Below are 49,211 nucleotides of genomic sequence, written 5' to 3' on the forward strand. Positions count from 1 at the left end.
AGTAATTGAACTTAGGAATGCTAAAATGAGTATAGTCCCATTTTAGCTTGCTCCCAATATAAAATTGAGACAAGCAGTAAATGAGACAAGACTCATTAAGTATTCTCAAAGTCCAATTACAATGCCACTTTACCTATTGCATATATCAACACACATTTAAAACAGAGCCAAAAATTAAAAACTAATTAAATAAAAAAGCATTAAATGTGAATGAATATACTAAAAAGTATCTTCATTACATTTAGTGCTTTTTTTATATAAATAAATATATTTTAGTAGAGTGTTGATATATGCATACGTGTAAAATGAACATAGTAATTTAATAAAGTATAGTACATACATTTTTAAGTTTAATCACGATGAATCTCATTGTTATGTAATTTCATTAAATGAATAATTTCAAAAAAATCTTGCAATAAATTATAATTTTTCATATAAATTACCTTATATGACAAGAAATATTGAAGGAGAATGGTCTCTTTGCTGCAAAAATAAGAAAATTATCATTCCATTATATGTATACATGGTGTATAATGATAAATAAATAAAAATTAAGTAGTAAAAGCAATAGGTAATAAACAAATATTAAGGGGGAGTTAAAATGTCAGTTAAAAATATAAATACCAATAAAGAAATTAATATAGTTGATACTACTCTTAGAGATGGGGAGCAAACAGCAGGCGTAGTTTTTGCTAATGCTGAAAAGATAGCAATTGCAGAAATGTTAAGTGAACTTGGAGTAGATCAATTAGAAGTTGGTATACCTACTATGGGTGGAGATGAAAAGGCTGCAATAAAAGAAATTGTTAAAAGAAATTTAAAGCCAAGCATAATGGCATGGAATAGAGCTGTTATTGGTGATATAGAACAATCAATAGACTGTGGCGTTGATGCAGTAGCAGTATCTATATCAGTATCAGATATACACATTCAACATAAACTAAAAACATCAAGAGAATGGGTATTAGAAAATATGGTTAAATCAGTTGAGTTTGCTAAAAAGAATGGACTTTATGTATCAGTTAATGGAGAAGATGCGTCAAGAGCTGATCAAGATTTTTTAATAGAATTCATTCAAGCAGCTAAACAAGCTGGAGCAGATAGATTTAGATATTGTGATACTGTAGGAATTATGGAGCCTTTTAAAATTCAAAAAAGAATTAAGGAGCTTTATGAGACTACTAATTTTAATATAGAAATGCATACACATAATGATTTTGGTATGGCTACTGCAAATGCTATAGCAGGACTTGAAGGTGGAGCTACACATGTTGGAGTAACTGTTAATGGCCTTGGAGAAAGAGCAGGAAATGCTGCATTAGAAGAGGTAATTATGGCATTAATGATTGTATATGGATATAAGGGAGACATTGATACAACAATGCTTAAAGATCTTTCTCAATATGTATCTAGGGCATCAGGTAGAGAACTACCAAAGTGGAAAGCCATAGTTGGAAGTAATATGTTTGCACATGAATCTGGAATTCATGCTGATGGAGCTCTTAAAGATCCAACTAATTATGAAGCATTTGATCCAGCAATTGTAGGATTAGAAAGACAAATAGTTATTGGAAAACATTCAGGACGTGCTGCAGTTGAAAATAAATTTAGGGAATATGCAATAGAACTTACTAAAGATGAAGCCACAGGAATATTAGAATTAGTTAGATCAACATCTGTTAGATTAAAAAGATGTCTTTTTGATAAAGAGGTTGTTCAATTATATAAAGAATATAAAAGAATTAATAAATTATAAAATATCAACATCTACCTAAAAGTAATAGAATTAAACCATAAGCAATAATAGGGGGAACAAACATGGGAGATAATTTAGTTTATAAAATTTTAAAAAATCATATCGTTGAAGGAAATTTAAAAACAGGAGAACCAATTTCTATTAAAATTGATAAAACATTAACTCAAGATTCAACTGGAACAATGGCATATCTTCAATTAGAAGCTATGGGAATAGATAGAGTAAAAACTAAGAAATCAGTGGCATTTATTGATCATAATATGCTTCAACAAGGATTTGAAAATGCAGATGATCATAAGTTCATTCAAACAGTAGCATCAAAATATGGAGTGTATTTTTCAAAGCCTGGAAATGGAATATGTCATCAAATATTTTTAGAAAGATTTGCAACACCTGGAGATACATTAACAGGTTCAGATAGTCATACACCAACAGCTGGTGGAGTTGGAATGCTTGCAATGGGAGCTGGTGGATTAGATGTTGCTCTTGCAATGGGTGGTGGTGCATATAATATAAATACACCTAAAGTTGTAAAAGTTGAACTTAAAGGGAAGCTAAATAAAATGGTGGCTGCAAAAGATGTGATTTTAGAAGTACTTAGAATATGTACTGTAAAAGGTGGCGTTGGAAAAGTATTTGAATATTGTGGAGAAGGAATTAAAAGTTTATCAGTGCCAGAAAGAGGTACAATAACTAATATGGGAGCTGAACTTGGTGCTACAACATCAATATTCCCTAGTGATGAAAGAACTTTAGAATTCTTTAAAGCACAAGATAGAGAAGACGATTGGCTGGAATTAAAAGCTGATGAAGATGCTATATATGATGAAGAAATAGTTATAAATTTAAATGATTTAAAACCATTAACTGCAAAACCTCACAGTCCAGATAATGTTGTAACTGTTGAGGAAGCCGGAAAGATTAAAGTCGACCAAGTGTTTATAGGAAGTTGTACTAATTCTTCTTATGAAGATTTAATGAAGGTTTCAAAAATATTAAAAGGAAATAAAGTACATGAAAATGTAAGTTTAGTTATTGGACCAGGATCTAGACAAGTTATGGAGATGATTGCTAGAAATGGAGCTTTAGCAGATATAATTAGTTCAGGAGCAAGAATACTTGAAAACTCTTGTGGACCATGTATTGGAATGGGTCAAGCACCAGGAACTAATGGGATATCATTAAGAACTGTAAATAGAAATTTCTATGGTAGAAGTGGAACACTATCAGGACAAATATATATTGTAAGTCCAGAAACAGCAGCAGTTTCAGCCATTAAAGGGTGTTTAACTGACCCAAGACAAATGGATGTAGATATAAAGGTTGATATGCCTGAAAAGTTTATCATAGACGATTCTATGATTTTAGAACCTGCTAAAACTAATGAAGAAGTTGAAGTAGTCAGAGGTCCGAATATAAAACCATTCCCAATAAATAAGGCACTTGGAGACAAAATAGATGGTAAAGTGTTAATAAAAGTAGAAGACAACATCACAACAGATCATATAATGCCTTCTAACTCAAAATTATTACCATTTAGATCTAATATTCCTTATCTTTCAGAATTCTGCTTTAATACAGTAGATACAGAATTCCCTAAGAGAACTAAAGAATTTAATGGAGGGTTTATAATAGCTGGAGAAAACTATGGACAAGGTTCAAGTAGAGAACATGCTGCATTAGCACCTTTATATTTAGGAGTAAAAGCAGTTATTGCTAAATCATTTGCTAGAATACATAAAGCAAATTTAATAAACAATGGAATAGTACCAATTGAATTTAAGGATTCTTCAGATTATGAAAAAATAAATTTAGTTGATGATTTATTAATAGAAAATATAAGTGATAATTTAAATAATGGAGTATTAAAAATTAAAAACTTAACTAAAAATAGTGAATTTCAAGTTTTAGTTAAATTAACATCAAAAGAAATAGATGTTATAAAAGCTGGTGGAAGATTAAATTATGTAAAGCTTAATTCATAGAAAAATTAATTTATATCAACACTTTGCTGAAATATAACCTATATAAAAAACGACTTTCTTAAATAAAAAGAAAAATTTAAGAAAGTCTTTTTTTATTTTAATACAAGTTTATATGAAAATATGATAAAATATGGATATACAATAAATTACAATAATTTAAATTACTTGAATTTTTCTTTGTAGAACCTTTGAAGTAGTGATATTAAGAGTTAGGGGGTAAATATATGAACAATAAGTTTAAAAGTAATATTTTTGCCTATATTATACCAATTACTGTTATTGTTATGTTAATAGCCATTGGATTTTCTGTATGTATAATAGAAGTTAAAGAAGTAATAAATAAAGGCAATAAATCTGTTATTGTAAAAGCATCAGAAAATAATTCTATGTTCATAAATTATACGTTAAATGATAATATACAATATATGAAGCACGTGTCGGGTATTTTTAATGAATTAAACGATTTCAAAGAAGAAAATGTTATGGACATTTTAAATTTGGAAGAAAGAAAAGATTTTTTAACAACAGGAATTATAACTTCGGATGGAATTTTAAATTGTATTGATGGTTCAATTAATGATATTAGTAACAAGGATTATTTTAAAAAATGGGAAAAAACTAATGAAGATGTTTTAACAATAGATACTGATTTAAAAACTGGCGAAAAAGTATTCATATATGTAACATCATTACTCCATAATGATAAAATTAAAGGGGCTTTATATGGAACCATATCATTTAAGGATATAGAAAAATTATTTATATCAAATTCTAAATTTTATCAACAGGTTGAGACATACATACTAGATAAAAATGGGGATATATTAATAGGATCAGGTGATCTATTTAATATGTTAAACGATAGTAATATATTTTCATATCATGATTTAGATGATATAGAAATATTAAAAGATGATTTAACTAATAATAGAGATGGTGCTGTATTTATTACATTAAATAAAAATAAGTATATTTTGTCATACTCTAAAATAAATGACTTAAAGGATTATTATGTCTTATCTTTAATAGAGGCATCCAATATAAATGAAAAACAATATCTAACATCCTTAATGACTATGCTAGCGAGTTTTGTTATACTAATATTTTTAATACTTTTAATTTATATAAATTTTTATAGAAATAGAAAAGAAAAGTTAATTAAAGACATAGCATTTGTTGATGATATTACTGGAGGAAAAACTCTAACTAAATTTAAAATGGACATAAAAGAAGTCTTGGAAGAGAATATGAATTCGTCATATGCACTGGTGGAATTTGACATAGTTAGATTTAAAATTATAAATGATATATGGGGATATAAAACCGGGAATTTATTATTAAAATATATATCTGATATTTTGAAAAATAAATTATTGTATAAAGAAATGTTTTGTAGAGTAAGGGATGATTTATTTATATTACTATTAAAATATAAAGATGAAAATGATATTATAGATAGAATTAATGCATTAGATAATAGTATGAGGTTTTTTGATAATGGAACTAAGGAAATTCCAAACTTCTCTCTTTCATATGGGGTATATGTTGTAGATGGAACAGAAGAAGATATAAATAAAATGATTGATAATGTAGCTTTTGCTAGGGAAACATCAAAAAGTGATTGTAATGAGTTTATAGGTTTTTATGATATAGAGCTTCAAAGTAAGTTAATAAAGCAAAAGCAAATAGAAGATGTTATGTATAGTGCATTAACTAATAGACAATTTGAATTATATCTTCAACCTAAGTATGATATAAAATTAGAAAGTTGTATTGGAGCAGAGGCACTTGTAAGATGGAACAATCCTGAAAAAGGATTAATAAATCCTATAGATTTCATACCTTTGTTTGAAAAAAATGGATTTATAGTTAATTTAGATATGTTTATTTTTGAAGAGGTATGTTCAAAAATAAATGAATGGAAGCAAAATAATATTAAATTAATTCCTATTTCAGTGAATATATCAAGAATTAATTTGAAAAATGTAGATTATTTTATAAAGAATGTAAGCAGAATATTTAATAAATATGATATAAATCCAAATTTAATAGAGATTGAAATTACAGAGAGTGCAATATTTAATCATTATGATAATATGTTGCAAGCATTGCTTAGATTAAAAGCAATGGGATTTAGTATATCATTAGACGATTTTGGGACAGGTCTTTCTTCACTTAATATATTGAAAGATTTACCTATTGATACAATAAAACTTGATAGAGAATTCTTAAATAGTAAGGATAGTTCTAAAAAAGGTGAGATAGTAATAGCAAATATTGTGAGAATGGTTAAAGAATTAGATTTAAATGTAATCTGTGAAGGGGTAGAAACTCATGAACAAGCAGAATTTTTAAGTGAAGTAGGATGCAATAATGCTCAAGGATATTTATATGCAAGACCTATGCCAGTAAAAGATTTTGAAGAGAAGGAACTAACATTAGGGTTAATTCAAGATGTTATTTTAACAAGGCCTTAATATATGTATAAGGGAAATTGGACGGAATAAAATTCCATTTTGCATATTTCATATATTAACACATATTTAAAATAGTTTCTTTAATTACAAGTAATAAATGAAGTGCTTTTGAAAAGCTAATATTATATATAATTTATTATATATATTAGTAGCTTTTCTATTTTTTTTGTTTTAAAGCTAATATTATATTTCCTATATTTAAAGGATAGATATATAATGAATCTTAAATATAGATATAAGAATTTTAAAGGAAGTGTATTATTTTGGATAAAAAAATAAGATTATCAGGTATAGCGTATGAAAGTTTAGTAAATGGTCCAGGAATAAGAAGAGTATTTTTCTCACAAGGATGTAATCATAATTGTAGAGGTTGTTTTAATCCAGATACTCATGATTTTAATGGCGGAGAAGAAAAGGATATAGATGAATTAATAGAGGATGTTTTATGTAATCCAATGATTAAAGGTATTACTTTTAGTGGAGGAGATCCATTTGAAAGAGCAGATCAATTTTCTTATATGGCAAAAATTTTTAAAGAAAATAATAAAAATATTTGGTGCTATACAGGATATACATTTGAATATATAAATGATAATTTAGAAAGCAATAAAGGTTGGAAAGACTTAATAAATAACATAGATGTATTAGTGGATGGAAAATTTGAAGAAAATAAAAAAGAAGATGGATTAAGATTCAGAGGATCATCTAATCAAAGAATAATAGATGTAAAGGAAAGTTTAAAATCGAATAAAGTAGTTATTTTTGATATTTAGCATATGCTTTAAGAATTTGTTTATATTTTAGTATAAAGCACATAGATTGAGTAATTTATTTTAAGAACACCAAAATATAAACATTTATTTTTAATGTAGATTTATAATAAAATATCAAAAATTAGTTATAATAAAACTTTAGAATGAGATTTAAAATAGGGGATGTGATGAGTGATTGATTTTAAATAGGGAATTTTATAAAAGAGATGCTTTGGAATTAGCTAAAGATTTATTGGGTAAAATTTTAGTAAAAGAGATAGATGGTGTTATTTTAAGGGGAAAAATAGTAGAAACTGAAGCATACATAGGGTCAATTGATAAAGCATCACATGCTTATAATGGAAGAAGAACAGAAAGAACAGAGCCGCTATTTAAAGAAGGCGGAATAACTTATGTATATTTTATATATGGACTTTATCATTGCTTTAATGTAATAAGTGGAGAAGATGATGATGGGCAGGGAGTTTTAATTAGAGCATTAGAACCATTAGATAATTTTGATTATATTTCTTTAAAGAGGTTTAATAAGAAGTATGAAGAATTATCTACCGTTAAGAAGAAAGAATTAACTAATGGACCTTCAAAGTTATGCATGGCTTTTGGTATAGGTAAAAAAGATAATTATAAAGTGCTTTATGAAAAAGGTGATTTATATATAGAAGATAGTTATGATCATTATGAAATTGTTCAGACAACTAGGATAGGAATAGATTATGCTGAGGAAGCAATAGATTTTCCATGGAGATTTTATATAAAAGATAATAAATATGTATCTAAAAAATAATGACATGTTTTAAAAAGTAAATTTATGTTGTAGTATAAAGCACGTGGACTGATGAATTTACTTTAAGAATTCTAAAAATGTAGATTAGTCTAATTAATGCGTGTTCCCAATGGAACATTGTGACAAGCAATTAATTCAACAAATATACATTAAGAAGTTCTAAAAAGTAAATTCCAATGCCACTGCGCCATTATACTACAACATAAATAATTATTTAAAATATAATTGAAAAGTAAACCATAAATAAGAAAACTCTTCATTATTATATAATGGAGAGTTTTCTTCGTAAATAAATAATTCATATTAGTATAACAATAAACATTATACTAGTTTAAGGGGACTAATGATTATTATGATTTTGTGGATACATTTATATTATGGACAAGCGAAAAAATTTTATACATTAATAGAGAAAAATTAAAAAACTTTTTTATTTTTAAAAATATCCCTCTTTATTTGTACGGAATAAAACCGAAGGGAAATGTATTTTTAGATGAAGCTAAGAAAATACCTAAATTATTTGAAATTGAAACTCTTAATATTCTTGGTATAGATGAAATACATATACAGAGAGAAGGTAAGAGCCGTAAACAGGCATGGACTTTGATATGTAATAGAACACCATACTGTTATAGATATGCTTAGAGAGAGAAATAAGGCTACTATAATAGATTTCTTTAGTGGCTATCTCAGATGATTTAACAATCTATAATGATACTGCAATGACAGTTAAGAACTGGGGTAGAGAAATATTTAATTATTTTTCATATGGTAGGCATTACTAATGCTTTTATTGAAGGTATTAACAATACTATTAGGGCAATTGAAAAACAAGGTCGTGGATATGACTTTGATATACTAAGGGCAAAGACCATATTCTTTATTAATCATAAGATAATTAAGACAAGTTTCAAAACAGATGCTGTGCTCTACTCACAATCATTTATCGAGGAGGAACTTAAAGAATTATATACTATAAAAGATAGAGATTATGGTGTTGATTTTAAAGACCTAACACAAGCAATAAATGAAGGACTACTTTAATGTAGTCCTTCATTTATACTATTGGTAATATTTGTTTCCACCATGAAATTAGAAGAGCCAAAAAATTATGTTAGACAAATTGCTAAGAATTATAACTTTATAAAAATAACCAAGATAAATTAACACTCGCTGTTGATTTATAAGTACATAAATTACAATCTTAAAATTAACTTAGATTTTATAAATATTTTTACAAATTAAAGAAATAACAAAAATCTGTAACAAAATAGCTACAGATTAAACTTTTTTAAAATGAAAACTTTTAAATAGATAAAAAGCTATAGCTAAGAAGTAGATAACTTGAGAGATTTTCGCAAAAAAAAAACTTATAATTGTCTTGTATTAATGAGAGGAGTTGTATTTATGTTAAATTCTAAAAAAATTAACCGTTGTTTTGCAATGGGAGGTCTCGGGCAAAATTTAGTTTATGCTCTAATGTCGGCATTTTTATTTTTCTTTACTGAAGGAGTTGGTTTATCAGCAGCTACTATTGGTACACTTTTATTTGTAGTTCGTATTTATGGATTGATTGTTGATCCAATTATAGCTGTAATAATAGAAAAAACAAACACTAAATGGGGGAAATATAAGCCATATATTATTTCTATGCCTCCTATTATAAGTATTTTACTTATTGCACTATTTTTTAAACCAAATTTAAGTCCAGGAACTCATATTATTTATGTATACGTTGTAACGATACTTTTTTGGACTGCTTACGCATTCTTTGATATTGCTTTTTGGTCAATTATTCCAGCTATTACTAAGAATGAAAATTTCCGCTTTAAACTTCTACAAAGCATCAAAATAGCTTCGGTTTTTGCAATATTTGGATTTGGAATAGCTCAGATGCCATTAGTTGATATATTAGGTAACGGAAGTTATTTAAAAGGATTTTTTCTTTTAAGTATAATTTTAGGAAGTTTATTTTTAATTTTTGGTCTTGTGTTATCTAAAGAATTATTTTCAAATGAATCTCTTAAGGACTTGGGTTTAAGTAAAACTTCTGAAATTAAAGATAAAAAAGTCAAGAAAAATAATAAACTTAAACTATCAGATATGATAAAAGCTCTTTTAGCTAATTCTCCATTGATTAATGTAATTTCAGCTAAATTATTCATATACACAGCATTATACATAAAAACAAATCTATTAATTTATTTTTATAAATTTTCTCTTGGAAATGATAAACTTGGCTCTTTTTCAAATTTAATCGCTTTACCTGTCACATTAATTTTAATAGCTATATCTCCTAAACTATTAAAGAAATATGGTAATAAAAAGGTTATGTCATATTTTTTAGGTATTAGTGTAATAATTTCATTTATATACATAATTAATTTTAAAGTGTCTTATTTCTATATCATAATTGATGGATTATCAAGTGCTATTGTAGGTATGTATTCATTAGTTATTACTAATATGGTAGTTTCTACGGTGGAGTATGGTGAATGGAAAACAAACACAAGACTTGAAAGCGTAATTCTTTCTACTAATACTATTAGCTCTAAATTAACCTCAGGTATGTCAGCTGCTATTAGTGGATGGATTTTAAATGGAATAGGATATATACCTGGTAAGGTTCAAAGTGTAGAAACATTATCTAATCTTCATAATGCAATTGTATGGATACCTGTTGTAGGTTATGGAATAGCAATTATTATTTTATCAAGATACAAGCTTACTTCAGAAATGTATAACAATATAGTTAAAGACTTAGAAATCAGAAATAAGGAGAGTAAACAAGCGTGTTAGATTTAGAATTATTAAAAAAACAACCATTTAATTTGGATAAAAATCAAATTGAAGGTATTAAGGATAAATTAAATAAAATGTCATTAAAAGAAAAAGTAGGACAATTGTTTTTTCTAATGCATAACATTGAAATTACAGAAGAACAACTTATTGAAACTATTCAAAAAATTCAACCTGGTGGAATCATGTTAAGGCCTGTAACTAAAAATTTAGCAAAAGAAGTTATAGAAATAATTAATAGTAATAGCAAAATAAAGCCTTTTATTTCTGCTAATTTAGAAAATGGTGTTAATGGTATTTTAAGTGAAGGTGAAAGTTTTGGAAGTGCTATGCAAATTTCAGCTACTAATGATTTAAATCTTAGTTATGAAGCTTCACACTATATAGGATTAGAAAGTTTTAAATTAGGTTTAAACATGACTTTTTCGCCTGTTGTTGATTTAAATGTTAATTATTTAAATCCTATTACTGGGACTAGAGCTTTTGGTGATAATACTTCTCGTGTTAAGTCTTTTTCAAAGCAGTTTTGCAAAGGATTAGAAGATGGTGGGGTTATTCCAGTAATTAAACACTTTCCTGGAGATGGTAAAGATGATAGAGATCATCATGTGTTACCTTCAGTAAATGATATGACTTTAGAAAAATGGAATGAAACTTATGGAAGTATTTATAAAGAATTGATTGATTCTGGTGTTCTTTGTATAATGGCAGGTCATATACTTCTTCCTTGTTTTGAAAGAAGTATAGATAAATCTATAGAAGATAAAGACTTAAGACCTGCTACATTATCTAAACATCTACTTAAAGATTTATTAAGAAAAGAGTTAAAATTTAATGGATTAATTATTACTGATGCAACACTTATGGGTGGTTTTAATTCATTTGCTACAAGAAAAGAAACTTTAATCCAATGTGTTAATGCAGGTTGTGATATGATATTATTTACTAAAGATTTGAAAGAAGACTTTTCAGCTATCCTTGAAGGTGTTTTAAGTGGTGCAATTTCAGAAGAAAGACTAAATGAAGCAGTTCTTCGTATTTTAGGAATTAAGGAATATTACAACAATTTAAAAAAAATTTCTAATGGTGAAATTAAAGATTATAAAGATTTATCAACAGAAATTTTTGATAAATCAATTACTCTTGTAAAGAATAATGAAAATATTTTACCAATCCTTCCTGAAAAATATGAAAAAGTTTTATTTATTCATTTAGGAAACGAAACCAAAAGTAAAGCAATCTTTTCAGAAGAACTTGAAAAATCAGGTTTTAAAGTTACTGTATTAGATAATAATAAACTTGACTTAGAGTTAATCATTGGTTCTATTGAAAAGTTTAAAAATAAATATGATATTGTAATATATGGAGTCGATTATCAGACTAAAAGTAATCAAACTTCAAATAGAATTGAATGGGGAATGCCTTTTGCTCAATTTATGCCATGGTTTGTTAAAGAAATTCCTGTAGTTATAATATCGCTAGGTAATCCATTTCACTTGTGTGACGCGCCACGTATACCAACTTATATAAATGCGTATAGTAATCAAAAAGCAAATATTGAATTGGTAGTAAAAAAGCTTATAGGTAAAAGTGAATTCAAAGGAATCAGTCCTATAGATCCATTTTGTGGGAGGTTTGATACTAGATGTTAATTAAAGGAGTTATTTTTGATTTAGATGGAGTAATTACAGATACAGCTGAAGGTCATTATAAAGCTTGGGAAAAGCTTGCTGATGAAATAGGTGTTTCTATATCTAGAGAATTTAATGAAGGACTTAAAGGTTTATCGAGAGAAGATTCTTTAGAATTAATTTTAAAACAAAATAATAAAAGTTCTAATTATACAAACGATGAAAAAATTAATTTGCTAGATAAGAAAAATAAATATTATTTGAATTGGATTTCTAATTTATCTAAAGAGGACATATTACCTGGAGTTGTAGTTCTTCTAAAAAAACTTAAAAATGCAGATATAAAAATAGGATTAGCATCTGCAAGTAAAAATGCACCACTTATATTAGAAAAATTAGATTTAACATCTCTCTTTGACATTATTGCAAATCCTGAACTAGTATCAAAAGGAAAGCCTGATCCTGGAATATTTCTTTTAGCAGCAAAAGAACTAAATTTACAGACAAAAAATTGTGTTGGAATTGAAGACTCATCAGCTGGAATTAAAGCTATTAATGATGCAGGCATGTATTCTATAGGGGTTGGAAACTTTGACTATTTAAAAGAGGCCAATTGCAATGTAAATTCATTGATTGAAATTGACTTAAAAAATATACTTTAACATTTTTAAATTTTGTTATATATATAATTTAAAAATGAAAGGTTTTATAACTGTACAAATAAGATTGTACAATGCTAAATTTGATTCATATCGGAGATGAACGTTTTAAGGAAAACATTGATTATAATGAAGAAGGAACAGCAAAATTCATTTCAAAAGCAAGTACAATTTATTGCACAAAATGATCATATCTTTGTTAAGTATTCTTATTTATCTTAAAGTTGCGATAGTTTATATTTTGCACTATTATTGGTTTATATATATTATGTTATATTGAAAAACTTATTTGTTTAGGAGGGATTTTAAGTGTTTTATGAAAATATTGACATACCAACACACCACAAAATTCCATATAAAGTTTTTATTCACAATTTAAAAATAGTCCCTTATCATTGGCATGATTTTTTAGAGATTATTTTAGTTCTTGATGGATCTATTGAATTAAATGTAGAAAATGAAATTGTGGAACTTCATAAAGATGAAATTTACATTGTAAACAGTTTTTATAGGCATTCTGCTAAGGCTATATCTGAAAAAAATATTGTTTATACTCTTCAAATAAAAGAAACTTTGCTAAAAAGTGAAATTAAAGATTTAGATACGATGGTTTTTAGTGTCTTAGAAAATACTAATTCAAATGATCTGTTTTTGCTTAAAAAGTATCTTTCTAAGCTAGCTTTATTAGATATTAAAAAGAATGATAATATTGATCTTTTGAGAAAGATAACAATTTTAGAAATATTAAATATATTAAAGCAACGTTTTTCTATAAATAATAAAGATAAGAAAGTATTATCATCTCAAGGGAAAACTTTAGATTTTATACTATATATTAATGATAATATTTCTAAGTGTTTTTCTTTGAATGATATTGCAAAAGAGTTTAATATGAGTCCAGCATATTTATCTAAGCTTTTCAAGAAAGAAACAGGTATCAATATTATGACATATGTAACTATTTATAGATTGCAACTTGCCTGTTCTGATCTTGTTCTTACTAATAAAAAAATTAGTGATATAGCTTTTGAAAGAGGATTTAATTCTATTAGCACATTTAATGAACGTTTTAAAAAATACTTTGAAATTTCTCCTAAAGATTTTCGCAAAAATAATAAACAGGATGTATTATTAGAAAAGAATGTTGTTTCATCTGCTTTATTTAACTATATTAACTTAATTTCAACAAATCCTTTTAATCAACTTTTTGAATATGATAAAGAAAATATAATAGAAATACCTCAAAATATACCAGCTTCAGATTGTAAAATGATTACAGTAAATACAGACGAAGAAAATGGACAATATCCATCAAATTTAACAAAAATGATAGGAATTGGACGTGCTAGCGATTTTCTAAATGTAAATATACAGGACCAACTTATTGCTGCAAAAAGTGAAGTGGGATTTAATCGTGTAAGATTTCATGGAATATTTTCAGATAATCTAATGGTTTTTTCATTAAAGGATGGAAATCCTCAGCTAAATTTCCGTTATATTAATCTTATTTTTGATTTTTTTGTTTCCAATGATATTATACCTTTTATTGAAATTGGTTTTATGCCTAAAGATTTAGCCTCTGGTAGTGAAAGTATATATCATTGGAATGCAAACACATCTGCTCCTAAAAATTTAGAACATTGGACATATTTAGTAGAATCATTTGTTAAACATCTTGTTAATCGTTATGGTAAAAAGAAAGTAGAAACTTGGGATTTTGAAATCTGGAATGAACCACATTTAGATGGATACTATTGGCACAAATCACAAGAAGAATATCTTGAATTTTTTAAAGCAACATATATTTCTATAAAAAATGTAAATTTAAATCTTAAGGTTAGTGGATTTAGTGGCACTAGTTGGTCCGTTTTAGATACTGATTGGACAAAAAATGCCTTTGATTTCTTAGAAAAAAATAATATTATTCTTGATAATTTTACATATCATCTATATCCTATTCAATGGAATATAGATGAAACTTATTTTGAACATTGGAATGCTGATAGAAAAGGAAGGTATTGTTATGCAGAATCTAGCTATATTTTAAAAAGTGTAGAGAAAATTCATGAAACAGTTAGAAATTCTAAATGCATTAAAAAGAGTAACTGTATAATAACTGAATGGAATTCGTCTTCAGATCCAAGAGATTTATTGCATGATACAGCTTTTATGGGATCTTTTATTGTTAAAAATGTAATTGACTGTATTGGATACGTAGATGTTATGAGTTATTGGACACTATCAGATATATTTGATGAACATATCTTATCTTCTGATACTTTTCATGGTGGATTCGGATTGATAACAGTGGAAGGAATAAAAAAGCCAGCTTACTATGCTTTTAAGTTTTTAAATGATTTAGAGTCTATTATTCTTTATAAAGATGAGAATATGATTATTACAAAAGATAATCATGAAAATTTTCAAATTTTAATTCATAATTTTCAAGAATACGATCAATTATATAAAAGTTTTAATACATCTCATATAAATTTAAAAAATAGATATAGTGTATTTACAAATGAAAAAAGTAAATTTTTTAAAATAGTCCTTAACAATATCTTTGGAAAATACTCTATAGTAAGAGAAAGAGTTAATAGAAACTTCGGCTCTGCTTTTGATAATTGGATTAATTCAGGGGGAGAAAATTTAACATTAGAATATGAAAAATATTTAAAAAATATATCTATTCCTAAAATGGATTTTGGGGAAAGAACTATCCAAGGTGAATTGACGCTTACTGTTGATTTAGAAGTACATGAAATTACAATATTAAAACTAACTCCTATTTTATAAATAGTTTTTATTAAGTACATATTAAAAATCTGTAACTAATTAGTTACAGATTTTTTTACTTATGATAACTAAAAAGATAATTGCTATTTTAGCTATAATGACTATGGTAAGTTCTGTTCCAGCTTTTGCTGCTGAAAAAGGTGTTAAAAATTCTCCAAAGAAGATAGTAAAGCAAGAAGCAAAAGTAATAAAACAACAAGAAAAAGCCAAAAAACAAGAAGTAAAAGAATTAAAGAAACAAGAAAAAAATTGAAAAGCAACAAGAACAAGAACTAAAAAAACAACAAGTTCAAGCTATGTAACTTGCAAAGCTTAAGGAAAGAGCTACTACTCACTTAACAAAGGAACAAATTAAGGAAAAAATAAAGTTGCTGACTGGAGATAAAAAAGAAATTTTTTTTTGTATTTTACTTTATTGATATATGTATAAAAATATGGTATTGTATATTTGAGTAATCGATTAACTTAAGGAAAAAAAGGGGATTAAGATGGCATCAACAATAAAAGATGTAGCAAATTTATCTAAAGTATCCGTAGCTACAGTATCAAGAGTTTTAAATAATCTAGGAGGATATTCTGAAGAGACCAAAATTAGAGTTCTTAAAGTAGTTGATGAAATTGGCTATAAAAGAAATGCCATTGCAAGATCATTATCAACGAATACAACAAGAACTATAGGTGTAATTATACCGGATGTATCTACAAGCTTTGATGGTGAAATCATTGGAGGAATAGAGGATACAGCACATGATAATAACTATAGTGTTATACTTTGTAATGCTGGTTCAGAAGGAATTAGAACTTTAGAGTATTTAAGAATTTTAGAGGAAAGACAATTAGATGCTGTCATCATTGTAAGTATAAAAATAGAAGATGAATATTACAAGGCTTTAAAAAAAATTAATATTCCATATATACTTATATCTACAACATCACCTAAATATGATATGCCTCATATAAAAGTAGATGATTTATCAGCTGCTTATACTGCAACTAAGTATCTATTAGATAGAGGTCATAGGAAAATTGCTATGATAAGTGGAACTAAAGAAGATACAATAGCAGGATTACCTAGAGTACAAGGATATATGAAGGCACTTTCAGATTATGGAATAAATATAGATAATGACTTAGTTACATATGGAGATTTCTCTTATAAAAGTGGAATTGAATGTATGAATACTTTATTAGAAAGAAAAAAAGAATTTACAGCTATATTTGTAGCTAGTGATGATATGGCAGTGGGCGTTTTAAATGTTGCCTATAGAAAAAATATCAGAGTACCAGATGATTTATCAATTGTAGGATATGATAATACCAAGGTGGCTATAATGTCAATACCACCATTAACAACATTATCACAACCATTATATGAAATGGGCTGTAAGGCATTTAATGAAATTTTAAATATGTTAAATGGAAACGGTTCTAAAAATCAAATAATTATGGATCATAATATTGTCGAAAGGGAAACTGTAAAATGGTTTAAATAAACCATTTTATTTTTCAAGGTTACGTAATCGGTTAACCTAATACATAATTTATTTAGATCATGTTTTAGTAGAATGTTTATATATGTCACTTTATCTAATACAGATATAAACATATATTTAAAACATAGTATTTATTTATAAAATAAAAAGGAGGAGTTTTTATGAAAAAGAATTGGTGGAGAGAAAGTGTAGTATATCAAATTTATCCAAGAAGTTTTAAGGATAGTAATGGAGATGGAATTGGGGATATAAGAGGAATTATAGAAAAGTTAGATTACTTAAAAGAATTAGGTATAGATGTAATTTGGCTTTCACCTGTATATAAATCACCTAATGATGACAATGGATATGATATAAGTGATTATAAAGATATAATGACTGAATTTGGTACTATGAATGACTTTGATGAGTTACTTAAATCAGCTCATGAAAAAGGAATTAAAATAATGATGGATTTAGTTGTAAATCATACATCAGATGAACATCAATGGTTTGTAGAAAGCAGAAAATCAGAAACTAGCAAGTATAGAGATTATTATGTATGGAAAAAAGGTAAAGATGGTCAACCACCAAACAATTGGACATCTTGTTTTAGCGGTCCAGCATGGCAATATGATGAAGAAACAGATATGTATTACTTGCATTTATTCTCTAAAAAACAACCAGATTTAAACTGGGAAAATAGTGAATTAAGAAATGATGTTTATTCTATGATGCAATGGTGGTTAGATAAGGGAATAGATGGATTTAGAATGGATGTTATTAATTTTATTTCTAAAAATCAAGAGTTCCCTGATGGTGTAAATGGAGATTTTAGTAAGTATTCAATGAATGGACCAAGAATACATGAGTTTTTAGAAGAAATGAATGAAAAGGTTTTAAGAGGTAAAAATTTAATAACAGTTGGAGAAATGCCAGGTGTAAGTATTGAAGAAGCTAAGTTATATACTGGGGAAGACAGAAACGAACTTAATATGGTATTTCAATTTGAACATACAGACTTAGGTAATGGAAAGTATGGAAAATGGCATAAGAATTCATTTAAGTTAACAGATTTAAAGAAAATAATGACTAAATGGCAAAAAGGGTTAGAAGATTCAGGCTGGAACAGCTTATATTGGAATAATCACGATCAACCAAGGGTAGTTTCAAGATTTGGGGATGATAAGAAATATTGGAAAGAATCAGCTAAGATGTTAGCTACATGTCTTCATATGATGAAAGGAACTCCTTATATTTATCAAGGTGAAGAAATTGGTATGACTAATGTTGCATTTGATGATTTAAATGATTATAAAGATATAGAAATTATAAATGCATACAATGATCTTGTTGTTAAAAAAGGAAGATCGCATGATGAAATGATGGAAGGAATTTATGATAGAGGCAGAGATAATGCACGTACACCTATGCAATGGGATAGCAGTATAAATGCAGGATTTACAACAGGTATTCCTTGGATTAAGGTTAACCCTAACTACAATAAAATAAATGCTGAAAGTCAGGTAGATAGTAAAGATTCTATTTTTAATTATTATAAAGAGCTTATAAAAATAAGAAAAGATAATGAAATTATTGTTTATGGAAATTACGATTTAATTTTAGATGATAGTGAAGAGATATATGCATATGTAAGAACATTAAATGAAGAACAATTATTAGTAATATGTAATTTCTCTAGCAATACTTCAGAATTTAAATTACCTAATAATATAAAATCAAAATACAAAAAACTTCTTATAGCAAACTATGATGAATGTAAAGAAGAAACATTAGAGAATATAAGCTTAAGACCTTACGAATGTAGAGCATATCTTATTTAATAATGATATATCTTGTTTTGGGAACGATTCCTGAAACAAGATATATAGTCAACAAAGATTATAAATAATAGGAGGTGAATACTATTTTTCTATGAGTATTAAGTACTATAGAAAAGTAGTTGGCATAATGAAGATTGCAAAAATTCTTATTAGTTGCTTAACAATTTGTATTTTTTCTACATCACTTTTAACTGGTTGTAAAAGCAATGATATTAAAAATGCAGATGGAAAAGAACAAGTAGAAGTTTTTTTAAGTAAAGCAGAAGCAATAAACACATTTAAAAATTTTGAAGAAAAATTTGAAAAAGAAAATCCTGATATAGATGTAATTATTAGTTCACCAGCTCAAGCTATGACAGTATTAAAAACAAGATTAGTAAAGAATGATGTTCCAGATATATTAACAATAGCTGGGGAGATGAATTATGGAGACTTTGTAGATGCAGGCATTTTAGAAGATTTATCTAGTCAAAAAAATATTATAGATAGAATACAACCTGCTTACGTTAATGTTTTAAAAAGCTTAGAGTTTGAACCTAGTGACACTTTATGTGGAATACCTTATGCATGTAATGCTGGAGGCGTAGTTTACAATAAAGATATTTTTGAAAAATTAAAATTAAAAGTTCCAACTACATGGGATGAATTTATAGATACTGCTGAAAAGATAAAAGAAGCAGGAACTACACCATTTTACTTTACATTAAAGGATGCATGGACTGCCATGCCAGCTTGGAATGCTATAACAGCTAATACTCAATCTGAAGACTTTTTTATTGAACGTAGAAAAAATGAAGTTACATTTAGAGATGAATATAAACCAATAGCTGAAAAGATGGAAAAGTTAATAGAATATGGTCACAATGATAATTTTGGAATCGGATACAATGATGGAAATGTATCTTTTGCTCAAGGAAATGCAGCAATGATGATACAAGGAAATTGGGTTATTCCAGAAATCTTAAAGATAAATCCAGATATGAATTTAGGAATGTTTGTATTGCCAACAAATAATGATGCAAGCAAGAACAGTGTTGTTTCAGGTATCGATTTACTATTTGCAGTACCTAAGGATTCTAAGCATAAAGAAGCGGCAATTAAATTTTTAGATTTTATGACTAAGAATGAGAATGTAGAACTATATGCAAAAGAGCAGTTTGCAATTCCAGCAATTAATAATATATATCAACAAGATAAAACTGTAGAAGATTTGAATCCATATTTTAAAAATGGAATGGTTTTAGATTTTCCTGATCACCATTATCCAGCATCAATGCAAGTTGGAGATTTAGCTCAAGCTTATTTATTTGATAAGGATATAGAAAAGCTTTTAAATAGTTTAGATGACAGATGGAATAGATCACAGCAATAAAATAAGTTATAGGGGTGAACGAGCATGAAAGAGAAAAGAAGAGTGTTCTTATTAATGTCAATACCAGCAGTAATTCTATTTTTTATTTTTCATACATTACCTTTACTAAAAGGTATATCTTATAGTTTTACAAACTGGAGAGGATTTGGAACTTTTAAATTTGTAGGTATAAATAATTATATAAGTATATTCTCAGATGAAAGAATAATTAATTCATATATGTTTACATTTAAATTTGCTTTACTTTCAACAATTATAGTAAATGTAATAAGCTTAATTTTAGCAGTAGGATTAAATTCTAAAATAAAATTCAAAAGTACTTTAAGAGGCATTTATTTCATTCCTAATATTTTAGGTGGATTAATAGTTGGATATATATTCAATTATATATTTACATTTATACTAACAAGTGCAGGACAAGCGATAGGAAGCGAAGTTTTAAGTAAAAGCATACTCGGAAATCCTAATTTGGCATGGCTTGGGGTTGTTATAGTAGCATCTTGGCAAGCTATTGCATTTAACACAATAATATATATTTCTGGACTTCAAACTATTTCAGAAGATGTATATGAAGCAAGTGCAATTGATGGTGCGAATAAATGGGTACAATTCAAAAAGATAACGTTTCCTTTACTAGCTCCATTTTTCACTATAAATATGGTGCTTGCAATGAAAAATTTCTTAAATGTATTCGATCAAATTATATCACTTACTGGTGGTGGTCCTTCAGGATCAACAGAATCTATAGCTGTATTAATATACAAAGCTGGTTTTGATGGTAGTCAATTTGGATACCAATCAGCAAACTCAGTTATTTATTTCATAGTAGTAGTAGCAATATCATTATTACAACTAAGAATCCTTGAAAGAAGGGAGATGCAATTATAATGTTCGCAGTAGCTAATAAATCAAGAAAAAATAAAGAATCTAAAGTAAATAAAGATGAGAAAACAAATTGGTTTGTAACAATACTAATGATTTTAGGAACTATAACTGTACTTTTTCCATTATTAATAACAGTACTTATAGCATTGAAATCACCACAAGATATGATGAACGGAATCTTTTCATTACCAAAAGTGTTTCATTTTGAAAACTTTACTAAAGCTATAGAAATGACTAATTTCTTTAATGCATTAAAAAACAGTTTAACTATTACAATAACAACTGTTATACTAACACTTATCACTAATTCAATGGTTGGTTATGCAATAGCAAGAAATATGCATAAAAAAACATATAAAGCGATGTACTATTATTTTTTAAGTGCTATGTTTGTACCATTCCCAATTATAATGCTTCCACTTGTAAAGCAAGTTAGTGTTTGGAATATGGATAATATAATTGGATTACTTCTTTTATATACAGTGTATGGACTATCTTCTAATGTATTTTTATATGTAGGTTTTCTAAAATCTATACCAATAGAATTAGAAGAAGCAGCATTGATAGATGGAGCAAGTACTTGGCAAGTATTTTTTAAAATAATATTTCCAATGTTAAAACCAATACATGCAACAGTAGCAATTTTAACAGCATTATGGTGTTGGAATGATGTTATGTTACCACTTGTAATATTAAGTAACCCGGACTTTGCAACTATTCCTTTAGTTCAATTTATATTCCAATCACAATTTGGAACAGACTATAATTTAGCATTTGCATCATACTTATTAGCGTTAATACCTATATTATTATTCTACTTAGTAGCACAAAAAGGTATTATCGATGGAGTTACTAAAGGGGCTATAAAATAATTATTAAAACATATAAAAAATGAACCTGTAGTTTAATATAGGTTCATTTTTATCTTTATTTTCTTAAATAAAAAATTTTAAAAAAGTAGTTATTTTTCTTCACTATCTTTAGTTTTTTTATCTATACCACATGAAACCCATGGATAATCTGGATTACTTGAATCACATGGCTTTGATGGATCTACTTTAACCTTTTCTTCTTCAAAAGTTACTTCATATTTATCTGTACAATTACATTCATTTTTTTTGTTTAAATTTTCTTTATTACTCATATTGCTTCGCTCCTATCTCTCTGTATTTCATGTTTTTATTATAAAACAAATATTATTAATTGACAATACTTATTAAATAATATTTTAAATTATTTTATATATTTTGTATTATTTAATATAATTTGTATTTATAAAGTTAATTATGTATTAACTATAATTAATAATTGTATTAGATGATTTTTGTAACATATTTATTATTTGATATAGAAACAGTATAAAAAAAGAGTATTAGTTGTAGCCTCTTGGCACTTTGTAGATGAGAATACTGTAATATTTACTTTTTTATTTATAGATTTAATTTCATTGTAGAATTTATCTATATAAGAATTAAAATGTTTATTTTGTTGCTCTTCAAATCGAGTAATCATTTCTTTATTTTCATCCAATGCATTGGCTTCGAATTGTAAATAATTTAATCTTAATCATAGGTTGAAATCCATTGTTGTTGTTCTCTTTATCTGATTAATACAAACTCTAATTAAATTCTATATTTTAAATTTGTAATTGCAATTGAAAAATAAATTATATGATCCCTAAAAATGTATAATTATAAATTTTAGCATATTAACTATTTCATATAATTGTATTATTTAATATTAAATGGTATCATAAATCAAAAAACAATTATATGTTATTATGGATATAATTACATAATTTATCTTGATGATTTTACATTTAAGTTTATGAAGTCAGGACTTATTTTAAATTTTTTATTGGTTTACTACTTATATAATTATAGTAATGAAAGATGGGAAAATTATTGAAAAAGGTTCACATAAAGAATTAATAAATAATAATGGTGAATATAAAAATATGTATGAAGCTCAAGCGAGTTATTATAGATAGGGGATATGGTATGGAAGTATTAAGAGTTGAAAAGATTTCAAAATCGTATGGGATAAAGATAAATAAAATATGGGCTTTAAAAGATGTTAGTTTTTCTCTAAATAAAGGGGAATTACTTGCAATTATGGGGAGCAGTGGATCAGGAAAAAGCACACTTCTAAATATACTTGGAGCACTAGATTCACCAGATTCAGGTAAGGTGTATATCAATGGAAAATTGCAACAAGACTATCACATAGAACCTTTTGCAACTGAATATAGAAGTGAAAATATAGGATTTATTTTTCAGTCATTTAATTTATTGAGGGATTTAAGTGTTGAAGAAAATGTAGCTCTGCCATTAATTTTACAGGGCGTAGAGTCTAAAGAAATAAAAAAGAAAGTTGAGCAAGAATTAGATTTAGTTGGTCTAACCAGATGGAAAAAACATAGACCTTCAGCACTTTCAGGAGGACAGCAACAAAGGGTGGCCGTGGCAAGGGCTACGATTACAGAACCTAATCTATTACTTGCAGATGAACCTACAGGTAATCTTGATTATAATACTTCGTTAGAAGTGCTTAATATATTTAAGATGATGAGAGAAAAGTTAAATCAAAGTATTATAATTGTAACCCATGATCCTATGGTAGCAAGTTATGCAGATATAGTATTATTTTTTAATGATGGACAAATTGTAGATGAATATGAAAATAAAGAAAATAATAAGGAAAGTATTGATATCATATTAGAGAAATTTAAAGGAGTTATTAGTAAGCATGATTAAGAATTTAAGAGATTTATCAAAAAGATTCTTTATATCTAATAAAGCTATTACAATTTCATCTATAATTGCAATAGCTTTATCAATTCTATTAATAACATCACTTATGAATTTCTCAATAAATTCAGAAAATAACTTAAAGAAAGAAACTCTTGAAAAATTTGGAGCTTTTGAAATACAATGCGGTTATGAGATTGATAGTTCAAAAAGAATTACCAAAGACTTTTTAGAGGAAACTTCTTCTTTAGAAGGAATAGATAAAATATCACCAGTTATTGTAGATGGTGTAAAGATTAAGATTAATGGAATTGATACTTACACAGTAGGTGTAGAAAATGATGAGTTAAGTAAAAGTAAATATAAATATAATAGTGATGTTGAAGAAAATACAATAATTATTAATAAACAGTTAGCTGATAGCTTAAAGGTTAATGAGGGAGATAATGTATTAGTTAATGGTAATGAAAATAAGGTTATAGAAATTTTCAATGATAAAACATATAGTTCTAATTCTATAAACATGGCAATCATGAATAGAAAATCATTGAAGGAAATATTAGGCTTTTTGGAAGAAGCTAATTATATGATGGTTAAGGTACAAAATAATGATGATATATCTAAAGTATCTAAGGAATTAATAAATTTAGATAAAGATTTGAGAGTTGAAGTATTTCAAGAAGATAAGAACTTAAATGAGAATATTAATACTATGCGATATTTCATTGGATTTTTAGGGAGTTTAGTATTTATCATGTGTGGAATATTTATAGTATCTAATCTTCAAGGATATATATATAAATATACTAAAGATTTTTCAGTAATAAAGGCAATAGGAGGTTCGTCATTTCAAGTTTTTATTACAGTATTAATGCAGACAATGATGATTAATATTACAGGAGTCCTTAGTGGAACAATATTATCATTTTTAACATGTAAATTATTTTTAACTACCTTTGAATATTATTTTTTGCCAATACTAAAGATTGCTTTAATTGGATTTTTAATAATTCAAATTGTTTTACTAATTCCTGTATTTAAAACTACTAGAATATTACCATTAAAAGCGATGTCTAAAAATGACAATGTGGAATTTAAGCATAAAAAATTAATGAAATATACCATGATAGGAAGTTTGATTACTGGAATCTTAATAATTTTATTGTGTATAATCACACCAGACACAAAAGCTTTATTAGATGCAATAGGAGGATTTTTATGTATATACTTAAGCTCTTTCTTATTTGTAATGTTATATATAAATAAAATTTTCAGTTTATTAATTAAACCACTAAAGTTGATCATTGGAAGAAGTGGAGAAGTTTCAATGAAGATGCTAATACCTCAAGTTAAGAAGAATTCTATATTAATCTTGGCTATAACCACAATGATAGTCATAACAAGTATTGGAGGAAGTTTTGTAAAATTAATTACATTGAACAGTGAACAGTATTATAGAAAAGAGTATTTAACTGATATTGTACTAACATGTGATGATAATCTTAACTATGAGACAACTCTTAAGCTTCTAAATGATGTAAATGAAATTGATGATACAGTGGCATCTGTTATGACAGAAGGCGGGACAACAGCTATTGTAAGAAATGATAGTAAAGGAAACATTACATTTTCTTTAGGTAATTTAGAAGAAATGGAAAAACAAGGGTTAATAAAAAAATTTGATGGTGATGGGAAAAATAAGGTTGTTGTAAGTGAAGAATATGCTAAAGAAAATAATATTGTGGTGGGCGAAAAACTTAAATTTATTAACCCTACGTTTAAAAATGAATATGAAAATATGATTACTATTAAGGAAGGTACTAAAGATCAAGTGTATGAATATAACTTAGAAGTGAGTAGTATAGAAGATGATAATTTAATGAATCGCCAGTCTGTATTAATTGACATGTCAAATACAAAGTTAGTTAATGATATTTCAGGTAGTCTAAATAAAATGTATATAGATACAACTAATAAAAATATAGATACATTATTAAATGAAAAAAGGCAAGAATATCAAGGAATAAAGTGGGCTACCTTAGAAAATGTATTAACAGAAACTAATAAAGCTATAGAAGAACGATGGAAATATTTTAAATTAGGTTTAGTAATTCTCTATTGCTCAATGATATTTGGAATAATTACTTCAATTAAAAATAATATAAATTCTAATAGAAAAGAATATGCTCTTTTAAGATGTATGAAATTTAAACAAAAGGACTTAAGCAAAATGATAATAACTCAATCAATAGTTTTCTTGTTACTTGGCGATATATTAGGATTAACAATTGGAACCATTGGATCGTTTATAGTATCAATATTTGAGGGAGGAACTACATTTATAGTTCCAGACTATACTACATTGATATTAATTTGTATAGGCTCAATTATATTAACAGTGTTTTGTATTATTCCGGATGTATGTAAAATTGGAAAAGAAAAGTTAATTGTAGAGTTAAATCAAGAGGAACTATAATTTCAATTGTGGAAATATAAATTGTTTCAATATGAATGTATGAGATATAAATAGGCATTGAAATAATTAAAAAAATTATTTGATTAGAAAAATTTAAAATTAATATGTGTAATAATAAAAAAAGCATTTGAAGATTTAACTTCAAATGCTTTTCTTATTAAAATTCTAGAATTCAGATGTTCCAGGAGTTCTAGGGAATGGTATTACGTCTCTGATATTTGTCATACCAGTGATGTACATGATTAATCTTTCAAATCCTAAACCAAATCCAGCATGTTTAGTTTCTCCATATTTTCTTAATTCTAAGTACCACCAGTAATCTTCTTTCTTAAGACCTAATTCAGCCATTCTAGCTTCTAATTTATCAAGTCTTTCTTCTCTTTGGCTACCACCAATGATTTCTCCGATACCTGGTACTAAAAGATCAGTTGCAGCAACAGTTTTGTTATCTTCATTCATTCTCATGTAGAATGCTTTAATTTCTTTAGGATAATCTGTTACAAATAGTGGCTTTTTAAAGTGTTCTTCTGTAAGATATCTTTCATGTTCAGTTTGTAAATCGATACCCCAAGATACGTCATAATCGAATTCTTTATCACATTTTTCTAAGATTTCAACAGCTTCTGTGTATGTAACTTTAGCAAAATCTGATGAAACAACATGATTTAATCTTTCTAGTAATCCTTTATCAACAAATGAATTGAAGAATTGTAATTCTTCTGGACATTCATCCATAACATATTTTATAACGTATTTAAGCATTGCTTCTGCAAGTTCCATATCATCTTGTAAATCAGCAAAGGCTATTTCAGGTTCTATCATCCAGAATTCAGCTGCATGTCTTGTAGTGTTAGAATTTTCAGCTCTGAATGTAGGTCCAAATGTATATATATTTCTAAATGCTAATGCAAAACATTCGGCATTTAATTGACCAGAAACAGTAAGGTTAGTTTCTTTACCAAAGAAGTCTTTAGTATAATCAATATCTCCTTCTTTAGTTAATTCAGGAGCTTTAGGGTCAAGAGTAGTTACTCTAAACATTTCTCCAGCACCTTCACAGTCACTACCTGTAATTATTGGAGTATGAGTATATACAAAACCTTGTTCTTGGAAGAATTTATGTATTGCAAAGGCAGCAACTGAACGTACTCTAAATGTTGCTGAGAATGCGTTACTTCTTGGTCTTAAATGTGCAATTGATCTTAAGTATTCAAAAGTATGTCTTTTCTTTTGAAGTGGGTAATCAGAATTTGACATTCCTTCAATAACTATTTCTTTAGCTTGAATTTCAAATGGTTGCTTAGCATCTGGTGTAGCAACTAATGTACCAACAACTGAGATTGAAGAGCTTATTGGTAATTTTGAAATTTCTTTAAAGTTACCTAATTTGTCATCAAAAACTACTTGGATATTTTTAAAGAAAGAACCATCATTTATTTCAATGAAACCAAAAGCATTAGATGCTCTTAAAGTTCTTATCCAACCTGATATCATTACTTCCTTTGAAAGAAATTGATCAGTTTCTCTATAAATTTTTTTAATTAAAACTGTATTTTTCATTTACATGACCTCCATAATTTAATTCATTAAATATTTAATTTATCTATATGATTAACATATAATAATGAGTTAATATTTATTTTATAAAATATAAAAAAGTATAAAAAAAACTCCCGTCCCCGTATGGGACGAAAGTATTATTTCGTGGTACCACCCAATTTGCCATATAACATATAAAATTATATGACTTCTCTTAGATTATTAACGAGGTTGCCCCCGTCTAAGCCTACTAATTATTAAAAACTTTCGGTTAGAAACTCAGAGATGTTCTTCGGAATAGACTTCGTATAAGGCTCACACCATCCCTTACTCGCTAAGACTATATTCTAAACGTACTCTTCTCATCAAAGTAATTACAATATTACATTGTGTATAATTTTACAGTATTTCTTTTACAAATGCAACAGAGTTATTCTAAACCTTTTTCAAAACTTTTAATTAATTTTGAAGGAAAGTTTAATAAAGTCATATCTTTTACGATTCTTGGGTACTCATATTCTAATTCTTTTATCTGCGCTTTAATCCCGCTAATCTCATTTATATCTAACAAACAATAAGTAAGATTAGGTCTACCTATTTTAGGTTTTCCAATACTACCACAATTTATATACATTTTTTCTCCAAAACTTTTAATAGAAGGAATATGGGTATGTGCACAAACCAAAATATCTTCTTCCATAGTTTCTATTATATTTTTAGTATCTTCAGCGTCTTCAAATAAATATTGATTAAGTATGCTTGGACTACCATGAACAAATATTATTTTTTTGCCTTGAATATTAATACTAATAGATGATGGTAAATTACTTAAAAAATATCTATTTTGTGCTCTAAGCTCATTGTATGTCCAAGGAAGAGAAAAACTATTTATTGCAGTTTCTCTTATAAAAGTATAATCATTATCTATAACAGATTTATCATAATTTCCTTGAATGCAAAGAATATTTCTTCTTTTAATCATTGCTATAACTTCATTAGGATGTGGTCCATATCCAACTAAATCGCCTAAACAAACAATTGAATCCACTTTTTCATTGTCTATATCTTGTAATGCTCTAATAAGTGAATAAATATTTCCGTGTATATCTGAAATTATTGCTATTTTCATAACTAACTCCCCTTATGTTTAAATATAAAATTGTTAAATATATTATATCATTATAATATTATTTTTAGATGCAAAGTTATATAATAAATTTTATAGAATATTTTAATTTATTATATACAAATAATATATAGAAAAGCTATGTTTTAAATATTTGATTATATATTGAATTATGTACAATTTTGATTAATTATATATAAATTTTACTAAAACATAGATTAAAAGCAGAAACAAAATTTATTAAAATAATTACTAAGTTAAGGGGTTGATTTTATGAAAAATAATAGAGTTTTAAAAGTAATAAAAGAAATGGAGTCACAAGGACTTTCACAAATAATAGTTACATCACCAGCATCAATTTATTATCTTGTAGGTAAAAGAATTTCGCCAGGAGAAAGAATGATTGCACTTTACATAAATTCTTCTGGAAATCATAAATTTATAGTTAATAAGCTTTTTCCAATAGAAGAAGACTTAGGTGTAGATATTATTTGGTATACAGATAGTGATGATTCAGTTGAAGTATTAAGCAAAGTTTTAGAAAAGGATAAAGTTTTAGGTATAGATAAAGATTGGAGTGCTAAATTTTTGATAAGATTAATGGAGCTTAACGTAGTAAAAGGCTTTGTAAATTCATCTCCAATAATTGATAGCTTAAGAATGATTAAAGACTCAGAAGAGATTGAACTTATGAAAAAATCATCACAAATAAATGATAGAGTTATGTTAAAACTTCAATCAGAGCTTAAGGAAGGCATGACAGAAAAATATTATCAAAGATTACTTGCTGAAATATATGAAGAAGAGGGTGCAAGTGGATTTTCATTTACACCAATAGTAGCATTTGATACTAATGGAGCAGATCCTCATAGTGAATGTGGAAGTACAAAGCTAAAGAAAGGTGACACTATAGTTTTAGATATAGGAGGAATATATAATTATTATTGCTCTGACATGACTAGGACTGTATTCTTTGGAGAAGAACCTAATGACCATAAAAAAGAAATATATGAAATAGTTAAAGAAGCAAACTTAAATGCTATTAAAAAAGTAAAAGATGGTGTAAAATTTTCAGAAATAGATTCTGCTGCAAGAAGCTATATAGATGATAAAGGATATGGTGAATTCTTTACTCATAGAACAGGTCATAGTATAGGTTTAGAAACTCATGATAAGGGAGATGTAAGCTCAATAAATCATGAAGAGGTTAAAGCTGGAATGATATTCTCTATTGAACCTGGAATATATTTAAAAAATGACATAGGCGTTAGAATAGAGGATTTAGTATTAGTAACAAAAGATGGTGCAGAAATACTAAATTCAGTAACAAAAGAACTTACAGTTATATAAGATTATATAGAGAGTAGTATAAGTTTTGAAATTCTAATTGTATATTATGTAATATGGAATTTTAGTTGAGAATTGAGAGTTGAAAATGGAGAGTTAAGGAATAAATTTCAAGTTGAAATTTAAACGTATATTTTTTAGAAAGCCTATGGCTTTCAGCCAAAACTCTCATCTCTCCACTTTCAACTAATAAAAAATTAATTTATCATTTTTTTATTAAAATCTTAAATATTATTATTTCCCTTGATTAAGGTATTTTTCACCAACAATAACAACATCTCCAGCACCAACTGTAAGAAGTAAATCATTAGGTTTAGCATTTTCATTTACATACTTTAATGCTTCATCATGAGAATGGACATTTGTACATTTAACGCCTTTAGCTCTTAAAGCTTCTCCTAAATCATTTGAAGAAACTAATCCAGTATCTTTTTCACGAGCAGCGTATATATCCATTAAAACAACTTCATCAGCATCAAAAAATGCATCTGTGAATTCATCAAACAATGTTTTAGTTCTTGTATAAGTATGTGGTTGGAATACACAGAAAGTTTTGTTATGAAGAATTTTCTTTGATGTATTTAAAGTTGCCTTTATTTCTACTGGATGATGAGCATAATCATCTATAACAGTAACACCATTTACTTCTCCCTTATATTCAAATCTTTTATGCGCACCCTTACATTCTGATAATCCACATATTATATCATCATAATTAAGATTAAATACAAGTGATACACAAATTGAAGAAAGTGCATTTAATATATTGTGTTCTCCAGGATTGCTTAAAGTTAAATCAAATAATTTATCATTATGTTTATAAACATCAAAAGAAGCACAACCCTTTTCATTGAAAGTTATATTTCTAGCAGTTATATCAGCGTTTTCAAATCCATAACTTAAAGTATTACATTTAGCTTTAGATAAAATTTCTTTTACCCTAGAGTCACCAACATAGCCTATTAAATAACCATCATTAGGAATTAAATCTGCAAATTGTCCAAATGTTTCAGTGATTTCATCTATATCTTTATAGTAGTCTAAGTGATCAGCATCTATATTTAAAATTACTCCAACATAAGGGAAAAAACTTAAAAATGAACGTTTATATTCGCAAGCTTCTGTTATAAAGTAATCACTACTACCTATTCTAAAATTACCACCAATAACATCTAATTCTCCACCAACAAGTATAGTTGGATCTAAATTAGCTTTTAAAGTTATATTAGAGAGCATAGAAGTACAAGTTGTTTTTCCATGTGCACCAGAAATAGCAACATTATATTTATGTCCCTTCATGATATTTCCTAAAAATTCTGCTCTATTCATTAAGTCTATATTATTTTCTTTAGCATAAATAAGTTCAGGATTATTTTCAGGTATAGCAGCTGTATAAACTACTAAATCAACATCTTTTATGTTTTTTTCACTGTGGCCTATGTAAATATCAGCTCCAGAAAGTCTTAATTTTTTTAGTATTTCTGATTCCTTAAAATCTGAACCTGAAACTGTATATCCACTATTTAGTAAAACAGCAGCAAGACCACTCATACTGATTCCACCGATACCAATAAAGTGAACTTTCTTATCTCTATCTTTTATAAAATCGAAAGACAAAATATCAACTCCTCTATATTTAATTATATCCTAAACAATACTCGTAAATTACTTTATAATGATATTTGGATACTTATTTATAATTATATACATTTTTCCATAAATGAAATACAAAAAAAACAATTACTCAAATATTTTATGCTATTTTTTCAAATATGTGAAGAATTTTTGTAATTAAGAACTTTTGTATTTAAAAACCATTGATATTGAGTAAAATTTAGAATAAAATATGAATGTTAAGTATAATTAATCAAAAAATAATTCGTGAATAATTGATGTGGGTGATTTTTATGGAAAAATTAAGCAGAAACAACCGAGTGGTTGCTATAACAAAAATTTTAATAGAAAATTCAAATAAAATAATAGGTTTAAATAAGTTTTCAGAATTGTTAAATGCAGCAAAATCCACTATAAGTGAAGATATAGTTATAGTGAGAGAACTTTTAGAAAAACTTAAAATGGGAAGAATAGAAACAATTGCTGGAGTTGCAGGTGGAATTAAATATATTCCAATGATTGGAGATGATGTAGCTAGAGACTTTGCATTAAAGCTATGTGATCAATTAAAGGATGATGGAAGAGTAATACCTGGTAACATAATATATATGACTGATGTGATGTATAATCCAGAAATTATTAGTACTGCAGGTGTTATGTTATCATCGTGCTTTCAAGAAAAAAATGTAGATTATGTTATAACTGTTGAAACAAAAGGAATTCCTTTAGCTTATGAAGTAGCTAGAAATTTAGGAGTACAATTAGTAATAGCAAGAAGAGACAGTCAATTTACAGAAGGAACTACTGTCAGTATAAATTATGTATCTGGAAGCAGTGGCAGATTACAACAGATGTCTCTTTCAAAAAAATCTATGAAACCCAAGAGCAGATGTATATTTATCGATGATTTTATGAAGGCTGGAGGAACAGCTCTTGGAATTAAAGATTTATTAACAGAATTTGAGAGTGAACTAGTAGGAATAGGTGTATTAGTTGATAATAAAGAGATCAATAAAAAGTTAGTTGATGAATATGTTTCCATAGTAGAATTAAAAGCTGTTGATAAAGAAGCTATTTTGGAAATTCAACCTTCAAAAAGATTTTTGTAACAATTCGTATAAATAAAACAAATTTCTTAATATTTAGATGATTTTAGAAGGGATTTAAACATTTTCGGAGAACTTAATTAAGTATAAGTATTTTTAAATGCAACTTGGAGGTGTACGAAAATGCAAATCACAGATGTGAGAATTAGAAAAATTTCTTCAGAAGGAAAAATGAAGGCAATAGTTTCTGTAACTTTTGATAACGAATTCGTAGTACATGATATTAAAGTTATTGAAGGCCAAAATGGGTTATTTATAGCTATGCCTAGTAGAAAAACTCCAACTGGAGAATTTAAAGACATCGCTCATCCAATAGTTATGGATTCAAGGGAAAAGATACAAAACGAAATTCTAAGCGCTTACGAAAAAGCTATTGAAGAACAAGAAGTGGAAGAATAAAGTTTAATAATTGGGAAAAATGAGAGGAAGATAAATGCTTCCTTTTATTTTTTGTACAAATTTAAGATGCATTATATAAAACTTGAAATAAAAATTCGTTTCAAATATAATTAATTAGTATGAATTTAAAGCATATTATTAATATATTTTGTTAAGAGTATGTTTGTAAATGAGGTGGGATAACAATGTATAAATGTGCCTTAGTTTTAGCGGCTGGACAAGGAAAAAGAATAAAATCAGATTTACCTAAAGTTTTACATAAAGTATGTGGAAAAGAAATGGTTAATCATGTTATAGATACAATAAGAAAAGCTGGAATACAAGATGCCAATATAATCATAGGAAAAGGAGCAGAACTTGTTAAAGAAAGAACTGCAGAAAAGGATGTGACTTATTCACTTCAATTAGAGCAGTTAGGAACAGGTCATGCTGTACAATGTGCATCAGAATTTTTAAGAGGTAAAAAAGGTACAGTTGCAGTTTTTGCTGGAGATACTCCCTTAATTAAGGAATCTACTATTAAAAATTTATTTAATACTCATATTGAAGAAAAAAATGCAGCTACAATATTAAGTGCCATTGTTGATGATCCAACAGGCTATGGAAGAATAATAAGAAGTGGTAATGAAGTATTAAAAATTGTAGAACATAAAGACTGTAATGAAGAAGAACTAAAAGTTAATGAAATGAACTCTGCTATATATTGTTTTGATATAGAATTATTATATGAATCATTAAGTAAACTAAGCAATAACAACGAACAAGGTGAATACTATCTTACAGATGTTATAGAAATATTAAAATCTGCAGGACATAATATAGGAGCAGTTGTAACTGATTTTGAGGAAACTATAGGGGTTAACTCTAGAGCTCAATTAGCTCAAGCTGAAGAAATACTTAAAGATAGAATAAACTTAAAACATATGGAAAATGGAGTTACATTAATAGATCCTAAAACAACATATATAGGTATTGATGTAGAAATAGGAAAGGATACTATAATATATCCTAATAATATTTTTGAAGGTAATACTATTATAGGGGAAAGATGTATAATATATCAAAACTCAAGGATAAAGGATAGTATTATAAAAAATGAAGTAGATATTCAATCTTCTGTAATTTTAGACAGCAGTATTGGCAATAATACCACTGTTGGACCATTTGCATATATAAGACCTGAAAGTAAAATTGGGGAAAAAGCAAGAATAGGTGACTTTGTAGAAATAAAGAAATCTACTATTGGAGATGGAACAAAGGTATCTCATTTAACTTATATAGGCGATGCTGAAGTAGGTAAAGAATGTAATTTTGGTTGTGGTACAGTAGTAGTAAATTATGATGGTAAGAAAAAATATAAAACTATTATTGGGGATCACAGCTTTATAGGATGTAATACAAACTTAGTTTCACCAGTAGAAGTAGGGGATAATACCTACATAGCAGCTGGCTCAACTATTACATCGGAAGTACAAGAAGGTGACCTTGCAGTAGCAAGAGCTAAGCAAAGAAATATTAAAGGATGGGTAGCTAAAAAAGGATTAAAAAAATAATTTTAATTATAAATCAGCCAAAATTTTAAGGAGGTCTTCTTATATTATGATAAGCCATGAAAGAAATATAAAAGTTTTTACTGGAAATTCAAACTGTAAATTAGCACAAGATATAGCAGATATATTAGGTGTGCCAGTAGGAAAATCAAAGGTATCAACTTTTAGTGATGGAGAAATATCTGTCGATATTAATGAAACTGTAAGAGGTACTGATGTATTCATCGTACAATCAACATGTTCTCCTGTTAATGATAATTTAATGGAATTATTAATAATGATAGATGCTTTTAAAAGAGCATCAGCAGGTAGAATAACAGCAGTTATTCCTTACTATGGATATGCAAGACAAGACAGAAAAGCGAAGGCTAGAGATCCAATTACGGCAAAACTAGTTGCTGATTTAGTAACAGCAGCAGGAGCACATAGAGTTTTGACTATGGATTTACATGCATCGCAAATTCAAGGATATTTCAATATACCAGTTGATCATTTATTAGGAGCACCTATATTAGCTAAGCACTTTATATCAAAGGGATTAGCGGAACAAGATGATGTGGTTGTAGTATCACCAGACCTAGGAAGTGTAACAAGAGCAAGAAAATTCGCAGATAATCTTCATGCACCAATAGCTATAATAGATAAAAGAAGACCTAAAGCGAATGTTTCAGAAATTATGAATATTATTGGCGAAGTTGAAGGAAAAAGATGTATATTAATTGATGATATGATAGATACAGCAGGAACTATATCAAATGCAGCTAATGCCCTTAAAGAATTAGGTGCTAAAAATGTTTATGCATGCTGTACGCATGGAGTTTTATCAGGACCAGCATGTGAAAGGTTAGATAAATCTGCAATTGAAGAACTAGTATTATTAAATACTATTCCAGTAGATGTAGAAATGGAAAATATGAAGATTACTGCTCTTTCTGTTGCTCCACTATTTGCAGAAGCTATTAAAAGAATATACGATGATGAACCAATAAGTAAATTATTTGAAGTATAATCTTGTATACATATAATAAAACCTCCTATGAGCATATCATGGGAGGTTTATTAACATGTTAAACAAGATTTCATATTGTTTGTAAGTAATCTAAAAAGGAGTAATTTTTTTATGGATAAATCTTTTGGAAAGGTTTTAATTATAAATAACGATATATATAGCAATGATTTAATGGATAATTATTTAAAATTATCAGGTTATAAAACTAAAATAGTGCTAGATGGAAATGATGCTAAAAGTGTATTTTTGAAATATGCCCCTAATATAATTTTGTTAGATTTACTTACAAAAAATCTTAATGGTATGGATTTTTTAAAATGGATAAGAAAACAAAGTAATATTCCTATTATAGTAGTTACAAGTAATGATTGTCTTTTTGATAAGGTTTTAGCATTTGATATAGGTGCAGATGATTATATTTTAAAGCCATTTAAAGTAGAAGAGTTAGTTGCTAGGATGAAAGCTATTATAAGAAGATGTAGCATAGAAAATAATAAAACAGATATAATATCTATATCTGATTTATCAATAAATTTAAGTACCTATGAAGTTATTTTTAAAGGAAATATAATTAATTTACCACCAAAGGAATTTGAATTATTAGTTTTTCTTATAAATAATCCTAATAAGGTTTTTACAAGAAAAGAATTATTAGATGAAATATGGGGAAATGATTATAAGAGTGATTGTAGAACTATAGATGTTCATATTAAAAGATTAAGAGAGAAGTTTGAACCAGATGAAAATTATAAAATAGTTACACTTTGGAGAAAAGGCTATAAATTTCAAACAAAATAATTAAATATATGAAATATATTATTATTTAGTATAATAGAAGATAAATTAGTATAATTAAAAGATATGCAAAGGAGAAAAATATGTTTTTAATAGTTGGACTTGGAAACCCAGGAAGTAAATATGATAATACAAGACATAATATTGGATTTGAAGTTATTGATAACATTTCAAATGAGTATAATATTGATATAAATAGGCAAAAATTTAAAGGTGTATATGGTGAAGGATTTATAGCTAATAATAAGGTTATTTTATTAAAACCAACCACATATATGAATTTAAGTGGGGACAGCGTAAGAGAAGTAGCTAATTTTTATAAAATAAGTAATGAAAATATTATAGTAATATATGATGATATAAGTTTAGATATAGGAAGACTAAGAATAAGAGAAAAAGGCAGTGCAGGCGGGCATAATGGTATAAAGAGCATAATAGCAAATTTATCAACGGATGTTTTCCCAAGGATTAAAGTGGGTGTTGGACAACCTAACATTAATTTAGTTGATTATGTTTTAGGAAAATTCTCAAAAGAAGAAAAAGAAGTATTAAAAGAAAGTATTGAAGCAGCAACAAATTCGGTAGAAGAAATAATAAAACAAGATGTAAATTCAGCTATGAACAAATTTAATGGATTTAAGGCTGATAAAAGTATTTAAGGATGGTGTATAAGATGAGATTAAAAGGGTTATTAGAGCCCTTAGAAACTGGTATTGAGTTAAAAAAAATATTGCAATCTATTAATGAAAAAACTTATCCAGTAGGTATATATGGGTTATCAGATTCAGGAAAATCTTATATGATAGATGGAATATTTGAAAATATTGAAAAATCTATTGTTATTGTTACTCAAAATGATATGGAAGCTAAGAATCTTTATGAAGACTTAATTTTATATACTAATGAAGTATATTATTTTCCTGTAAAAGAGACGGTTTTTTATAATATAGATGCTGTATCAGGTGATTTAAGATGGGCAAGATTAAATGTAATAAATGAGATATTAAATAATAAAAATAAAAAAATAGTAATAACATCTATAGATTCTTTTATGGCAACATATGCTCCGCATAAACTATTTATTAAATATAGTATGACTATAAAACAAGGTGCTGAGATTAATTTTAATGAAATGTCTTCAAAATTAATTGAAAGTGGGTATGAGAGAGTAGAAATAGTTGAATCAAAGGGACAATTTTCTGTAAGAGGAGGAATATTAGATATATTCCCAACATGTTCAACTTATCCTTATAGAGTTGAACTTTTTGGAGATGAAATAGAATCTATTAGAACTTTTAATTCAGAATCTCAAAGAAGCATAGATAAAGTTAAATCTTTTAAAGTGTTTCCGGCAAAAGAAATATTAGTATCTCAAGAGTCAATGAATAAAGCAAAAGAATCAATTTTAAATGAATTTAAGAAAATTTCTTCACATAATAAAGAAAAAGAAAGAATAGAAAAATTAGAAAAGGTAGTTAAATCTAATATAGAATCACTTGAAGAAAATTTAACATTTGAAACTATAGATAGTTATTTACCTTATTTTTATGAAGAAGTAGAAAGCTTTTTTGATTATTTTAAAAATTATTTATTTATAATGAATGATGTTAAACGATGTAAAGGTAAATTAGAATCATCTTATTTAGAGTTTGCTGAAAATTTCACTTCATTTCTTGAAAGAGGAGATATACTTCCAGGTCAAGAAAAGTTATTAATTAATGAACATGATACATTAGATAAATTTGAGAAATCAAATATACTTTTCTTTGAAACTTTAAATAATACAGAAAAATTTTTAAGACCTTTCACGAGTATAGAGTTAAAGCAAACAACGTTAAGCAATTATCAAGGTCAATTAGATATACTAATAGAAGACATCTTAGACAAAAAATTAAAGGGATATAAAACAGTAATATTATCTGGTACTAAAGTCAGAGGAGAAAGACTTGTAGATACCTTAAGAGATAGAGGTGTTGAAAGTTCTTATAAAGATAAGATAAAGGAAATACAATTTGGAGAAGTTGTAATAACGTGTGGTAATCAATTAAAGGGATTTGAATATCCAGAATATAAATTATGCATTATATCAGATAAAGAAGTATTTGGTGAAGCAAAGAGAAAATTAAAACCAAAGAATAAAAAGAAAAAGGGTATATCTAAAATAAAAAGCTTTAATGAATTGAAGCCAGGGGATTATGTAGTCCATGTAAATCATGGAATAGGAGTCTATAAAGGAATAAAACAGATAGATGTATCTGGTCATAAGAGAGACTATCTAGATATTGTATATGACAAAGGTGATAAATTATATGTTCCAGTAGAACAACTTGATTTAATTCAAAAATACATTGGTAGTGAGGGTAAATCACCTAAAATTACAAAACTTGGTGGAGCTGAATGGCAAAAGGCTAAGGCAAAAGTTAGAAAATCAATCAATGATATTGCAGAAGATTTAGTGAAGTTATATGCCACTAGATCTACAATAAAAGGTCATAAATTTAGTAAAGATACTCAATGGCAAAGACAATTTGAAGATGAATTTCCATTTGAAGAAACACCAGATCAATTAACTTCATTAGAAGAAATAAAGAAAGATATGGAATCTGATAAAGTTATGGATAGATTGCTTTGTGGTGATGTTGGATATGGAAAAACGGAAGTAGCATTAAGAGCTGCTTTTAAAGCAGTTATGGATGGAAAACAGGTTGCTTTATTAGTACCAACAACTATCTTGGCTGAACAACATTATAAAAATATGAAAAAGAGATTTTCTGATTTCCCAATTAAAATAGATATGGTAAGTAGGTTTAGGACAGCTAAAGAACAAAAGGCTACAATACAAAGATTAAAAGAGGGAAATGTAGATATTTTAGTTGGTACTCATAAATTAGTATCAAAGGATATACAATTTAAGGATTTAGGATTGCTCATAGTAGATGAAGAACAACGATTTGGAGTATCTCAAAAGGAAAAAATTAAAAATATAAAGAAAAATGTAGATGTTTTAACATTAAGTGCAACACCTATTCCTAGAACACTTCATATGTCGTTAACTGGTGCCAGAGATATATCTGTAATAGAAACTCCACCAGAAGAAAGATATCCTGTTCAAACATATGTTGTGGAGCAAAATGACCAACTTATAAGAGATGCAATATTAAGAGAAATTGGTAGGAGTGGTCAAGTCTATTTTGTTTATAATAGAGTAGAAGATATAAATGAAATGGCTAGATATGTCCAAGAATTAGTTCCAGAGAGCAAGGTTTCAGTTACACATGGACAAATGACAGAAAGACAATTAGAAAAAGAAATGATTTCATTTATGGATCAAGAATCTAATGTTTTAGTTTGTACTACAATAATAGAAACTGGAATAGATATCCCTAATGTAAATACAATAATAGTTTATAACTCTGATAAGATGGGGTTATCGCAACTGTACCAATTAAGAGGAAGAGTCGGTAGATCAAATAGAATTGCATATGCATATTTATTATATACTAAGGATAAAGTATTAACTGAAGTTGCAGAAAAAAGACTTAAAGCATTAAAAGATTTTACTGAATTAGGTTCAGGATTTAAAATAGCCATGAGAGACTTAGAAATAAGAGGCGCTGGAAATATTATGGGATCATCTCAACATGGTCATATGGCATCTGTAGGTTACGATTTATATTGTAGAATGCTTGAAGATACTATTAAGCTAATTAAAGGTGATATATCTAAAGAACCTATTGAAACTACTGTAGAAATAAAAATTGATGCATTTATATCTGAAAATTATATTGAAGATGAAATTCAAAAAATAGAAATATATAAGAAAATAGCTGCTATAGAAGATATAGAAGACTATAATGATATAAAAGAAGAGTTAGAGGATAGATATTCTAAAATACCTGAGCCAGTGCATAATTTAATGGATATAGCTTATATAAAAAGCATAGCTAAAAAGTTATTTATTGAAGAGATAAAAGAAATGCCAAAAGAAATAAGATTTAGATTTGCAAGTGGTGAAGATGAATATAAGAAGTTATTTAAAATACTTATGGAGAATTATAAAGAAAATATAATTCTTAAATTTGGAACTGAACCATATTTTTCATTTAAAACACAAAATATAAAAAAAGAGGATAAATTAGAAGTTTTAAAGGAAATTTTAGAAAAATTAGAATCTTAAATTTAAAGACTTATACAATCAATTAACATTTTAATAAAAAAGTAATATAAACGGTTTGAATTGTGAAAATAATATTGTTATACTAATATTAGAATTTTTTTAGGCTAAAATTTACAAAAAAGTGAGGGAAAAATTTTGAATAAAATAAAGAAAATTGTTGCGTCTGTAGTAGTAGCTACACTTGCATTTTCAATTGTTGGTTGTAAAATGATTGAAAAGACACCAGAAGCTATAAAAAATACAGTTCTTGCAACAGTAGGAAAAGAAAAAATAACCCAAGGCGATTTAGATAGAGACTTAAAATCAATTACGGAATCTCTAAAACAAAAATATGGAGAAAACTATGAAAGTAATGCTGACATAAAAGATCAATTAAAAGAATTAAAAAAACAATATCTAAATGCTATAGTTAATGAAAAATTGATATTAACTAAATCAGCAGAATTAAATTTAAAACCTAGCGATGAAGAATTAAATAAGCAAGTAGATGAGGCAGTAAACTATTATAAAACTGCTTATCAAACAGAAGAACAATACAATACTTTCTTAGAACAAAATGGATTTACTGAAGACGAATTTAAAGAATATCAAAAGAATCAAGCAATAGTAAGATATGTATATCAAGACATGGTTAAGGATGTAGAAGTTAATGATGATGATATACAAAAATATTATGATGAGAACAAAGATACTCAATTCTCAACTCCAGGAGAAATTGATTTTGATAAATCTTTACAAGAAGCTAATGAAATAAAAAGTCAATTAAATGGTGGAGCGGATTTTGCAGAAGTGGCTAAGGAAAAATCACAAGACCCTGGCACTAAGGACAATGGTGGTTCTTTAGGATTTATAGAATATTCATCAACTAAATATGTTAAAGAATTTATGGATGGATTTAAAGACTTAAAAGATGGAGAAATTTCAGAACCTATAAAGAGTCAATTTGGTTACCATATAATTAAGGTAACAGGAGTAACTGATACTGGTGCAGAAGTATCTCACATATTAGTAGCTAATAAGGGAGAAGGTACAGCAACACCGTTAGAAGATGTTAAAGAAGATATCAGAGGTCAATTATTACAAACTAAACAAAGTAATGTATTTAATGAAAAGATAGAAGAGTGGAAAAAAGATGTTGGTGTAAAGATAAATGATAAAAAATTATAAACTTAAACTTTAAGTTATAAATGCTTTTACAAGTAATAAAATTGCTTGTAAAAGCATTTTTTTATTTTTAAGAAAGACTTTGTTTTAGCAGAATGGTGATATATGCATAAGCAAAGTAAGCGGAGTAATTGAACCAATCAATAAAGTACTTTATAACCACATTGTTCCTTATTAATACTAAAAATAATATCTTATATAAAAATTGACTATAAGTGTATAAAATTTCTAAGAAGTCAAATAATAATATTGCAATTAGAATTATTGAAGTTTTAAAGGAGGTTAAATAACCAATGAAGGCAACAGGCATTGTTAGAAGAATTGATGATTTAGGAAGAGTAGTAATTCCAAAGGAAATAAGAAGAACTTTAAGAATAAGAGAAGGGGATCCACTTGAAATATTCACAGATAGAGAAGGCGGAGTAATATTAAAGAAATATTCTCCAATAGGAGAATTAACTGACTTCTCAAGAGAATATGCTGAAAGCTTACAACAAGCTATAGGTCATATAGTGTTAATAGCAGATAAAGATGCATTTATTTCAGCTAGTGGAGCACCTAAGAAAGATTACATAGAAAGAAAAATAAGCTCAGAATTAGAAGACATTATGGATGGAAGAAAAACAGTATTGTTAGATAAAAGTCAAAATGTTGTTATTCCATTACATAATGACGATGATGAAAGCAAATATGTAAATCAAGTTATTTCTCCAATATTAGCAGAAGGAGATGCAATAGGTACAGTAATTATTTTATCTAAGGAAGATGGAGAAACATTAGGAGAAGTAGAATTAAAATTGGCAGAAACAGCTGCAACATTTTTAGGAAAACAAATGGAACAATAGAGATTACATAAATAATTTTCTATTTGATAAAAATAAAAGTCATAATACCTTCAAATTTACAATAAAAATTATTAGTATAACTTGAAGTTTGGAGGTATTTTATGAAAAAACAATCCTTAATAAAAGGAAGTTTAATTCTTGGAATGGCAGGAATCCTAACAAGATTCTTAGGATTATTCTTTAGATGGCCTTTAATAATGTTAATTGGAGATGAAGGAATAGGCTATTATCAAATGTCATATCCTTTATATATGTTTTTTGTAGCAATGGCATCAGGAGTTCCTATAGCAATATCAAAAATGATTTCTGAAAATAATGCAATAGATGATATAAATGGAATTTTTGAGGTTATGAAAGAATCAGCAATATTAATGGCTATTTTAGGGACAGGCACAACTTTTGCACTATTTTTCTTTGCAAAACCTATTATTAGTTTTTTAAAATGGGATTCTAAGGCATATTACTCTCTTATTGGAATCTCTTTTGCACCTGTTATAATTTCATTTATAACTGTTTTTAGGGGTTTCTTTCAGGGGTTTCAGAATATGTCACCATCAGCTACATCACAACTTATAGAGCAAATTGGGAGAATTATATTTGGCGTAGGCTTGGCAGTAATATTATTGCCTAGAGGAATAGAGTATTCAGCTGGTGGAGCTGCTTTTGGAGCAACAGCAGGTGCTATAATGGCTGGAATATATCTATTTAGTAAATACAAAAAAGTTAAAAAAGAATATGGAATAAAAAAAATAAAAACCAATCCAGATGTTTTAAGCGATATATTAAGAATAGCAATTCCAATATCATTAGGTGCAACCGTTGGAAGTATAATGGGACTTATAGATTCAATTGTAGTGCCACAAAAGTTATTAGAGGCAGGATTAACTAATATGCAAAGCACTGTTTTATATGCTCAATTGACAGGAAAAGCATCTGTAATAGTTAATGTGCCATTAACTTTATCAATGGCATTATGCACATCTTTAATACCTATTATTGCAGAAAATTTTATTCTTAAGAATCATGTTGAAGTAAAAAGAAAAATAAATATGTCTATAAAAATGTCTGCTGTAATAGCTATACCCTGTATGTTTGGAATATTTTTTTTAGCTGAACCTATTATGAGATTTATATTCCCAGGAAGATTTGCAGGAGCAGAAATATTAAAATATCTATCTTTATCAATTCCTTTTATAATTTTAACTCAAACTACAACATCTATTTTACAAGGAACAGACAATTATGTATTACCAGTAATTAATTTATTTATAGGTTGCTTTATAAAGGGAATTTTAACATGGATTTTAGTGCCTATAAAAGCATTTAATATTTATGGTGCAGTTATTGCTAGTGTAACTGCTTACTTAGTATCTTCTATATTAAATTTAATAGCAATGAGGTGGAAGTTAAAAATTAAACTTAATGTATATGAAATATTAATAAAGCCAGCATATGCATCAACTTTAATGATGATATTAGTATTAATAAGCTATAATTTTATTTATAAAAGTACAACAAGTAATGGTATATCTTGCTTAATATCTATATTTTTAGGTATTATAGTGTATATAATATTAATAATGTTACTTAAAGTATTTAAAATAGAAGAAATAAAAAGTAGATTTAGAAGAAACTAAAAAGGAGATTCCCAATGATTAAGATAGTAGGATTAGGACCAGGAGCTAAAGAAGCTCTAACAATAGGATGTATAGAAGAATTAAAAAATTGTAAAAATATTTTCTTAAGAACAGAAAAACATCCAACAGTAGATTATTTAACAGAAAATAATATTGAATTTAAAACTTATGACTATATCTATGATACTGAAGAAAGTTTTGATGAAGTTTATTTCAATATAGCAAATGATATTATAAATAAATATAAGCAATCTGGTGAATTAGTATATGCTGTACCAGGACATCCACTAGTAGCTGAAAAGTCAGTGTTTAATTTAATGGAGCTATGTAAAAAAGAAAATATAGATTATAAAGTCATTCCAGCTGTTAGTTTTATTGATGCTATGATGGAAAGTTTAGCAATAGATCCAATAGAAGGTTTAAAAGTAATAGATGCCTTTGATATAAACAATCAAATATTAGATAAAAGAATTGGAACTATAATTACTCAAGTATATAATCCACTTATAGCTTCTGAAGTAAAGCTAAGATTATTGCAACAATATGATGATGAAACTGAAATAGTATATGTAAGAGCAGCAGGGATAATTGGAGAAGAAAGTATTAGAAAAATTCCACTGTATGAATTAGATATGCAAGAAGATATAGATTACTTAACTTCAGTATATATACCAAAAGATTTAAATAACAAAAAAGATTTTTATGATTTATTAGAGACTGTAGAAGTTCTTAGAGGCGAAAATGGTTGTCCTTGGGATAAAGAACAAACTCATGAATCAATAAAAAATTCATTGATAGAAGAGAGCTATGAAGTAGTAGATGCAATAAATAATGAAGATGATGATTCTTTAATTGAAGAATTAGGTGATGTTTTATTTCAAGTAGTGTTTCATTCATCAATAGGCCAAGAAGATGGTTATTTTAATATAAATGATGTCGTTAAGGCTATTTGTGATAAAATGATTTATAGACATCCTCATGTATTTAAGAACTTAAAGAATGTTAATTCATCTAAAGATGTACTTGAAAAATGGGATGAACTTAAGAAATCAGAAAAAGGATACGAAACATTAACAGAAGAAATGAATGGAATAGCAAAATCACTTCCATCTCTTTTGAGGGCTTATAAGGTTCAAAAAAAGGCTAAAAGAGTGGGATTTGATTGGGATGATGTTAGTTTTGCGTTTGAAAAAGTAAAAGAAGAATTAAAAGAAGTAAAAGATGCATATATTAGTGAGAATGAGGAAAATATAGAAAATGAAATTGGTGATTTATTATTTTCGTGTGTAAATGTAGCTAGATTTTTAGGGGTAGATGGAGAAGAAGCATTAAACTCAACAATTAATAAATTCATTTCAAGATTCTCATATATTGAAAATAAGGCATTGGAAAAAAATTTAAATCTAAATGAAATGTCTTTAGAAGATATGGATATATTATGGGAAGAAGCAAAAAAACTAAATAAAAGTATAATAAAATAAAGGATTTATTTAGTTTTTGAAGAATAATTATTAAAAGAACTATATTACAATATTTATTATAGTAACAGTATCTGTGTTAATAAGTTATTTTTATATAGACGTTTAGGCACATTGGCTATATAATAAAGAGGTGTAATTTAGTACATATATGAAATAGTTAGACAATTAAATGTTATAACTTTATTTTGAGGAGGATGTAATTGTGAATAAAGCAGAATTAATAACTAGTATGGCTGAAAAAAGTAAATTAACTAAAAAAGATGCGGAATTAGCTTTAAAATCTTTTATTGAAAGTGTAGAAGAAGCATTAGAATCTGGTGAAAAAGTGCAACTAGTTGGCTTCGGTACTTTTGAAACAAGAGAAAGAGCAGCTAGAGAAGGAAGAAATCCTAGAACTAAAGAAGTGATCAATATACCAGCAACAACAGTACCAGTATTTAAGCCAGGAAAAGAATTCAAAGATAAGGTTAATAATAAATAGAAAAAATATGAACCCGAGTTTTCTCGGGTTCTTTTAACAAGGGAGCAATTATGAGATTAGATAAATATCTAAAGGTTTCAAGAATAATAAAAAGAAGAACTGTAGCTAAAGAAGCTTGTGAAAGTGGAAGAGTATCAATAAATGGAAAAGTTGCAAAGCCATCTACAGATATAAAAGAAGATGACATAATAGAAATAACTTTTGCAAATAGAATATTAAAAGCTAAAATAGTTAATATTAAAGAACATGTAAGAAAAGAAGATGCAAAAGAAATGTATGTTATTATTGAAGGACAAGAAGATAAAGAGTAGCTTAGATAAGTGTTTATCAAAGGCTACTCTTTAAATCTATAATCTTATAAGGTAAATAAAAAGGTTACTAATGAATAAATTAAAATATATCTTCATATATTGTATAAGACAAAGTATATGGGGGAATTTATTATGGAGAATAAAGATGAAAATAAGCTCAATGATAGAAATTCTAATTTATCTTTAGAAAATAGACAGAAGTTAATATTAAGTGGTGTTATAGAGGTTATAAGCTTTGATAGTCAAAAAATAGATTTAACAACTGTTTTGGGAAATCTAAGTATTAAAGGTTCAGATTTAAAGATGAATAAGCTAGATGTTAAAAATGGTGATGTGATAATAAATGGTAGCATTGATTCTATGGTTTACAATGGAAAAGAAGTAAAGAAGAGCAAGGAAAGTATAATTTCTAGGTTGTTTAAATAATTGGAGAGTTATACTAAATGCCGTTAACTTTGACAATGCAGTTTAATCTTCTTATGTATAGTGTTATAGCAGGACTTATAACAGGTTTTTTATTTGATATATATAGAGGCATAAGAGGGTTAAACTCAATAAAAATAATTACAGTTGTCGAAGACATTCTTTTTTGGGTACTTACTGCTCTAATTATATTTACTTTTTTATTGTATACTAATTATGCATTTTTAACTCCATATGTTTATATATTCATCATTATATCACTTTTAATATACTTGAAAGCTATAAGTAGTTATTTTTATTCATTAGAACAATTAGTAATAAAAAAAGTAAATACTTTTTTTAGAATAATTTTTAAGAACCTTATATATCCAATAAAAATAGTATTTTACAAAGTAATTGATAAAAGTAAATAGCACAAAAAAATTACTTGAATAATACCTTTAGAGTGTTTACAATATAAATAAGAGAATTTGAAATAGAGGTTCTGCAAATGAAAAAGTTAACATTTAGAAACATAATAATAATGGTATTACTTAGTATATTTGTTTTTAGTTATGTTAGACAACGATTGGCAATTGATAGAATAGAAAAACAACTTAATGAAAAACAACTTCAACTTGATGAAATAACTAAAAGAAATAATAGGCTTTCAGATGAAGTAGAAAAGATTGACTCTGGTTCAGGTGAATATCTTGAAAAACTAGCTAGAGAAAGACTTGGAATGATAAAACCAGGCGAAAAAGTAGTTAACAGCTCTGAACAAACATCAAATTCTGAAAAATAGTTTTTAATAATATTATAATATATATTTTTATATTTTTAAGGAGGAAACTTTTAAACATGACCTTAGAGGCAGGAAACATATTAGAAGGTATAGTAGTAAACATTACAAATTTTGGTGCTTTTATTGAAGTTGAAGGCAAAACTGGATTAGTTCATATTTCAGAAGTTGCGGATTCTTATGTAAAAGACATTAGAGAACATCTTAAGGAACAAGATAAAGTTAAAGTTAAAGTTATCTCAATAGATGACAATGGAAAGATTAGTCTTTCAATAAAACAAGCAAATATTCAAAAAAAATCAGTAAAACCAGTTGAAATTGATTGGAACTCAAATACTGAAAAGAAGAAAAATGGTTCAGGAAATTTTGAAGACATAATGTCTAGATTTTTAAAAGATAGTGAAGAAAGAATGCAAGATGTTAAAAAACATCAAGAATTTAAAGGTAAGGGTGGTAAGAAATTCCCAGCCAAATAATTAAGTAAATTAAAAGATATATAATAATTTAATGCAAAATTAATTATTATATCTAAGTTTATTATGTTATATAAAGTCCTTATAAACAGGTTTTAATGCCTATTTATAAGGCGTTTTTTGTTCTTTAGGAACAATCTGAGGATAACTTATAGAATATTGTATTTTAGAGGCATGATGAGTACATTTTAAAGAATAAAAAATAATCATTACCGCACCATTAGTCCTATGTTGCATTTGGAAAGGGTACATGGCTAAAAAAATCGACGGCTCTAAAGTTTCTTTGGCGATTTTGTTCTGTTATTAGGATAAAATTTTGAAAAAAGATAAAAAAATATCAAATATATGTTGACAGTGTAGAAACTATACAGTATAATAAATTTTGTCGTTAGGAAATAACCTAACTGGTAAGCCGAAGTGGCGGAACTGGCAGACGCACAGGACTTAAAATCCTGCGGTGGTTAAACACCGTACCGGTTCGATTCCGGTCTTCG

General features: G+C 27.1%; 42 protein-coding genes and 1 other annotated feature. Of the genes, 38 read left to right on the forward strand and 4 right to left on the reverse strand.

What is annotated here, in order from left to right; all coding sequences use genetic code 11:
* Positions 1-601: 601 nt before the first annotated feature.
* The 18 genes from nifV (at position 602) to RGC78_RS11545 (ending at position 22,105) form a co-directional block, all read left to right on the forward strand.
* Positions 602-1,756 (forward strand): homocitrate synthase, encoded by a 1,155-nt coding sequence (gene nifV / locus RGC78_RS11460; RefSeq protein ID WP_252216031.1) that lies wholly within the window; start codon positions 602-604, stop codon positions 1,754-1,756.
* 62 nt (positions 1,757-1,818) lie between these two features.
* Positions 1,819-3,741 carry an aconitate hydratase gene (locus RGC78_RS11465; RefSeq protein ID WP_309556681.1) on the forward strand — a complete coding sequence of 641 codons (1,923 nt, stop codon included), beginning with the start codon at positions 1,819-1,821 and terminating at the stop codon, positions 3,739-3,741.
* 224 nt (positions 3,742-3,965) lie between these two features.
* Positions 3,966-6,218: a bifunctional diguanylate cyclase/phosphodiesterase gene (locus tag RGC78_RS11470; protein WP_252216025.1), complete on the forward strand. Its 2,253-nt coding sequence runs from the start codon at positions 3,966-3,968 to the stop codon at positions 6,216-6,218.
* Between the two features lie 263 nt (positions 6,219-6,481).
* The gene (nrdG, locus tag RGC78_RS11475) at positions 6,482-6,991 is read left to right on the forward strand and encodes an anaerobic ribonucleoside-triphosphate reductase activating protein (protein ID WP_309556682.1); all 510 of its coding nucleotides are present in this window, start codon (positions 6,482-6,484) and stop codon (positions 6,989-6,991) included.
* 175 nt (positions 6,992-7,166) lie between these two features.
* On the forward strand, positions 7,167-7,775 hold the full coding sequence (locus tag RGC78_RS11480) for a DNA-3-methyladenine glycosylase (protein ID WP_309556683.1): 609 nt from the start codon (positions 7,167-7,169) through the stop codon (positions 7,773-7,775).
* A gap of 360 nt (positions 7,776-8,135) precedes the next feature.
* Positions 8,136-8,420: a hypothetical protein gene (locus RGC78_RS11485; RefSeq protein WP_309556684.1), complete on the forward strand. Its 285-nt coding sequence runs from the start codon at positions 8,136-8,138 to the stop codon at positions 8,418-8,420.
* 114 nt (positions 8,421-8,534) lie between these two features.
* Positions 8,535-8,819, forward strand: coding sequence for a transposase (locus tag RGC78_RS11490; protein WP_434062236.1), 285 nt, complete (start codon positions 8,535-8,537; stop codon positions 8,817-8,819).
* A 363-nt stretch (positions 8,820-9,182) separates the two neighbouring features.
* Positions 9,183-10,574 (forward strand): MFS transporter, encoded by a 1,392-nt coding sequence (locus tag RGC78_RS11495; protein ID WP_252224230.1) that lies wholly within the window; start codon positions 9,183-9,185, stop codon positions 10,572-10,574.
* Complete coding sequence (locus RGC78_RS11500) at positions 10,568-12,226, forward strand: glycoside hydrolase family 3 protein (protein ID WP_252216007.1); 1,659 nt, start codon at positions 10,568-10,570, stop codon at positions 12,224-12,226. The genes RGC78_RS11495 and RGC78_RS11500 overlap by 7 nt, the downstream gene beginning before the upstream one ends.
* The gene (gene pgmB / locus RGC78_RS11505; RefSeq protein WP_309556685.1) at positions 12,220-12,867 is read left to right on the forward strand and encodes a beta-phosphoglucomutase; all 648 of its coding nucleotides are present in this window, start codon (positions 12,220-12,222) and stop codon (positions 12,865-12,867) included. Before RGC78_RS11500 ends, pgmB begins: the two co-directional genes overlap by 7 nt.
* Before the next feature lie 71 nt (positions 12,868-12,938).
* Positions 12,939-13,052, forward strand: coding sequence for a TipAS antibiotic-recognition domain-containing protein (locus RGC78_RS11510; RefSeq protein ID WP_252224234.1), 114 nt, complete (start codon positions 12,939-12,941; stop codon positions 13,050-13,052).
* A gap of 121 nt (positions 13,053-13,173) precedes the next feature.
* The gene (locus tag RGC78_RS11515) at positions 13,174-15,660 is read left to right on the forward strand and encodes a GH39 family glycosyl hydrolase (RefSeq protein ID WP_309556686.1); all 2,487 of its coding nucleotides are present in this window, start codon (positions 13,174-13,176) and stop codon (positions 15,658-15,660) included.
* A 61-nt stretch (positions 15,661-15,721) separates the two neighbouring features.
* On the forward strand, positions 15,722-15,913 hold the full coding sequence (locus RGC78_RS11520; RefSeq protein ID WP_252215998.1) for a hypothetical protein: 192 nt from the start codon (positions 15,722-15,724) through the stop codon (positions 15,911-15,913).
* Between the two features lie 235 nt (positions 15,914-16,148).
* A complete protein-coding gene (locus RGC78_RS11525) occupies positions 16,149-17,153 on the forward strand; it encodes a LacI family DNA-binding transcriptional regulator (protein ID WP_252215996.1) in 1,005 nt (334 codons plus the stop codon).
* A 161-nt stretch (positions 17,154-17,314) separates the two neighbouring features.
* Positions 17,315-18,976 carry a glycoside hydrolase family 13 protein gene (locus tag RGC78_RS11530; RefSeq protein ID WP_309556687.1) on the forward strand — a complete coding sequence of 554 codons (1,662 nt, stop codon included), beginning with the start codon at positions 17,315-17,317 and terminating at the stop codon, positions 18,974-18,976.
* A gap of 91 nt (positions 18,977-19,067) precedes the next feature.
* A complete protein-coding gene (locus RGC78_RS11535; protein WP_309556688.1) occupies positions 19,068-20,348 on the forward strand; it encodes an ABC transporter substrate-binding protein in 1,281 nt (426 codons plus the stop codon).
* Positions 20,349-20,372: 24 nt separating this feature from the next.
* Positions 20,373-21,236: a carbohydrate ABC transporter permease gene (locus tag RGC78_RS11540; protein WP_309556689.1), complete on the forward strand. Its 864-nt coding sequence runs from the start codon at positions 20,373-20,375 to the stop codon at positions 21,234-21,236.
* Positions 21,236-22,105, forward strand: coding sequence for a carbohydrate ABC transporter permease (locus RGC78_RS11545; protein WP_252215985.1), 870 nt, complete (start codon positions 21,236-21,238; stop codon positions 22,103-22,105). Before RGC78_RS11540 ends, RGC78_RS11545 begins: the two co-directional genes overlap by 1 nt.
* Positions 22,106-22,194: 89 nt before the next feature.
* Here RGC78_RS11545 and RGC78_RS11550 read toward each other — a convergent pair whose 3' ends face one another.
* The gene (locus RGC78_RS11550; RefSeq protein ID WP_252215982.1) at positions 22,195-22,377 is read right to left on the reverse strand and encodes a hypothetical protein; all 183 of its coding nucleotides are present in this window, start codon (positions 22,375-22,377) and stop codon (positions 22,195-22,197) included.
* Positions 22,378-23,233: 856 nt separating this feature from the next.
* On the opposite strand from RGC78_RS11550, the gene RGC78_RS11555 reads away from it, so the two are divergent.
* Complete coding sequence (locus RGC78_RS11555) at positions 23,234-23,989, forward strand: ABC transporter ATP-binding protein (protein ID WP_252215979.1); 756 nt, start codon at positions 23,234-23,236, stop codon at positions 23,987-23,989.
* Positions 23,982-26,459, forward strand: coding sequence for an ABC transporter permease (locus tag RGC78_RS11560; RefSeq protein WP_309556690.1), 2,478 nt, complete (start codon positions 23,982-23,984; stop codon positions 26,457-26,459). The genes RGC78_RS11555 and RGC78_RS11560 overlap by 8 nt, the downstream gene beginning before the upstream one ends.
* 165 nt (positions 26,460-26,624) lie before the next feature.
* Here RGC78_RS11560 and asnS read toward each other — a convergent pair whose 3' ends face one another.
* Together asnS and RGC78_RS11570 are read right to left on the reverse strand one after the other, a co-directional pair.
* On the reverse strand, positions 26,625-28,019 hold the full coding sequence (gene asnS / locus RGC78_RS11565) for an asparagine--tRNA ligase (RefSeq protein ID WP_252215961.1): 1,395 nt from the start codon (positions 28,017-28,019) through the stop codon (positions 26,625-26,627).
* 121 nt (positions 28,020-28,140) lie between these two features.
* Positions 28,141-28,376 (reverse strand) — a binding site (T-box leader).
* 52 nt (positions 28,377-28,428) lie between these two features.
* Positions 28,429-29,127 carry a metallophosphoesterase family protein gene (locus RGC78_RS11570; protein ID WP_252215958.1) on the reverse strand — a complete coding sequence of 233 codons (699 nt, stop codon included), beginning with the start codon at positions 29,125-29,127 and terminating at the stop codon, positions 28,429-28,431.
* 270 nt (positions 29,128-29,397) lie between these two features.
* Here RGC78_RS11570 and RGC78_RS11575 point away from each other — a divergent pair, with 270 nt between their 5' ends.
* Positions 29,398-30,474, forward strand: a complete 1,077-nt coding sequence (locus tag RGC78_RS11575; RefSeq protein ID WP_252215957.1) for a M24 family metallopeptidase — start codon at positions 29,398-29,400, stop codon at positions 30,472-30,474.
* Between the two features lie 231 nt (positions 30,475-30,705).
* On the opposite strand, the gene murC is transcribed toward RGC78_RS11575, so the two are convergent.
* Positions 30,706-32,088 (reverse strand): UDP-N-acetylmuramate--L-alanine ligase, encoded by a 1,383-nt coding sequence (murC, locus tag RGC78_RS11580; RefSeq protein WP_252215955.1) that lies wholly within the window; start codon positions 32,086-32,088, stop codon positions 30,706-30,708.
* A 290-nt stretch (positions 32,089-32,378) separates the two neighbouring features.
* Between murC and purR the strand changes: the two genes are divergently transcribed.
* From purR to RGC78_RS11665, 17 genes are all read left to right on the forward strand, one after another.
* Positions 32,379-33,194 carry a pur operon repressor gene (purR, locus tag RGC78_RS11585; RefSeq protein ID WP_252215953.1) on the forward strand — a complete coding sequence of 272 codons (816 nt, stop codon included), beginning with the start codon at positions 32,379-32,381 and terminating at the stop codon, positions 33,192-33,194.
* Positions 33,195-33,314: 120 nt separating this feature from the next.
* On the forward strand, positions 33,315-33,590 hold the full coding sequence (gene spoVG / locus RGC78_RS11590; RefSeq protein WP_252215951.1) for a septation regulator SpoVG: 276 nt from the start codon (positions 33,315-33,317) through the stop codon (positions 33,588-33,590).
* A 185-nt stretch (positions 33,591-33,775) separates the two neighbouring features.
* The gene (gene glmU, locus RGC78_RS11595; protein ID WP_252215940.1) at positions 33,776-35,143 is read left to right on the forward strand and encodes a bifunctional UDP-N-acetylglucosamine diphosphorylase/glucosamine-1-phosphate N-acetyltransferase GlmU; all 1,368 of its coding nucleotides are present in this window, start codon (positions 33,776-33,778) and stop codon (positions 35,141-35,143) included.
* Positions 35,144-35,189: 46 nt separating this feature from the next.
* On the forward strand, positions 35,190-36,149 hold the full coding sequence (locus RGC78_RS11600; protein ID WP_003372561.1) for a ribose-phosphate diphosphokinase: 960 nt from the start codon (positions 35,190-35,192) through the stop codon (positions 36,147-36,149).
* 111 nt (positions 36,150-36,260) lie between these two features.
* Positions 36,261-36,947: a response regulator transcription factor gene (locus RGC78_RS11605; RefSeq protein WP_252215938.1), complete on the forward strand. Its 687-nt coding sequence runs from the start codon at positions 36,261-36,263 to the stop codon at positions 36,945-36,947.
* A gap of 80 nt (positions 36,948-37,027) precedes the next feature.
* The gene (pth, locus tag RGC78_RS11610; protein ID WP_252215936.1) at positions 37,028-37,603 is read left to right on the forward strand and encodes an aminoacyl-tRNA hydrolase; all 576 of its coding nucleotides are present in this window, start codon (positions 37,028-37,030) and stop codon (positions 37,601-37,603) included.
* Between the two features lie 14 nt (positions 37,604-37,617).
* The gene (gene mfd / locus RGC78_RS11615) at positions 37,618-41,121 is read left to right on the forward strand and encodes a transcription-repair coupling factor (protein ID WP_252224246.1); all 3,504 of its coding nucleotides are present in this window, start codon (positions 37,618-37,620) and stop codon (positions 41,119-41,121) included.
* Between the two features lie 135 nt (positions 41,122-41,256).
* Positions 41,257-42,288, forward strand: coding sequence for a peptidylprolyl isomerase (locus RGC78_RS11620; RefSeq protein ID WP_252215932.1), 1,032 nt, complete (start codon positions 41,257-41,259; stop codon positions 42,286-42,288).
* 290 nt (positions 42,289-42,578) lie between these two features.
* Entirely contained in the window at positions 42,579-43,130 is a 552-nt protein-coding gene (gene spoVT / locus RGC78_RS11625; RefSeq protein ID WP_252224248.1) for a stage V sporulation protein T, read from the forward strand.
* A gap of 101 nt (positions 43,131-43,231) precedes the next feature.
* On the forward strand, positions 43,232-44,767 hold the full coding sequence (locus RGC78_RS11630; RefSeq protein WP_309556691.1) for a putative polysaccharide biosynthesis protein: 1,536 nt from the start codon (positions 43,232-43,234) through the stop codon (positions 44,765-44,767).
* Positions 44,768-44,781: 14 nt separating this feature from the next.
* Positions 44,782-46,248, forward strand: coding sequence for a bifunctional methyltransferase/pyrophosphohydrolase YabN (yabN, locus tag RGC78_RS11635; protein ID WP_252215924.1), 1,467 nt, complete (start codon positions 44,782-44,784; stop codon positions 46,246-46,248).
* Positions 46,249-46,450: 202 nt separating this feature from the next.
* Positions 46,451-46,729 carry an HU family DNA-binding protein gene (locus RGC78_RS11640; RefSeq protein WP_003374604.1) on the forward strand — a complete coding sequence of 93 codons (279 nt, stop codon included), beginning with the start codon at positions 46,451-46,453 and terminating at the stop codon, positions 46,727-46,729.
* Between the two features lie 50 nt (positions 46,730-46,779).
* Positions 46,780-47,040 carry an RNA-binding S4 domain-containing protein gene (locus RGC78_RS11645; RefSeq protein ID WP_252215921.1) on the forward strand — a complete coding sequence of 87 codons (261 nt, stop codon included), beginning with the start codon at positions 46,780-46,782 and terminating at the stop codon, positions 47,038-47,040.
* 132 nt (positions 47,041-47,172) lie between these two features.
* Positions 47,173-47,466: a sporulation protein YabP gene (yabP, locus tag RGC78_RS11650; RefSeq protein WP_252215920.1), complete on the forward strand. Its 294-nt coding sequence runs from the start codon at positions 47,173-47,175 to the stop codon at positions 47,464-47,466.
* Positions 47,467-47,483: 17 nt separating this feature from the next.
* A complete protein-coding gene (yabQ, locus tag RGC78_RS11655) occupies positions 47,484-47,876 on the forward strand; it encodes a spore cortex biosynthesis protein YabQ (protein WP_252215918.1) in 393 nt (130 codons plus the stop codon).
* Positions 47,877-47,953: 77 nt separating this feature from the next.
* Positions 47,954-48,247: an FtsB family cell division protein gene (locus RGC78_RS11660; protein WP_252215916.1), complete on the forward strand. Its 294-nt coding sequence runs from the start codon at positions 47,954-47,956 to the stop codon at positions 48,245-48,247.
* 56 nt (positions 48,248-48,303) lie between these two features.
* On the forward strand, positions 48,304-48,720 hold the full coding sequence (locus tag RGC78_RS11665; protein WP_252215913.1) for a S1 domain-containing RNA-binding protein: 417 nt from the start codon (positions 48,304-48,306) through the stop codon (positions 48,718-48,720).
* Positions 48,721-49,211 lie beyond the last annotated feature (491 nt).

Source organism: Clostridium aquiflavi (assembly GCF_031344075.1).
GTDB lineage: Bacteria > Bacillota > Clostridia > Clostridiales > Clostridiaceae > Clostridium > Clostridium aquiflavi.

Coding starts and splice junctions, on each gene's coding strand:
- pth (WP_252215936.1), top strand. CDS start 37,028: ATGTTTTTAATAGTTGGACTTGGAAACCCAGGAAGTAAATATGATAAT.
- RGC78_RS11605 (WP_252215938.1), top strand. CDS start 36,261: ATGGATAAATCTTTTGGAAAGGTTTTAATTATAAATAACGATATATAT.
- nifV (WP_252216031.1), top strand. CDS start 602: ATGTCAGTTAAAAATATAAATACCAATAAAGAAATTAATATAGTTGAT.
- RGC78_RS11470 (WP_252216025.1), top strand. CDS start 3,966: ATGAACAATAAGTTTAAAAGTAATATTTTTGCCTATATTATACCAATT.
- RGC78_RS11510 (WP_252224234.1), top strand. CDS start 12,939: ATGCTAAATTTGATTCATATCGGAGATGAACGTTTTAAGGAAAACATT.
- RGC78_RS11550 (WP_252215982.1), bottom strand. CDS start 22,377: ATGAGTAATAAAGAAAATTTAAACAAAAAAAATGAATGTAATTGTACA.
- purR (WP_252215953.1), top strand. CDS start 32,379: ATGGAAAAATTAAGCAGAAACAACCGAGTGGTTGCTATAACAAAAATT.
- RGC78_RS11660 (WP_252215916.1), top strand. CDS start 47,954: ATGAAAAAGTTAACATTTAGAAACATAATAATAATGGTATTACTTAGT.
- RGC78_RS11645 (WP_252215921.1), top strand. CDS start 46,780: ATGAGATTAGATAAATATCTAAAGGTTTCAAGAATAATAAAAAGAAGA.
- asnS (WP_252215961.1), bottom strand. CDS start 28,019: ATGAAAAATACAGTTTTAATTAAAAAAATTTATAGAGAAACTGATCAA.
- RGC78_RS11530 (WP_309556687.1), top strand. CDS start 17,315: ATGAAAAAGAATTGGTGGAGAGAAAGTGTAGTATATCAAATTTATCCA.
- RGC78_RS11520 (WP_252215998.1), top strand. CDS start 15,722: ATGATAACTAAAAAGATAATTGCTATTTTAGCTATAATGACTATGGTA.
- RGC78_RS11555 (WP_252215979.1), top strand. CDS start 23,234: ATGGAAGTATTAAGAGTTGAAAAGATTTCAAAATCGTATGGGATAAAG.
- RGC78_RS11540 (WP_309556689.1), top strand. CDS start 20,373: ATGAAAGAGAAAAGAAGAGTGTTCTTATTAATGTCAATACCAGCAGTA.
- RGC78_RS11630 (WP_309556691.1), top strand. CDS start 43,232: ATGAAAAAACAATCCTTAATAAAAGGAAGTTTAATTCTTGGAATGGCA.
- mfd (WP_252224246.1), top strand. CDS start 37,618: ATGAGATTAAAAGGGTTATTAGAGCCCTTAGAAACTGGTATTGAGTTA.
- RGC78_RS11575 (WP_252215957.1), top strand. CDS start 29,398: ATGAAAAATAATAGAGTTTTAAAAGTAATAAAAGAAATGGAGTCACAA.
- RGC78_RS11665 (WP_252215913.1), top strand. CDS start 48,304: ATGACCTTAGAGGCAGGAAACATATTAGAAGGTATAGTAGTAAACATT.
- RGC78_RS11560 (WP_309556690.1), top strand. CDS start 23,982: ATGATTAAGAATTTAAGAGATTTATCAAAAAGATTCTTTATATCTAAT.
- yabN (WP_252215924.1), top strand. CDS start 44,782: ATGATTAAGATAGTAGGATTAGGACCAGGAGCTAAAGAAGCTCTAACA.
- spoVG (WP_252215951.1), top strand. CDS start 33,315: ATGCAAATCACAGATGTGAGAATTAGAAAAATTTCTTCAGAAGGAAAA.
- spoVT (WP_252224248.1), top strand. CDS start 42,579: ATGAAGGCAACAGGCATTGTTAGAAGAATTGATGATTTAGGAAGAGTA.
- yabP (WP_252215920.1), top strand. CDS start 47,173: ATGGAGAATAAAGATGAAAATAAGCTCAATGATAGAAATTCTAATTTA.
- yabQ (WP_252215918.1), top strand. CDS start 47,484: ATGCCGTTAACTTTGACAATGCAGTTTAATCTTCTTATGTATAGTGTT.
- pgmB (WP_309556685.1), top strand. CDS start 12,220: ATGTTAATTAAAGGAGTTATTTTTGATTTAGATGGAGTAATTACAGAT.
- RGC78_RS11570 (WP_252215958.1), bottom strand. CDS start 29,127: ATGAAAATAGCAATAATTTCAGATATACACGGAAATATTTATTCACTT.
- RGC78_RS11495 (WP_252224230.1), top strand. CDS start 9,183: ATGTTAAATTCTAAAAAAATTAACCGTTGTTTTGCAATGGGAGGTCTC.
- RGC78_RS11465 (WP_309556681.1), top strand. CDS start 1,819: ATGGGAGATAATTTAGTTTATAAAATTTTAAAAAATCATATCGTTGAA.
- glmU (WP_252215940.1), top strand. CDS start 33,776: ATGTATAAATGTGCCTTAGTTTTAGCGGCTGGACAAGGAAAAAGAATA.
- RGC78_RS11545 (WP_252215985.1), top strand. CDS start 21,236: ATGTTCGCAGTAGCTAATAAATCAAGAAAAAATAAAGAATCTAAAGTA.
- RGC78_RS11600 (WP_003372561.1), top strand. CDS start 35,190: ATGATAAGCCATGAAAGAAATATAAAAGTTTTTACTGGAAATTCAAAC.
- RGC78_RS11535 (WP_309556688.1), top strand. CDS start 19,068: ATGAGTATTAAGTACTATAGAAAAGTAGTTGGCATAATGAAGATTGCA.
- RGC78_RS11525 (WP_252215996.1), top strand. CDS start 16,149: ATGGCATCAACAATAAAAGATGTAGCAAATTTATCTAAAGTATCCGTA.